We start from the raw sequence: 56,298 nt of genomic DNA on the forward strand, positions 1-56,298 counted from the left end.
CGTTTCCCGCTGAAAAGGCCAGTCCGGGGGGGCTGGCCTTTTCTTTGCCGATTGCGCGGCGGGATCGGTCTGGCTGGGAAGCCCGGTTCAGTGGATCGTCAAGGTGTCGCCGCTCAGGGTGACGGTGCCGAGTTGCTGCAGCGCATTCTGGCCCATCAGCGAAACCGGCAGGGCGCCATCGACCACGGCGGCGCTGATCTGCTCGATGCGCTTGCCCGCCATTTCCATCCGCTCGATCTTCGCCCAGCGCATCGCGGACGATCCGTTGACGGTGCGCATCTGTGCGCGACCGGGCAGGCTCTCATAAGTCAGGCCGAGCTTGGCCGCGTCGGCCCGATTGAGCACGACGACCGTCGCGCCGGTATCCACCACGAAGCGGATCGAGTGGCCATTGGCCTTCGCCTCGACATAGAAGAGGCCGTCGGCATGGCGCTGCACGGTGTTGGCAGGTAGTTGGATGGCCGGGGCATCCAGAACTGCGGCCTCCGGCACAGCGATGTTTGCGGCGGCTTCCTTCTGGATGTTCTGGTGATCCGTGAACGGGTTGCTCAGCGCGACGGCAATGGATGCCATTGCCGCCATGATGCTACCGAATTCGAGATGGATGCCAATCATGCCGCATCATCACCCCGACTCACCCAAGAAGCGGTTTCGAGATTGAGTTAGCGCGGCATTAAGAAAGCGCGGTCAGGCGGGCGCCTGTGCCGTGCGGGAGGCCTCGATTTCGTCCTCCATCCGCTGCTTCACCCGGCGGCGGCGGCGGCCGAAGATGAAGGCGGCAAGGCCGGAAATGAGAGCCGAAATCCCGAATTCGGCGGCAAGGACGTTGTAGCGCCACGTCAGCTTGTCGAGCCCGCTGAACAGCACGAAATTATCGTCTTCGACGTCATAACCCGCATGCCGATACAGGTTGACGATCTCGCCCGGCAGGGCCTCGCGCCGCAGAACGCCGTCGAGATAGGGCGTGAAGACGAGGTGCGAGAGGCGGAACCGCCAGACGCGCACCAGGTCCTCATCCTTGGGGAAGGTGATGGGATGATAGCCTTCCGGCACATCGTTGCGCCGCACCTCGACAAAGTAGCGCAGCGGCGAGCGATCGTCCGGCCCGGAACGAACCGGCGCGAAATAGAGCGAGCGCTTGACCAGCAGCAGATCCTCATTGAACTGCGCCGTCTCGCGCAGATCGATGCTGCCCGTGATGACGGCGCGGCCTTCCACCGGCGCGATCGCATCGGGCGAGCCGACGACGATGCTGCGTGGGGTGCCCTCATCGGATGGCAATTGCAGCCGCAGGATCAGCACAATGACCGCTGCAAGCAGGCTGCCAACGCAAACGCCGGCGAAAAAGCCCTGGAGGCGAGCGAGGCGTCCCTTAACGATGCGCAGATCGTCCTGCCGGGCAGGGCCGAAGGATTCGGTGCGGCGCTGGCGCGTGCGCAGCAGCCACACCGCAGCGATGAGCGGCGCAGAGAACAATGCCGTCACCGCGACGAAGGTCAGGGTGGGCCAGTAACGATCGAAATGAAGAAACTGCCATTCGGCCAGTCGCGCGATCAACCCGCGATAATCGAGCGCCTGAAAGAGGAAGAACAGGCTGACAAGAGCGATCCAGAAGCCGAGAAGGCGAACCGCCAGATTGAGCTGTTTCGACACCCGGTCATAGGCATCCTGTCCAGCAGTTGGATGTCGCTTCTTCACCCCAATTTCCCTGTTTTTCATCTGAGTTCTATCGTCGCGTGCCTCGCCAAGCAATGCCATCGCAGGGTTAACAGGCGCTTTACGAACAAACGCCTAATCACACCGCCAATTCAGATCATAACATCGGGCAATAAAAAAGCCCCGCCGCGGTGGATACCGGGCGGGGCGTTTTTAGAATTGGGTGAGATCAGGCCGAGGCGACCTGAGCCACGTCCACCTTTACGCCCGGGCCCATCGAGGACGACAGAGCGATCTTGCGGACATACTTGCCCTTCGAGCCCGAGGGCTTGGCCTTCACAATGGCATCGACGAAGGCGTCGAAGTTCTTGCGCAGGTCGGCTTCGGTGAAGCTGGCCTTGCCGAGACCGGCGTGGATGATACCGGCCTTCTCGACGCGGAACTCGATCTGGCCGCCCTTGGCAGCCTTCACGGCTTCAGCGACGTTCGGCGTGACGGTGCCGAGCTTCGGGTTCGGCATCAGGCCCTTGGGACCCAGCACCTTACCGAGGCGACCGACCAGACCCATCATGTCGGGCGTCGCGATCACGCGGTCGAAGTCGAAATTGCCGTTCTGGATGTGCTCGAGCAGATCCTCGGCGCCCACGATCTCGGCGCCGGCTGCCTTGGCGGCATCCGCCTTGTCGGCGCGGGCGAAGACGGCAACGCGCACGTCCTTGCCGGTGCCGGCGGGCAGGGTGACGACGCCACGGACCATCTGGTCGGCGTGACGCGGATCGACGCCCAGGTTCATCGCGACTTCGACGGTCTCGTCGAACTTGGCGGTGGCGTTCTTCTTGATGAGCGCGATGGCTTCATCGACGCCGTGCAGCTTGTTCGCATCGACTGCGGCGGCCATTGCCTTGGCCTTCTTGGTCAGCTTTGCCATGTTCTTAGCCCTCCACCACGGTCAGGCCCATCGCGCGGGCGCTGCCTTCGATGATCTTCGTCGCGGCCTCGATGTCGTTGGCATTGAGGTCGACCATCTTCGCTTCGGCGATCTCGGCGAGCTGGGCACGCGTGATCTTGCCGGCGGAGACCTTGCCGGGCTCCTTGGAGCCGGACTTGAGGTTCACGGCCTGCTTGATGAGATAGGTTGCCGGCGGCTTCTTGGTGACGAAGGAGAAGCTGCGGTCAGCGTAGACGGTGATGATCGTGGGCAGGGGCGTACCCTTCTGCTCCTTCTCGGTCGCCGCGTTGAACGCCTTGCAGAATTCCATGATGTTCACGCCGCGCTGACCCAGGGCAGGGCCGATAGGCGGCGAGGGGTTGGCGGCTCCAGCGGGCACCTGGAGCTTGATATAGCCCGTAATTTTCTTGGCCATTACACTCACTCTGTAGAAGGCGGGGCCAATGGCGCCGCCCGGTTCAAGCTTAGCGGTCAAACGGCTGACCTTGAGGGGTCGTCCTCCCGCAATGGGCTTCCATCGGGCCTGCAAGACCGTCCGGAAGCCGGCGCCTATAGCGTTGACTGGTGCAAAAGGAAAGAGCGGTCTTCTCGATTCACTTTTGCCCGGCGGTACGCCGCGCCAGCGCATGAAGCTCCGCCTGGGAGAGCAGCAGGGCGAGATCGTCGCGGCTGATGTCGAAACTCTCGTCCATATCCTCCAGCGCCTTGTCGATATCCTCGCTGTGCAGCCCTGATGCCTCTCGCACCTGCGCGCTCTGGATTGCGGGCGCAGCCGGCTGATGCGGATAGCTGTGACCGGTCATGCGATGGAAGAACATGGCGAGCGACACCAGCGCGATGGAATTGAGCCCAACGGGCGCGAAGGCGAAGGCATAGCCGGCATCGTGAATGCCCTGGCTGCCAATCACGGCGGTCAGCGCCGCCGCCCCGCCGGGCGGGTGCAGGCAGCGGCAGAGCGACATCACGAGGATCGCGCCCCCGACAGCCACGCCGGCGGCCAGCGCCATTGGCGGAATCCAGCGGGCCGCCGCCACGCCCACCAGTGCCGAGAGGATGTTCCCGCCCACCACCGACCAGGGCTGGGCGAGCGGACTGGTCGGCACGGCAAAGACCAGCACTGCCGAAGCGCCAATGGGCGCGACGATGATCGGCAGATCGGCGTAAGCGATCGGGAATTGCAGGCAGAGCACGATCGTCAGCCCGATCCCCGCCGTCGCGCCGATCACCGCCAGCAGGCGCGGCATCAGCCGGGCGCCGGCAAGGATCGGTTTGAAGAGGCGCTCTGTGGTCATGGGTTTCGTCGCACCGGCTTGGGAGAGAGGCGCGCTATTGGCGCGGCTTCACCCAGAAAACCAGCGAGCATTTCCCCTTGCCGATCAAGCCTGACTTTTAGGTCGTCGCGCCCCCGCTCATTCGGCCGGCGCGGGCTGTGCCGTGTTCAGCACGTCCGCCGGTGCTTTGCGGCGCTTCACGATCATGCCGATGCCGAGCGCGCACAGTGCCAGAACGGCAGGGCACAGCGCCAGAATGGCAAAGCTGCGAACGATCGGCAGGCCGCTCGCCAGCACGAACGCGCCGATGATCGGCCCTGCAATGCCGCCGATCTTGGCTACGGATGTTGCCCAGCCGGCGCCGTTCGCCCGGATTGCGGAGGGATAGAAGACGCCGGCAATCGACAGAATGCCGAAATGCGCGCCGCCCACGAAGCTGGTCGCGGCGACCGAGACGATCAGGAAGAGCGTCGGCTCCATCGGCACCAGGCCGACAAGCAGCAGCAGCGGGAAGGCGACGGCCGGATAGACCGCGACCGCAAGGGGCCCCTTGCCATCGGTAAAGCGCATCAGCAGCAGGCCTAGCACCGCGCCGGCGATGCCGCCGATGGACGAGACATAGGCCGCCGTCTCGCGCGAGAATTTGAGATCCTCATAGACGATAGGGCCCCAATTGGCCTTGAAATAGACGGCCAGCGTACTGGCGATATAGGCCAGCCAGAGCAGCGGCGTCAGCCATTTGAGGTCGCCCTTGAACAGCTTGGCGGCGGTGAAATTGCTGGTATCCTGCTTCTCGTCGCTGAGCTCGAAGCGGTCCTGCGCGGTCGCGCCGAGCGTGGGATCGACCTTGTTCAACGTCTTGGCGATCAGGTCCGGCTTGAGGTTCTTGCTGGCGAGGAAGCGTACCGATTCCGGCAACCAGAACAACAGGGCAAAGGCGCAGACGATCGTGCCGAGGCCGCCGAAAACGAACACGCCCTCCCAGCCATAGGTGGGGGCAAGCCACACGGTCACCGGCCCGGCCAGCGAGGAGCCGAGGCTGTAGCCGACCATGATCACCGTCACCACGGTCGAGCGGTATTTGGTGGGCACATATTCGATGTTGAGCGCCCAGGCGAGCGGCAGCATGCCACCAATGGCAAAGCCATCGAGGAAGCGCAGGATGAGAAGGGCTTCATAGCTCTGCGCCAGCGCGGTGGCGGTGGTCAAAATGCCGAATGCGAAGGCGGCGCCGATGATCGTCTGTCGCCGGCCGATCCGATCGCCAATGTATGCGAAGGCAAAACCGCCGACCATCATGCCGAACAGACCGGCAGAAAACACATTGCCCAGCTGGTGGGTGGAAAGGCTCAACTCATCGCGCATCCAGGGCGCGGTGAAGCTGATCAGCATCATGTCGAACCCGTCGAACACCGTGATCAACCAAGAGAGAACGATCAGCCGGAAATTGAACGGGCCGAGCTTCCGCTCATTGATGAACGTGGCGATATCGATCGAGCGGGGCGCGCTGGCCATGCTGGCTGTCCTCTCCGGCTGTGCCTCGAATCGTTCGTAAGGCAACTATTCTTTTAATGGTTAGCAATCTATCGGGCGGCGGCAAGCGATACCTGCTGCGCCGCCCGGTTCAGATATCGGTCGAGAGCACGAAGCCACGCAAGGCGCGGGCGTCGTGAAGGGCATTATGCGGCACCTGGCTGTTGCGCGCGCTGCTGAACCCGGCGGCATTGACCAGCTCGAAGCGGAGGCCGCGCACGTCGATCATCTCGCCGGGGCCGGTCATCAGCAGCGTCGCGAAATGGGCGATGTCCTCGGGCCAGTCTGCGACGATCATCGGCTCATTGTCGCCGGCGAGATAGGTGGCGACCAGCTCGGACGCATTGGCCCGCTCCACGGCATAATCCAGCCCGGTCGGCACATGGCGCAGATAGGGGATCACATTGTGCTCGACCCAGGGGTGGAGCGGTTCTGGAAGCGGCAGAAGCGAGAGATACAGCTCCTGATCGCCATATTCGGGCACCAGGGCCAGGCTGATCAGGGCGCCGCCAAAACCATTATATTCGGTATCGAGAAAGTAACGCATGAAGCTCCGGGGATTGGATTGGGGGGAGAGTCGCGCGGAGGCATACAGTGCCGGGACCGTTTGCGCGATGCCTCCGGGTCTGCCAGAGGGACGGCTCGGTTGAAAGGAACGATATGAAGCCCCGCGAACATCTCGGCACGGCAAAGGTGCCCGGCGGCGAGGATCTGCGCCTGTTCCGGCGCGGCGACGATTTCATGATCGTGCTGGACCGCAACGAACTGATGAACAGCCGGATGAGCGGATCGGAAAAGGCGCTGGCGCTGATGACGCTGGAGCGGCTGCCGTCCCGCGCGGGGCGGCATCTGCTGATCGGTGGCTATGGCATGGGCTTCACGCTGCGCGCGGCGCTGGGCGCGCTCGATGCGCAGGCGAAGGTCACGGTGGCCGAGCTGGTGCCGGAGATCATCGAATGGGCGCGGGGGCCGATGGCCGAATTGGCCGCCGGCTGTCTCGATGATCCGCGCGTGGATCTCGTCCACAGCGACGTCGCCGAGCTGATCGAGGAAGGGCAGGGGCGCTACGATGCCATCTTGCTCGACGTCGATAATGGTCCCGACGGCCTCACCGTGCCGGCCAATGACCGGCTCTATGCCGCGCGCGGCCTCTCCCAGGCGATGCGGGCGCTCAAGCCGGGCGGCATTCTCGCCGTCTGGTCCGCCGGCTCGGACGAAGCCTTCACCCGCCGGCTGAAGAGCGCCGGGTTCATCGTCGACGAGGTGGCGGTGAAGGCGCGGGAGAACGGCAAGGGGCCGCGCCACGTCATCTGGTTCGCCCAGCGGCGCGGCTAGGCCGCACGAACTAGCCCCTCATTGCCGCACGGCATCGTCCTGCCAATCCTCATTGCCGCGCGCGATGAGGTAGGCGTGGATCGCCTCCGCCTGTGTCTTGTCCAGCACGCCCTTGAAGCTGGCCATGCCCAGATCGGCCTTGGTGCCCTCCAGCACGATATCGAGGAAGTGCGCGCGCGTGTCGGGCGTCATGTAGCGCAGGTCCTTGAGGCCACCGCGCGCATTCTCGCCATGGCAGCGGGCGCAGGTCTCGCCATAAAGTTGCGCGCCCAGCCGCACCTGCGCTTCGGTGGCGCGGAGGAAGGGCGGGCGGGGCAGGGCCGTCGGCGGCGGTAGGGGCGGCAGCGTCACGCCTTTGGCATCCAGCCTGAACACCAGCAACCGCGCCGGTGACACCCGGAAGCCGCCGGGAATCTTGCTCAGCCCCGCGACGATCGATCCGCCCCAGCCGACATTCACTGCGACATATTGCACGCCGTCGATGGCGTAAGTCACGGGCCCGCCGATGGCGACATTGTCGACATTCATGTCCCAGAGCTTCTGCCCGGTGTCGGCCCGGTACGCCGCGAAGGTCTTCTCGATCGTGCCCTGAAAGACGAGATTGCCCGCCGTCGCCAGCGTGCCACCCGAGCCGGGGAGTGAATAGGGCACGCGCCACACTTCTTTCTGCGTCACCGGGTTCCAGGCGAGCAGATAGCCTTTCTCCATGGCATCCGCCTCTGCCTGCAAGGCCTTGCGCTGCGCGGCCCATTCCGGCGTGGCGCCGGCATAATCGAAGCCGGCATTGTTGCGGAACGGCACGAAGGTAAAATCCTCGTCCCGCTGCCGGGCATAGACGATGGATTGTTCCATGGCCGGGAAATAGACCAGCCCGGTCTTCGGGCTGAACGACATGGGGTGCCAGCTATGCGCGGCGAGCAGGCTCGGCGTGATGCGCTGGGGCGTCGTTGTCAGATGCACGCCCGGATACAGCACCGGCCGCCCGGTCTTCATGTCGATATGGCTGGCCCAGTTGCTCGGCACGAATTTCTCGGCCGAGAGCAATTCCCCGGTCTTGCGGTCGAGCACGTAGAAAAAGCCGTTCTTGGGCGCCTGCATGATGACCGGGCGGGTCTTGCCCTTGATCTTCAGGTCCGCGAGCATCATCGGCTGGGTGCAGGTAAAGTCCCAGTCTTCCTCCGGCACCGCCTGATAATGCCAGCGATAGGCGCCAGTGTCGGCATCCACCGCCACGATGCAGCACAGGAACAGATTGTCACCCTTGCCCGCGCTGCGGAAATGCCAGCTGATCGGCGATCCGTTGCCGGTGCCGATATAGACGAGGTTGAGCGCCGGATCGTAGACGAAGCTGTCCCACGCAGTCCCGCCACCGCCATATTTCCACCACTCCCCGTGCCAGGTCGGCAGCGCGATCTTCATCGCCGCGTCCGAGGCTTCGCCGTCGGGGCCATCGGCGGGGTCGCCGGGCACGGTGTAGAACTTCCATAGCTGTTTTCCGGTCTCCGCATCCCAGGCGCTGACGAAACCGCGCACGCCATAGTCGGCGCCGCCATGGCCGATCACCACCTTGCCATCGAACACGCGCGGCGCGCCGGTGATGGAATAGGGATGCGCGCGGTCGAAGGTCTGCACCGTCCAGACCGCCTTGCCGGTCTGCGCATCCACGGCGATCAGCCGGCCGTCGAGCGCGGCGACGTAGATCTTGCCGTTCCACGCCGCAATGCCACGGGTCGAGGGGCCGCAACAGGCCAGCCGCGCCCATTGCCGCTCGACCTGCGGATCATAGGTCCACAGCTTGCGGCCGGTCCGTCCATCATAGGCGGTCACGATGTTGAAGGCGGAGGCGTTGTAGATCACGCCATCGACCACCAGCGGTGTCGCCTGCACGCCGCGGTAGGTGTTCAAATCATCGTACCAGGCCAGTCCAAGCCGCTGGACGGTCTTGTCGTTTATCTGGGTGAGCGGCGAATAACGCTGCTCGTCATAGCTGCGCCCATAGGCCATCCAGCTGCCGGCGCTGGCGGGTGCGTCCGGCGCCCGCATCCGCTCGCTGGTGACATGGGCTGGCTGCATGCCGCCTGATCGGGCGTCCTGTCCCGCGAGGAGCAGCGGCGCCGTCATCAGCGCCATGCCTGCGATCCACGATCTCCTGCTCCCTGCCACGTCTAATCTCTCCTGATGCGGCACCGTTGCGGTGCTTGCGCAATCAAGGGATTATTCGCCGCGCCAACGCAATCGCCCTGCGCGATGGTCAGGTTGGATGAGGTGGAAGAACGGCTGAGACCGGCGCGGCGCGTTTGTGCCTTTTCGGCGTTTCCTGCCCGTCATTCCCGCGTTCGACACAAGAAAAGAGCCGCCGATCAGGGACCGGCGGCTCGAAAAATTGGCTGTCGAAGGCCTTATTTGGAAAGCTCGACTTCCTCGAAGTCCAGTTCCACCGGCGTCGCGCGGCCGAAGATCGAAACCGAGACCTTCACGCGGCTCTTCTCGAAATCCAGTTCCTCGACGGTGCCGATGAAGCTGGCGAACGGGCCGCTCATCACCTTCACGCTGTCGCCGATCTCGTAATCGACATTGACCTTGTGACGCGGCTGGGCGGCGGCTTCCTCGCGCGCGCCGAAGAAGCGGGCGGCTTCCGCCTCGCTGATCGGCTGCGGCTTGCCGGAATTGCCGAGGAAGCCGGTGACCTTGGGCGTGTTCTTGATGAGGTGGTAGATATCATCGTTCATGCTGAGCTTGGCGAGCACATAGCCCGGCATGTTCTTGCGCTCGACCTGAACCTTCTTGCCGCGCTTCACTTCGGTCACGGTCTCGGTCGGCACCTCGACCTGCTCGATGAGCTGGGCCAGACCCATGCGCTCGGCTTCGGACAGGATGGACTCGCGGACCTTGTTCTCGAAGCCCGAATAAGCGTGGATGATGTACCAGCGCGCCATAATTTTATCGTTTCCTCAATTCGTCTTGGTCGGGAGAGCGGCGATCAGCTCTGGCCCGCGGCCAAACCCAGCAGCGTGCGAACGATCCAGCCAAAGAACGTGTCGATGCCAAAGAAGAAAAGTCCGAGCACCGTGGTCAGGATCACCACCATGATCGTGGTCATCACCGTCTCGCGCGAGGTCGGCCAGGTGACCTTGTTCCACTCGGCCTTGACCTGGTTCACGAATTCGATGGGGGAGGTTTTCGCCACGCTCAGCCTGCTCTTTCAGATGAAACCAGAACTCTTTGAAACACAAGAAAGCGGACCGCACCCGGAGCTTTCTCCGGCCGGCCCGCCGCCTGCATTTCGCAACCGTCCTTGCCTCTACGCGCTCGGGCGCCTCGGGGCAAGTTTTGGCAGGGGCGATAGGATTCGAACCTACGACATTCGGTTTTGGAGACCGACGCTCTACCAGCTGAGCTACACCCCTGTGCCGGTGAAGGCGCTGCCCTTAACGCGACCCGAAGGCGGGCGCAAGCGGTCAACGGCGCTTTCCGCAACTTGTCGTCATTCGTCCTTCGCTGCGTCATCGAGGAGGATGCGTGTAATGCCGGGGAGATCATCGTCCCACATCATGTGGCTGGTGGGGAGTTCGTGGACATCCCAGGCCGGGTCTGCGGTGCAGCGCGCGCGGAACTGCGCGAACGAGCCGAGCGGGCTGGCGGACGCAAAGACGTAGGTCCGCCGGGCGACCGCGTCCTCCTCGCCACCCAGTTTGACCGGTTCGAGCAGGGTGAGGAGCGGGTGGCCCGAGACGCGCCCGGCCCGGCCCGGCGGAACCGGGAAGATCGGCTGGACGAGGCCCGGCGACTGCCGCTGATTCTCGATATACATCGCCCGCGTCGCGTCATCGACGATGTCCCAGAGCATTTCGCCATCCTTCGGCAGGAAGGCGTCGAGATAGATGAGGCTGCGGATGCGGGTGCCGCGCAGGGCCGAGACACCGGTGATCACCATGCCGCCATAGCTGTGGCCGACGAGGATGATGTCGCGCAGGCCCTCGCAATCGATGAGGCCGACCACATCGGCGATATGATCGCTGAGCGTAAGGCCGCCATGAGCCAGATGAGCACGCTCGCCCAGCCCAGTGAGCGACGGGACGTGTACCTCATGGCCGGCCGACCGCAGTTCGCGGGCAAGGGGGCCATAACCCCAGCTGCCGCCCCAGGCGCCATGAACCAGCACGAAAATTGCCACAGGCTTGCTCCTCTCCAGACTGTGCCGGATCGCTATCGCCTCCCCGTGGCGCCTGCCAGCCCTTTTTGCCCCAAGGGACGGGCGCGACAAAGGCCGGTGGGGATGCTAAAGGCCGGGAATGGCGATCGATTTACCGATCCTGTTGCGCGCTTATGCGGTCGGGCTGTTCCCTATGGCCGACGACCGTGCCGCCAATTCTGTCTTCTGGGTGGAGCCTGAGCGGCGGGCGATACTGCCGCTCGATGGCTTTCATCTCTCCAAATCCCTGCGCAAGACCGTGCGCGCCGACCGGTTCGAGGTCACTGCGGATTCCGCGTTCGAGCAGGTCATCGCCCTGTGTGCGCAGAGCGCCACAGATCGCCCGACGACGTGGATCAATCGGGACATTGAGGAAGCCTTTGTGCGCCTGCACCACGGCAAGCTGGCGCACAGCGTGGAAGTGTGGAGCCACGAGGATGGCGAGCGCCATCTCGTCGGCGGGCTCTACGGTCTGGCGCTGGGGCGGGCCTTCTTTGGCGAGAGCATGTTCAGCCGCCGGCGTGATGCCTCAAAGGTGGCGATGGCCTGGCTGGTCGCCCGGTTGCGGGTCGGCGGATTCACATTGCTCGATTGCCAGTTCATGACCCCGCACCTTGCCTCCCTGGGCGCGGTGGAGATCGATGCGCAGACCTATTCGGGATTGCTCGGCGATGCGCTGTCGGCAGGCGCGGACGGCGCTGCGGGGGCTTCTGCCGCGTTCGATGCGCTCGATTCGTTGCCGGATGCGCCGGCCGAACGTGCGCTGCGATCCGCCACGCGCACCGTATCCGGCCCGGTCTCCGGCCAGCTCATCGCGCAGCTGATCACCCAGACGTCGTAGATCGGGTGCAGCACCACATTGCGGTCAGGCCGTTCCTTGAACAGCCAGCCGGAGAAGGTGCGGTGCCATTTATTGTCGCGGCTTTCCAGCACGTCGAGCTGCACGAATGCGCCGGTTTCCTTGTCCATTTCCCACGGCGCGGTGGTTTCGCAGGCGCGCAGGCGGATTATGGCATTGCCCGAGCGCAACGCCACGCCCGGCTTCATCGTGAATTTCTGGGTGATGCCGTTGCGCTTGTTGAGCAGGCCGATCTCCGCGACGCGCTCCGCCATCGGCGTTCCGGGCAAGCCGGTCTCGACCTTCACGGGGCGCTCGTCCTGCGTGCGCTCTTCCGGCACGACCGCGACATTGCGGGCTGCCTCGGGGTCCCCGCAGGCCGTCAGCGGTCCAATGATGCCGAGCGCGAGCAACCATCGGCCCGGCCGCGCGGACCGGAGAATCATCACGTATTCGGCGTCCAGGCTTCGTAGTCGCCCGTCGCCATCTGGCGGCGACCGCCGGCAGCGATGGCGCCGGAAGGCAGATGGGCCTGCGGCGTGCCCGTCTGGTTGGGCGTGAATTCGGTTTCCCAGATGCGGGGCGGCGGCAAATGGCTCTCGGGCGTGCCGTCGATGCTGTGGTGCAGCCAGCCATGCCATTCTGCAGGCACGCGGCTGGCATCATTGGCGCCCTTGTAAATCACCCAGCGGCGCGTGAGGCCGTTGGGGTCCGTGCCGCCTTCATAATAGACATTGCCCTGATGGTCCTCGCCCACTTTCGTGCCTTTGCGCGAAGTGAACAGCGAGGTGCCGATGGTGGCGCCGTCCCACCAGGTGAAGATCTTGCCGAGCAGTCCCATGGCCAGAGCGCTTAGCCGCACTCACGGGGGATTGGCAACGTGGAATCGAATGAAGTGCGCTCAGTGCTGCGACGAGGGGCAGAAGCGATCCGCTCGCCACACGGGCGCGCTACCAGCACCGGCGCCTGCATCCGTGGCGCAATCGCCCCATTCGATCCGGTCGCCCTTGGCGATGCCAAGCGCCTCCGCACGTCCCTGCCGGATTTCCAGCACCGCCGTCACCGCCTCATTGGCCGCGAGCGGGCGCAGGCTGTTCGGCTCACCCTGCAGGATGTCTGCAATCGTACCGTCGGTGCGGATGAACAACAGGTCCAGCGGAACGCGCGTGTCCTTCATCCAGAAGGATGCCATGTTAGGATAGGCGAACGGAAAGATCATGCCGGCATCGTCGGCCAGCGTCTCGCGGCCCATCAGGCCATGCTGCTGGGCCTCCTTGTCCACCGCCAGTTCCGCGATGAAGCGATGGGTCTGGCCGCTGGACGTGTGAATGCGAAGTTCGGTGCTGCCAGCGGGCAGGGCCGCGCTATTGGCAACCGCTGAGGTGTTAGCGCTGTCCTCCGGCGCCGCATGGCAGGCGGCCAGCGCGAGCGCTGTCGCCAGCGCGCCGATGTTCAGACCACGCCCGATCCGCCGCCTCTTCGTCATTCCCAATCCTCTGCTGACAGGGTCTCTGGTCGCTCGGGCAACTCGCCCGGCGCGCTTTCGATCCAGTCGCGGGCGGTCTGCATGCTGTGGCCGGCCCGCAAAAAGGTCGCGATCTGCTTTTCCCGCAACGGCCGGTCGGCCTGCTCGGCCGCGAAGGGCCCGATTCGCTTGCGGCGGGCGAGGCGCTCGGCCGCATCCCATTGCGCGGCAGCGTCGGGGGCGGCCTGCTCGGATGTCGTCTCGTCGATCCCGTCATGCCGCAGCGTCTGCGCGATGCGGCGTTGCCCGAGGCCCCGCCGCTGCATCGCCCCGGATTTCATCTCGGCATAGGCTCGGTCGTCCACATAGCCGAGATCGACCAGCTTTTGCGTGATCCGCTCGGTCGGGGGCGGGGAATCGCCGGCCCAGCCACGCTCGCGCAGCTTGCGCATAAGATAGGCGGCGAGTCGGCCCCGGCTGGTGGCGAAGCGCCCGACATAGTGGAGAGCCAGCGCCTCAAGGCTCGCTTCGACAAGCGGTTTTGGCGGCGATTTTTGCGGGCGCGGCGTCATGCGCCATTTTTGTGCCACACTCCCTGTCTTAAAGTAAACGCGCCTAACTCGCGCAAGAACGGGGTAGGGCTAGGCATAGAATGCGGCTTTTCGGTTCAGACAAGCGCAAGCCAGCCAGGCGTAGACGCAAGAGAACAGCCGCCATGCCTTGACTTAAGGGGATGATATCTGGCGGAAAAAGAAGGGTCATTTAAGATGCAGCCAACACCGACGGAAGATCGGCTTGAGCGGCGCTTTGCCGATTTCGATACTTTGGGTGCCGCGCTTGATTATGCTGCGCAGGGTGTTCGTGGAGTTAACTTTCACGATGCCCGCGGCAATCTTGCGCGTCCTTATACCTTTTCGGAGATGCGCGGCGATGCACTGGCCTGCGCCTATCGGTTGATTGCGCGGGGTGTCCAGCCCCAGCAGCGGATCGCCCTGATCGCCGAGACCGGCCCCGAGTTCGCCCAGTTGTTCTTCGGCATCGTCTATGCCGGTGCCTGGCCTGTGCCGCTGCCGTTGCCCACCAGCTTCGGCGGCAAGGAAAGCTATATCGACCAGCTTTGCGTCCAGCTCGACAGCTGCGACCCGATCATGCTGCTCTTCCCTGCCGAGCTGAGCGAGATGGCCGGTGAGGCCGCGCGCCGCAAGGGCGTGGAGCCGCTCAGCTTCGATGACTTCCTCGCGGCACCGGTGACAGCCTGTGCGCTGCCGCAGGCCGGTCCGGACGACATCTGCTATCTGCAATATTCCAGCGGATCGACGCGATTTCCGCATGGCGTGGCGGTGACCCACAAGGCACTGCTCAGCAATCTCGCCGCCCATAGCCACGGCATGGAGCTGATCGCGAGCGACCGCTGCATCAGCTGGCTGCCCTGGTATCATGACATGGGTTTGGTCGGCTGCTTCCTCTCGGTCGTCGCCAATCAGGTCTCGACCGATTACCTCAAGACCGAGGATTTCGCGCGCCGCCCGCTGGCGTGGCTGGATATGATCTCGCGCCATCAGGGCACAGCAATCAGCTATTCGCCTACTTTTGGTTACGATATCTGCGCCCGTCGCATGTCCAGCCAGACGCGGGCATCCGAACGCTTCGACCTGTCGCGCTGGCGCTTGGCCGGTAACGGCGCGGACATGATCCGCCCGGATGTGATGCAGCAGTTCGTTGATGCTTTTGCGGAAGCCGGCTTCTCGCCCAAGGCCTTCCTGCCGAGCTATGGCCTGGCTGAAGCGACGCTGGCCGTGACCATCATGCCGCCGGGTGAAGGCATCATGGTGGAGCTGGTCGAGGAAACCGAACTGTCCGGCGGCCATGCCGTCGAGGATCGCCCGCAGCGTTTCCGCGCGATTGTCAATTGCGGCAAGCCGGTGATGGGCATGACTGTCGAAATCCGCGACGAATTCGGCGGCCCGCTGCCCGAGCGGACCATCGGCAAGGTGTGGACGACCGGTCCCTCGCTCATGGTCGGCTATTTCCGCGATCAGGAGTCGACTGATGCCTGCATGGCCGACGGCTGGCTGGACACCGGCGACATGGGCTATCTTTCGGACGGCTATCTGTACATCGTCGGCCGCGCCAAGGACATGATCATCATCAACGGCAAGAATCACTGGCCGCAGGATATCGAGTGGGCGGTGGAGCAGCTTCCCGGCTTCAAGCAGGGGGACATTGCCGCCTTCGCCATCACCACCGCTGGTGGCGAGGAAGCACCCGCCGTCCTGGTGCATTGCCGCGTCTCTGACAATGTCGAGCGCGCACGGCTGCGGGAAGAGATTCGCGAGCGCGTCCGTTCGATCACCGGCATGAACTGCGTGGTTGAACTGGTGCCGCCGCGCTCGCTGCCGCGCACCAGCTCGGGCAAACTCAGCCGCTCGAAGGCGCGGACACTGTATCTGACCGGGGAAATCGTGCCCTATGACATCGCGGCCTGATCGGAGCGGTTGACGCGGCAAAAGACTGCAAGCGCTTGCTTACGGGTTGATAACCTGCGCGCGATATGACCGCGCCGTGACCAAGCGTTCAACCGTCCCAGACCAGCGCGCAGCGCCCGCCACAGAAGTCGTTTCGCTCGGCTTGTTGTGCGGATTCCGTCCGCTTCCCGGGGCGCAGGGGCGCCTTGTATGCGGGAGCCAGATGCGCTCCGCAGACCGGATGCTGGGGCTCTTCACCACGATCACGGCCATCTCTGCCATGCTCGTGGGCGCGCGGTTTTACAACCATATCAATATCTGGATGTTCGTTGTCTGGATGTTGGTGCTCGGTATTTCACAAGCGCAGTTGCTGCGGTTACGCCGGGTCAATGTGGCGTCGGATTATGCCGATGCGACGCGGGCCGCATTGTTGCGACATGGCGCGATCTGCTGGCTGCAGGGCGCCATATGGGTCGCCGCAATGGTGCTCTTCACCGGTGAGGCCAGGCCGGAAGAAGTGGTCACATTCTGGACCATCGCCTGCTGCCTGATGGCGTCGGTGGCCATTTCGTTCCAGTCGACTCCCTTGTCCGCCAGTGGCTTCATCCTCTCGATCGGCACGGGCACCGTCTGGATGATGCTCCGCCATGCCGATCCCTTTCTGGCGGGTGTCGTGGCGATCTATGCTCTGCTCGCTTTGGCGACAAGCCTCTGGCAGGCGCACCAGTTCGGCGTGCAGGTCTCGACCAGCAAGGCGCTGGCCGAAAAGCGGGAGGTCGTCAGTCTCCTGCTGCGCGAGCATGATCGCGACGGGGCCGATGTGCTGTGGCAGACCGACCCCGCCCGGCGTCTGACCGGGGTTTCCCCGGCCTTTGCGCGGATGCTCGGCAAGACGGTGGAGGAGGTGGACGGGCAATCCATCCTCCAAGTGCTGGCAGGATCGACCTGGACGAACGGGGATTTCGACCCGGCCCTTCATGTGCTGGCGGAGAAGCTCAAGGACCGTGTGTCCTTTTCCGACCTGTGCCTGTCCGGCACGGTCGATGGTGCGCGCCGCTGGTGGTCATTGTCCGCATCTCCCCGGCTGGATGAGGCCGGCAATTTCCTGGGCTTTCGGGGCGTCGGCTCCGACATCACGGTGCAGAAGGAGACGAACGAGCGCATTTCGCAGCTTGCCCGGCTGGATACGCTCACCAATCTTCCCAACCGCCTCAATCTGGGCGAGGAACTGGCCAAATCCGTCGAAGACACGCAGACGTGGCAGACGCGTTGCGCCTTCATGATGATCGATCTCGATCGGTTCAAATCGGTGAACGATACGCTCGGTCATCATGTCGGCGACCAGCTTCTGGCCCAAGTTGCCGAACGTCTGCGCGGCGTCTGCTCGCTCAACGAAGTCTGCGGGCGGCTCGGCGGCGATGAGTTTGCCGTAGTCGTGCGCGAGGTGGCCGATCCCATCTATGTCGACCGGCTGGCGAGCGCGATCATCGAAGTTGTGTCCAGACCCTATGTGCTCGACGGGCAGACGCTGTTCATCGGCGCTAGCATCGGCTCGGCCATGGCGCCGCAGGACGGCACGGATGCGGACATGCTGATGCGCAGCGCGGATCTGGCCATGTATCGCGCCAAGGAGGCCGGGCGCGGCAAGCATCTGCGCTTTACGGCATCGATGCACGCCGATGCAGAGGAGCGCCGCAATCTCGAACTGGCGTTGCGCAACGCAATCGAGGCCGGCGAATTTCACTTGGTCTACCAGCCCATCGTCAACGCGCGGTCCCGCCATGTCATCGGCTTCGAGGCGCTCTGCCGGTGGACGCACCCCCAGCTTGGGCCGATTCCGCCCAACCGCTTCATTCCTATCGCCGAGGATACAAGGCTGATCTCCCGCCTTGGCGCTTGGGTGCTGGAGACGGCATGCAAGACCGCCTGTCATTGGCCGGACGCGGTGAGCCTCTCGGTCAATGTGTCGGCCCAGCAACTGTGCGATCCTGAGATCGTCCCGCAGATCAGCGCAGCTCTGGCGCAGTCCGGGCTTCCAGTCAGCCGGTTGGAGCTGGAGGTGACCGAGAGCGTCTTCATGCAGGAGGAGACCGGCGCGTCGCAGGCGCTCGATCGGTTGGCGAAAATGGGCATCCGGCTTTCGCTGGACGATTTCGGGACCGGCTACTCGTCCCTCGGCTACCTTTCCCGTGCACGGTTCGACACCATCAAGGTCGATCAAAGCTTCATTCACGGCGCCGCTCGCGGCCAGCGTGAGAGCCTCGCCATCATCAACGCGGTCGTGGCGATGGCCACCAGCCTGGGCCTGGAGACCACCGCAGAGGGCGTGGAGACCGAGGGGGAATATGACATCATCCGGGCGCTGGGATGCTCGAAGATCCAGGGCTATTATTTCGGCCGGCCTATGTCGCGGGAAGAGAGCATCGGCCTGTTCGGGCGCTCAGCGACGCAGGTCGCCTGATCCCTTCGCCTCATCCCTTGGCGAGGCGGCGCTCGATGGCTTGCCAGATCGTCGCGAATTGCTCGGCCGGCTGGCTCTGGGCGGCATAAGTGGCGAGCGGCGCGTGCCGAAGGCCCATCTGCTCGACAAGGCTGGAGTAACTGACGATCGGCCAGTCGGGATGGGCGTCGAGCGCCTCGGCATGGAGCTTGCGCCGCCGGTCCACCATCGAGAACACCGGCAGGATCGGGGGATGCCATCCGCCGCGCCGGATCAGGATGCTGGCTAGGTCATCGAGCGATTTGCGGGCGAGCGGTGAGGGGATCACGGGAGCCACGACAAGATCTGCGCCCCGTAGCACCTGCTCGGCCGTCTCGGTGAGGCCGGGCGGGCAATCCAGGATAACACGGTCATAACGCTGCGCGAGGCCCGAGAGGAGCTTCGCCAACCGGCGCTTCTTGCCCAGATCGAAGAGCAGCCGCTCCAGACCGTGAAGAGACATGTCGGCGGCCAAGAGATCGAGGCCCGGGATCGCGGTGGGCTGGCAGATGTCCTCGGGTTCGAGTTGCCGCGCAAAGACGGCGCGGGCGGCGTCGCGCGTTTCCGTCTGCGCGGCCAGGAGCCAGGTCGCGGCGCCCTGCGGGTCGAGATCCCACAGCAATGTTCGCCGCGCCGAGAGGCTTGCCGAGGCCCATGCCAGATTGACGGCAAAGGTGGACTTGCCGACGCCTCCCTTGAGGCTGAATACCGCGATTGTCTTCATCTCGGGTTGCGCTGCCATCATCCTGTGATGGATCGATGACAGAAATGTTGCAAATTAAAGTCATGCGATGGGCCCGTCCGCGCCACCCGCCGGGCGCTCGCACGCGATCCCCGCTTGCAAGATCGCCCGCCGCTGCGCAAAGGTCATCCGCGAAACAGGAGCAGAATTCCCATGCAATGGCAGTTGCCGGCCCTTGTCGCGCTTGTCGGCTATCTTCTGGGGTCCATCCCCTTCGGCATCATTCTCACGCGGCTGGCCGGGGCGGGGGACCTGCGCGCGATCGGCTCCGGTAATATCGGCGCGACCAATGTGCTGCGCACCGGACGCAAGGGCCTCGCGGCTGCGACGCTCCTGCTGGATGGCGCGAAAGGTGCCGTGGCAGCGATGGTCGGCGCATGGCTGATGCCGGTCGGTGATATGGCCCTCAGCGGCGCCACTATTGGCGGCGTCATGGCCTTTGTGGGGCATTGCTATCCGGTCTGGCTGAGTTTTCGCGGCGGCAAGGGCGTGGCGACGATGCTGGGCGTATGTCTTGCACTGTCCTGGATCGTCGGACTGGTCTTTGCGGCGGTCTGGCTGGCCGCGCTGGCCCTGTTTCGGATCAGTTCGGTGGGCGGCATGAGCGCAGCCATCAGCGCGCCGGTGGCGGCGTTGCTGATTGGCCGGCCCGATCTTGCGGCGCCCATCGCCGGCATGGCGCTCGTGGTGCTGTGGCGGCATCGGCTGAACATTGCGCGCCTCCTGCGCGGGGAGGAACCGCGCGTGGGACGCTCCCGCGCCGCATGACGTCGCTCAACGCAGATAGGCACGATCGCCTGCGGCTCATCCGGACGCCGAATATCGGCCCGGTCGCCTATCGGCAGTTGCTGGCCCGCTTCGGCACGGCCGGGCGCGCTCTGGAGGCGCTGCCCGATCTCGCCTCGCGCGGCGGAAACCGCCGCTTCAAGCCCTGTGACCGCCACAGCGTCGATGCTGAAATCGCGCAGGTCGAGCGGCTGGGCGCGCATTATCTGTTCCTCGGCGAGGCCGATTACCCGGCTCTGCTCGGTCAGGCCGAAGGTGCCCCGCCGGTGCTCATCGCCCGTGGCAATGCAGCGCTCGGCATGGAGCGCTGTGTTGCCATCGTCGGTGCGCGTAATGCCTCCGCTGCAGCCTGCCGGTTTGCGCGAGAACTGGCCCATGCCCTGCGCGAGGCCGGCATCGTCGTGGTTTCCGGTCTCGCGCGCGGCATCGATACCGCCGCGCATCAGGGGGCCGGGGTCGCGCGAACGGTTGCGGTGATCGGGTCCGGCATCGACGTGAATTTCCCGCCGGAAAATGCCGATCTGCAGGAGCGGGTTGCGCGCGAGGGCTTGCTGCTCACCGAACTGCCGCCCGGCGCTGAGCCGCTGGCCCGCCACTTTCCCGCCCGCAACCGGATCATCGCCTGGATGAGCCTGGGGACGGTGGTGGTCGAGGCGGCGCCGCGCTCGGGCTCGCTGCTGACTGCGCGGCTGGCGGGCGAGGAGGGGCGGGAGGTGATGGCCGTGCCCGGCTTTCCGGCCGATCCGCGCGCCCATGGCTGTAATGCCCTCATTCGCGACGGCGCCACGCTGGTGCAAAGCGCGCAGGATGTCGTGGAGGCGATCGCGTCGCTCGATCCCCGCGCGCTGCGCTCGGGTCAGCGCGACTTCCTGTCGCAGCCGCCGTCCGACGATCTTGTGGAGGCGGACCGCCAGCGCGTGACCGCCTTGCTCAGCCTTAGCCCGGTGGCGGTCGACGAACTCATCCGGCAAAGTGGCCTGCCGCCGGCGAACGTGCAGACGGCGCTGCTGGAGCTGGAGATTGCCGGTCGTCTGCAGCGCCATGCCGGGGGACGGGTGAGTCTTGCCTGAGGTGGCATCGCCTGACACGCTGCCCGCGTGGCAGGGACGAGGGCTACTGCCCGGCGCGATGGTGCGCCGGCTGCTGTCCTTGCTGCTCCTTGCGCTCATCGCGGTGCAGGCATGGCCCGACGGTGCGGCAACGTTCCAGCCGCGCAACGGCTCGGCCTTCAGCGCTTCGACGGTGGACGTCGCGTTGGTCCCGCCGGGGCGGAGCGAGTTTGCCAAGGCGGAGCCGCATCAGGCGCTGCCGCCGCTGCCCTATGCGCCCGACGTCGTGTCGGCAGGGCGCTCAGAGGCGGTCCCCCAATTCTTGCCGCGGCTGGACCGCACTGACCCAACCCACGATCAGGCGGCGCGCCGCAATCAAGGCCCACGCCCACCTCCCTATGTCTGAAGCTCGGTAATCGCGCCTTCTCGGCGCCCTATCTCACCCGAACTTCGGACAATTATCATGAAACATCTGACGACCCCCGACTCCGGGGATGTCGCTGCGCAGGTGCGCATCGAGACCCTGATCGCCGCATATCCTGACCTGAGCGAGGACGATTTGCGCCGCCTTCTCCACTGGTATCGCAAGGAGGCCTCCTCCTACGATGTCGCGATGCTTTCCGCTCGCGACGACCTGCGGCCGGGCTATGAGCGCTTCTACAAGGATCATATCGGGCGGATTTCGCCCGTTGGATATTCAGCGATATCGATCCTCGTTCTGCTCTGCGCCATCGGCGTTTATGCGATCATCAACTATTTGCGCTGACAGGTGTTGAGGCAGGGCGGGCTTGCCGCTTGCAGGGCCGCCCCGTCTCAACGCGTGCGCGCTTGACTGGAGTTTTCGATGCAAGGTTGGGTGTTTGATGTCGTGGAAAGCAGCGGCCTGTTCGGCGTGTTCCTGCTCATGCTGCTGGAGACGGTCTTCCCGCCCATCCCATCAGAGGTGATCATGCCGGTCGCGGGCGTGCTCGCCGCGCGGGGTGGCATGGGGCTGGGCGGCGTGATCCTGGCCGGTACTGCGGGCGCGATGGCCGGCAATCTGTTCTGGTATGCGCTGGCGCGGATGATCGGCCTGCGTCGCTTCCGCCCCCTCATCGAGCGATATGGCCGCTGGCTGACGCTCGACTGGCCCGAGGTGGAGCGCGCACAGGGCCTTTTTCACCGTTTCGGCGGGCCGATCGTGATGGTCGGCCGGGTCCTCCCAACCATTCGCTCGGTCATTTCCATTCCCGCCGGCGTTCTGCGGATGCGGCTGGTCCGCTTTTTCGTGTGGTCGACGGTCGGCACCGCGGCATGGAGCTCCGGCCTGGCGATTGCCGGCTGGGTGCTCGGGCGGCGGTTCAGCAACATCGAGCAGTTCCTCGGGCCGCTGTCGACGGGCATCATCCTGTTGATCGTGCTGATCTATATCTGGCGGCAGGCGACGTGGCACCGCCGGCATGTGGCAGCAGAGAAGCCCGATGTCGGCGCGTAAGCATTTCGCTTGACGTTGCGGCCGAGCCGTTTCCAGACTCGCGCGTACACGTAAGGATCGTTAGCGGAACCCTATGCAACTCGTTATCGTCGAATCACCGGCCAAGGCCAAGACCATCGAAAAATATCTGGGAGGCGACTTCCGGGTGTTGGCGTCCTACGGCCATGTTCGAGATCTCCCTGCCAAGGATGGCTCGGTCGATCCGGACGATGGCTTCTCGATGGCCTGGGAGAATTATGGCGACAAGGCGCGCCAGCTCAAGGCGATCACCGACGAGGCCAAGAAGGCCGACCGTCTGATCCTCGCGACTGACCCTGATCGCGAGGGCGAGGCGATCAGCTGGCACGTGCAGGAAGTGCTGCGCAACAAGAAGGCGCTCCCCAAGCTGGTCGATCGCGTGACATTCAATGCCATCACCAAGGCCGCCGTGACGGAGGCCATGAAGGCGCCGCGCGCGCTCGATGAAGATTTGATCGATGCCTATCGCGCCCGTCGCGCGCTGGATTATCTGGTCGGCTTCACCCTTTCGCCGGTGCTGTGGCGCAAGCTGCCCGGCGCCAAGTCCGCCGGGCGCGTTCAGTCAGTCGCATTGCGCATCATCGTCGAGCGCGAGCGCGAGATCGAGGCGTTCACGCCGCAGGAATATTGGTCCGTCACGGCCGATCTGGAGCAGGCCGGGCAGAGCTTCGAGGCGCGGCTGGTCCGCTGGCGTGGCGAGAAGATCGACCGGCTGACCATCGGCAAGGAAGGCGATGCCAAGGCTGCCAAGGCTGATGTGGAGGCCGGCCGCTTCACCGTCGCCTCGGTCGAGACCAAGCCGGCCACCCGCAATCCGCCGCCGCCCTTCACCACCTCGACGCTGCAGCAGGAGGCCGCGCGCAAGCTCGGTCTTTCAGCCAACGAAACCATGCGCGTCGCCCAACAGCTCTACGAAGACGGCGCGATCACCTATATGCGGACCGACGGCGTACAGATGGATGGCAGCGCCATCTCCGCCGCGCGCAAGGCCATCGCGGACCGCTATGACGGCGGCTATCTGCCGGACAAGCCGCGCATGTACCAGACCAAGGCCAAGAACGCGCAGGAAGCGCACGAGGCGATCCGCCCGACCGAGTTCACGCGCGAGAGCGTGGGTTCGGGCGTTCATGCCAAACTCTATGATCTGATCTTCAAGCGCGCGCTGGCGAGCCAGATGGCCTCGGCGCGGCTGGAGCGCACGGCGGTCGAGTTCACCGACGGCACCGGCCAGCACGCGCTGCGGGCGACGGGGCAGGTCGTGCTCTTCCCCGGCTTCTTAGCGCTGTATGAGGAAGGCCGCGACGATGTGGCGGATGAGGACAGCAAGCTGCTGCCCGCCATGTCCGCAGGTGACCAGCCGGCCAAGCGCGATGTGCGCGCGGAGCAGCACTTCACCCAGCCGCCGCCGCGCTACAGCGAGGCAAGCTTGGTCAAGCGCCTGGAGGAACTGGGCATCGGGCGCCCGTCCACCTACGCCTCGACGATCCAGACGCTCAAGGATCGCGATTATGTCCGTGTCGAGAAGAACCGGTTTTTTGCCGAGGAGAGCGGGCGGCTGCTGACGGCCTTCCTCGAGCGCTTCTTCGAGCGCTACGTGGCCTATGAGTTCACCGCCGGTCTTGAAGATGAGCTGGACGAGATTTCCGGCGGCCGGGCGCAGTGGCAGGCGGTGCTGGAAGCCTTCTGGCGCGACTTCAAGCCCAAGACGGTCGAGATCATGGATCGCAAGCCGTCCGAGATCACTGCCGAACTGGACGAATTTCTCGCGCCGATGCTCTTCCCGGAGCGGGCCGACGGCAGCGATCCGCGTGCCTGTCCGCTGTGCGCGGACGGGCGCCTGTCGCTACGCGGCGGGCGCTTCGGCGCATTCATCGCCTGCTCCAATTATCCCGAGTGCAAGTTCACCCGCAAATTCGGCCAGCCTGGGGGCAGCGGCGAGGCAGATACCGGGCCGGAAGAGCTTGGCAAGCATCCCGAGACCGGTGAGCCGATCCTGCGCAAGTCGGGGCGGTTCGGGCCTTATGTCGAGATGGGCAATGGCAAGGAGGCCAAGCGCGCCTCGATCCCCAAGGATCTGCCGGATGGCGAACTGACGCTCGACTGGGCGGTCAAGCTGCTCTCGCTGCCGCGCACGATTGGCGATCATCCCGAAACCGGCAAGCCGATCGTGGCCAGCCTCGGGCGCTATGGTCCCTATCTGGCGCATGAGGGCAAATATGCCCGGCTGGGCTCGACGGTCGAGATTTTCGAGACCGGCATGAATGCCGCCGTCGCCAAGCTGGCCGATGCCGCTAATCGCGGCGGCGCCCGCAAGGCCGCCGAGCCGCTCAAGGTGCTGGGCGCACATCCCCGCACAGAGGCCGAGATCAAGCTGATGGAAGGCCGTTATGGCCCCTATGTCACTGATGGCACGACCAATGCGACCCTGCCCAAGAGCGTTGCGCCGGATGCGCTGACGCTGGAGGAAGCGGCTCAGCTTATCGATGCGCGCGCGGCTGCCGCGCCGGCCAAGAAGAAAGGCAAGAAAGCACCGGCCAAGAAGAAGGCCGCGACCGCCAAGGCGCCAGCCAAAAAGGCCGCAGCCAAGAAGCCTGCCGCGAAGAAGGCACCGGCCAAGAAGAAGGCGGCAGAAGAGGCTTAAGGGCCCGCTTCCCACGGGGCAGTCGCAGACCCAGGCGCGACTGCCCAAGCCAAACTGTGGCGGATCGTAGGAAAAGCTTGCTGCACCACCTCTGCTGCTGGGCTAGCAGCGGGACCAGATTAATCGGCCAAGATTGATCGACAATGCCACCGGCCCATCCAGTCCAGGACTTTCCATGACCCGTACGCTCACGCATCTCGAACGCCTCGAAGCCGAGAGCATCCACATCATGCGTGAGGTGGCGGCCGAGGCGGAAAAGCCGGTGATGCTCTACTCGGTGGGCAAGGACAGCGCGGTGATGCTGCATCTGGCGCGCAAGGCCTTCTATCCCGCGCCGCCGCCCTTTCCGCTGCTCCATGTCGATACGACATGGAAGTTCAAGGCGATGTACGAGCTGCGCAACCGCATGGCGGAAGAAAGCGGCATGGAACTGCTCGTCTACCAGAATCCCGAGGCCAAGGAGCGGGGCATCAACCCGTTCGATCATGGCCCGCTGCACACGGACATGTGGAAGACCGAGGGCCTCAAGCAGGCGCTCAATCTCTACGGCTTCGACGTCGCCTTCGGCGGCGCGCGCCGCGATGAGGAGAAGAGCCGCGCCAAGGAGCGCATCTTCTCCTTCCGCACCGCGAGCCATGGCTGGGATCCCAAGAACCAGCGCCCGGAGCTGTGGAACCTCTACAATGCGAAGAAGGCCAAGGGCGAGAGCATCCGTGTCTTCCCGATCAGCAACTGGACCGAGCTGGACATCTGGCAATATATCCAGCTCAACCGCATCCCCATCGTGCCGCTCTACTTCGCACAGCCGCGCCCGACCGTGGAGCGGGACGGGATGCTGCTGATGGTCGATGACGAGCGCTTTCCGCTGCGCCCCGGCGAGGAGCCGGTGATGCGCTCGATCCGCTTCCGCACATTGGGCTGCTACCCGCTCACCGGCGCGGTCGAGAGCGAGGCGAGCACGCTGTCGGAGGTCATTCAGGAAATGCTGCTCACCACCACCAGCGAGCGGCAGGGCCGCATCATCGACAAGGATGGCGGTGCCGCGAGCATGGAGAAGAAAAAGCAGGAGGGCTATTTCTGATGGCCGACGCCACCCTCGAGACGCCGGTCTACCAGACCGATGCCCTCATCGCGCAGGATATCGATGCTTATCTGGAGCAGCATCAGCACAAGTCGCTGCTGCGCTTCATCACCTGCGGCAGCGTGGATGACGGCAAGTCGACCCTGATCGGGCGCCTGCTGTATGACAGCAAGATGATCTTCGAGGATCAGCTTGCCGCGCTGGAGGCGGACAGCAAGCGCGTCGGCACGCAGGGGCAGGAGATCGACTTCGCGCTGCTGGTCGATGGTCTCGCCGCCGAGCGCGAGCAGGGCATCACCATCGATGTCGCCTATCGCTTCTTCACGACGGAAAAGCGCAAGTTCATCGTCGCCGATACGCCGGGTCACGAGCAATATACCCGGAACATGGTGACGGGAGCCTCCACGGCGGATCTTGCCGTGATCCTCATCGACGCGCGCAAGGGCGTGCTGACCCAGACGCGGCGGCACAGCTATCTCGCCAAGCTGGTCGGCATCCGCCACATCGTGCTCGCGGTGAACAAGATGGATCTGGTCGGTTACGACCGCGCCGTGTTCGACAAGATCGTCGCGGATTATGCCGCTTTCGCCAAGGAAATCGGCATCGAGCAGTTCGTACCCATGCCGATCTCCGGTTTCAAGGGCGACAACATCACGACCCTCTCGGCCAACACACCCTGGTATCAGGGGCCGACGCTGGTCGATTATCTGGAGACGGTCGAGGTCGATAACAGCGCCGATCAGGCCCGCCCGTTCCGCATGCCGGTGCAATGGGTCAATCGGCCGAACCTGGATTTCCGCGGTTTCTCGGGCCTGGTCGCCAGCGGCGCGATCAAGCCGGGTGATGCCATCCGCGTGCTCCCCTCGGGCAAGACCAGCACGGTCACGCGCATCGTCACGCTGGATGGCGATCTGGACGAAGCCGTTGCCGGCCAGTCGGTGACGCTCTGCCTTGCCGACGAGGTCGACTGCTCCCGCGGCGACGTGATCGCGTCCGCCGAAAATCCTCCGCAGGCCGCCGATCAGTTCGAATCCACCGTTGTGTGGATGTCCGACGATGCCCTGATTCCGGGCCGGGCCTATTGGCTCAAGATCGGCACGCAGACTGTGTCCGCAACGGTCCAGCCGCCCAAATATGTCGTCAACGTCAACACCATGGAGCATCTCGCAGCCAAGACGCTGGAGCTGAATGCCATCGGCGTTGCCGAGCTAACGACCGACAAGGCCATCGTGTTCGAGCCTTATGCCGAGAACCGCACGCTGGGCGGCTTCATCCTCATCGACAAGATCACCAATTCCACCGTTGCGGCGGGAATGTTGAACTTCTCACTGCGGCGGGCGCAGAATGTCCACTGGCAGGCGATGGATGTCAGCCGTGAGGCCCATGCGGCGCAGAAGGGCCAGCAGCCTGCGGTGCTGTGGTTCACCGGCCTGTCCGGCTCGGGCAAGTCGACCATCGCCAACATCGTCGAGAAGAAGCTGTTCGCGCTGGGCCGCCACAGCTTCCTGCTCGATGGCGACAATGTCCGCCATGGCCTGAACAAGGATCTGGGCTTTACCGAGGCCGACCGGATCGAGAATATCCGCCGCGTCGGTGAGGTGACCAAGCTGATGGCCGATGCCGGGCTGATCGTGATCACCGCCTTCATCTCGCCCTTCCGCGCCGAGCGGGACATGGTCCGCGCGATGTTGCCGGCGGGCGAGTTCATCGAGGTGTTCGTCGACACTCCGCTGGCCGAGGCGGAGCGCCGGGACGTCAAGGGCCTCTACAAGAAGGCCCGTGCCGGCGAGCTCAAGAACTTCACCGGGATCGACAGTCCCTATGAAGCGCCCGAGAAGCCGGAAATCCGCATCGACACCCAGGCCCTCACGCCCGAGCAGGCGGCGGACCTCATCGTCGAGCGCATCGTGGGCGTGTGGAGCCCGGATCTGTGACGGACGCAGAGCTGGCCGCGCACCTCGCGGAGGAAGCGGGCCGGCGGCTGCTCGGCCTGCGGGATGAGGCGCGCTTCGATGGAAAGGCGCTGGGCAATGAGGGCGATGCCCTCGCCAATGCCTATCTATGCGAGGTGCTCGGACGCGAGAGACCCGACGACGGCCTGCTCTCCGAAGAGAGCCGCGACACAAAGGATCGGCTCGCCAAGTCCCGCGTCTGGATCGTCGATCCGGTCGATGGCACACGCGAATATGGCGAGGCGCGGGCGGACTGGGCGGTCCATGTCGCGCTCGCGGTGGATGGCGTGGCCGCCCTTGGTGCCGTCGCCTTGCCGGACATGGGGCTGGTGATGCGCTCGGACCGGCCCATCGCCGTGCCGCCGGCACCTGCGACGCCCCGCATGGTCGTCAGCCGTACTCGCCCGGCGCCGGAGGCGCTGTCGGTCGCACAGGCGCTGGGTGCCGAGCTAGTCCCGATGGGCTCGGCCGGCGCCAAGGCGATGGCGGTCGTTCGCGGCGCGGCGGATATCTACCTGCACAGCGGCGGCCAATATGAGTGGGACAGTTGCGCACCCGTCGCCGTCGCGCTGGCCCATGGTTTGCATTGCTCCCGCATCGACGGCACGCCGCTGCGCTACAACCAGGCCAATGTCTACATGCCCGATCTGCTGATCTGTCGCCCCGACTATGCCGACCGGGTGCTGGCCCTGGTCGGCGCGAAGGCGGGGTGACGGGCGGGTTACCGCTTGATGATGAGCGATTCCGGGCGCTTGCGCGGCACCCATTCGCCCTTGCCGGGGAAGTTCTTCAGCACTTCGCCATCCCAAAGGCGCACGGTGCGACGATGGAACAGCCAGGCGCCGTCCGCCCCTTTCACGGCATGGTCGTCATACCAGCCGGCAAAGCGCAGCAGATAGGGCGGCTCGCCCTCGCATTCGGTCACGAAGGCGAAGGAACGCATCTTTACCGATCCGTCCGGCTGCGGCAAGAACTGCGTCTGGGTGACATGATGCTGCCGGCCCGGAAAGCCCGGCGCATTGCGATAATGCTCGGCAATGCCGCGAATGCCCTCATGGCCTTCCCAGATGTCTGGATCCTCGAAGACCTCCTCCACCATGCGCGCATCGGGGGTGAAGCAGGCGACCAGGGCATCGACATCGCCGGTGTCCAGCGCCCAGCTATAATTGGCTATAAGATCCTGCAGGCCAAGTCTGTCTTCAATGGGCAAAGTCATTGCGCGCCTCTCCTCTTATATGTGCCATCCCTGCAGCGGGGCAGGGTGACATTTTAGTACAAATTGGAGGATTGAAGGCGGCGGCGGCATTTTGCAATGCGGTCTTGGCAGACAGGACAGAAATGAACCCGTTTCGCTGTTTGCCATCCTCATCCGGCCGAGCCTCGGCTCTCCCTCGTTCTGAAGGTTTCTATGCCCGCCAACCGACGCACTGCCGCCGCACTGTTCCTGGCGACCTCGTCCTTTGCCCTGATGCCCGCAGCGGGAGCGCAAGAAGCGGATACCCACCTCGATGAGGGCGTGGGGACGGATATCGAGGAGATCGTGGTCAGCGGTCAGCGCGAGCGGGGCGCGGTCATCGGCAATGCCACCCCTGAGTTGCAGTTGCGCCCTGCAGACATCCGGGCCCTGGGCGTCAGCACGATCAGCGACCTGCTGACCGAACTTGGTCCTGAGCTGCAGAGCGCGAGCGGGAAGCCGCCGGTGACGTTGCTCGAAGGGCACCGCATTTCCGGCTTCCGCGAGATCGCCCGCCTGCCGGCCGAAGCCATCGCGCGGATCGATATCCTGCCGGAAGAAGTTGGGCTTCGCTATGGTTACGGCGCCGACCAGAAGGTTATGAACATCGTCCTGCGCCAGCGCTTCCGCGCGGTCACGGCTGAGGTCGACGGCCGGGTGCCGACCGCGGGCGATGGCGCTTCGCTGGAGCTGGAGGGCGGCCTTTTCCTGATCCGCAACAGCCAGCGGGTGAACATCAGCGCCGAGCACGAGAGCATCGATCCGATTCTGGAGAGCGATCGCGGACTGGACCGCGCGGAGAGCCCGGCGCGCAGTCTCCAGGCCGCGCAGGAGACGCTGACGCTCAATGCCAGCTACAGCCGACCCCTGGGCGAACGCACCAAGGCGACACTGAGCGGCGAGCTGGTCACCAATCGGCGGGACAGCCTCGTTGGCCTTACCCTGCCGGGCGTGACGATTCCCGCCGGAACGCCTTATGCGCCGGGCGCGGACGATGTGCTGTTCTACCCACAACTGGAGGGCGCCGGCGCTCTGGGGCGCGCCTCCAGGAGCCAGACCGGCACGGTCGGCCTCACCGTCAATGCCGAGCGCAGCACGGGGCAATGGACGCTGACCGCCAATTATGCGCGTGCCGAGAGCCGCGTCATCACCGGCCGCCCGTTCGATCTGTCAGATTATGCCGACGCGCTGGCGGCAGGCGATCCGGCGGCCGACCCCAGCCTGCCGATCGATGCCGCCTTTCTCAACGCGCGCGCTGCGGACCTCACACGCAGCACCTCGGACACGGCGGACATCACCTTCATCCATAACCGGCCGCTATTCAGGCTGCCGGCCGGTGAGGTCATGGCCACGATGAAGCTGGGGGGCGCGCTCACGCGGATCGAGAATATGCGCGAGCGCGATCTGGTCCCTTCGGTTCGCGACCTTGGGCGGGACAGCGCGACCGGGTCGCTCACCGTGGACATCCCCCTCGTGCCCGCCTCCTCGGGCATCGGACGCATGTCCGCCAATGTCACGCTCGGGCTCGATCATTATTCGGATGCCGGCACGTTGCGGAACTTCGGGCTGGGTCTCAACTGGTCGCCGCTTGGCTTCCTGTCCCTCTCGGCCGGTTACAGCGATGAAGACTCCGCCGCGACGGTGGCCCAGATCGGCGATGCGCAGACCTTTACGCCCTTCGTACCGATCTTCGATTTCGCGCGCGGCGAATCCGTGCTGGTGACGACGATCACGGGCGGCAACCCCGATCTCGACAAGGCGCGGGTGAAGACGTTCCGGCTCGGAGCCGACATCTCGGTTCTGCGCGAGCCGCGCCTGCGGTTCGACATATCCTACAATCACCGCGCGACCGAGGGTGGGGTGTCGGCCTTTCCGGGCGTGACGGCGGACACCATCGGCGCTTTCCCGGAGCGGTTCGCGCGCGATGAAAGCGGCCGCCTCACGCAGGTAGACCTGCGCCCGATCAACATCGCCGAGCAGACGCGGGAAGTGCTCCGCTGGGGTTTCAGCTTCAGCAAACGCCTTGCCACCCCGCAGAGCCAGATCGATGCCATGCGGGCTGCGTTCCAACGGCGGCAGGCCGAGCGGACAGCGCGCGGGGAGACGGGCGGTGCGGATCGGCCGGGCAGGGGCGGGCAGCCCGGAGCAGACGCCCCGCCCGGCGCGGATGCACCCCCTCCGGGTGCTGGACCCGGTCCCCGGCCGGGCGGCTTTGGTCCTGGTGGCCCGGGTGGACGGGGCGGTGCAGGTGGCGGCGGCGGACGCGTCGATTTCTCGGTCCATCACGAGTGGGCGCTGACCAACACCACGCAATTGGCCCCGAGCCTGCCCGTGCTCGATCTGCTGGATGGCGATACGCTGGGCGACACCAGCGGGCCGTCGCGGCATCTGATCGAGCTGCGCACCGGCATTTCGCAGAGCGGCTACGGTCTGCGGCTGACCGGCAGCTGGCGCAGCCCCTCGCGCGTCAATGGCACGGCAGGGCTGCCGGCTAGCCAGCTGCGCTTTGGGGCGCTGGCCAAGGTGGACGTGCGGGCGTTCGTGAACTTCAATCAGATGCCCGGCCTGATCGAGAAAGCCTCGTTCCTGCGCGGCGCGCGGCTCCAGCTGGGGGTCGAGAATGTCTTCGATGCACGCCAGCGCGTCACGGATGGCAATGGCGCAGTGCCCTTCGCCTATCAGCCCGCCTTCATCGATCCGCTGGGCCGCACCGTCCGGTTGAGCTTCCGCAAGCTATTCTAAGCGCTACAGGTCGCGGGACCAGAACTGCATCGGGTGGCTGGTCTCGTCCGTCTGGTCGATGTCCTTCCAGCGATATTCTGCCATGACGCCCTCCAGCGGCTGATAGCCCCGCTTGCGCCAGAATGGGCCAAGGTCGCGGGCCTCAGCGGGGCGGAGCGGATGATCGGCAGGGCGAATGACGCCGCAAAAGCAGGTCGCCGTCGCGCCGGCCTCGCGTGCGGCGGCTTCGCGCGCATCGAAAAAGGCGTGGCCAAGCCCATGCCCACGATAGGCACCGAGCAGCACGGACTCGCCGAAGTAGAAGAGCCGGTCCACCTCGATGCCCCGCGCGCGGAATGGCGCCTGCAGCGGTTCGTCCTGCCCGATCATCGGCGAGGCGGTTGCTACGCCGACGATGGCGCGGACATCCCGGGCAATGACCAAAGCCGCATCGTCGCCGTCGAGAAACGCGCTCAGATAGCGCTGCTCGTAGTCGACCGAGCCGTCATAGAGATAGGGCCATTCGCGAAAGACGGTGATGCGCAGGCGGGCGAGATCGTCGATGGCGGCATGGCGCGCCTCGCGGTCCCGCAGCGTCTCGACGGTCAGGTTGCTCACGCTGGCGCGTCTTCCCGGCTGACCTGCGCGATCCAGTCGGCGAGATTATAATAGACGGTGACACGGCGGATCAGATTATCGCGCACCTCGAAGAAGGCCGCAGCCGGCAGCACATAGCTTTGGCCATGCGCGGGAGGCAGGCCGTCCTCGCCGACTAGATATTCGCCATAGACGATGAATTCCGCCGCGGCGCGACTGCCGTCCTCATTCACCATCAGCGCGATGTCGGCAAGGCGCTCGCGATAGGCGCGGTCCATGCAGCCCAGAAAGGCGCGGAAGGCGTCCTTGCCGGATTCCCGTTCGCCCTGATTGATATCATGCACCACATCGTCGGCGAGGCAGGCCAGCATGGTCTCGGCATCGCCGGCATTGAAGGCGTCATAATAGCGCGCGAGGAGGGCGCGGGTCTGGCTTGCTGAGGTCATCGCAGGTCTTTCGTGATCCATGGAAGGCGGATCGCTAACCTATTCCCGGTTCAACAATCGAGCGCAAGACATGGCCGAACTGGGTGCGCCTTGGCGTCAGTGGCAATAAGTCTGCTTGAGGGTCACCCCATCGATCATCAGGCCGCCCACGATCATCACCGCTCCGCAGCAGCTGGCGTAGAGCAGATAGCCCGCAAAGCCGGGATAGACCTCAAGATAATGGGCACCCCGCGCGGTCGCGCCCATGGCGACGCCGAAGATCGCGAGATAGGCCTCGAACTTGGTGCGAATGGTGAAGAGGCGGGCGATCTTGCGCATCTCTGGTCCTGTGCATCGCGAGTCCGAAGGGCGGACCGCAAAGGTAAGGATCGTGTTAACCATGCGCAATCGCAGGAGACGGTCGCGTTCGCCAGATGTGTCAGGATGGGACGGTGCCGGCGATCCCGCCGGCCCCGATTTTAGAGCAGGTGCGCAAATTCCTGCACGACGGCGCGATAAACCGGGCGCTTGAACGGCACGATCAGATCCACCAGCCGGTCGGACGTGACCCACTGCCACGCCATGAACTCCTGATGCTCGGTAGCAATGTCGATATCGCTGTCCTCGCCCTTGAAGCGCAGCAGAAACCAGCGTTGCGTCTGGCCGCGATATTTGCCACCCCACAGCCGGCCCATCAGCTCTTCGGGCAGATCGTAAAGATGCTCTTCGGTCGAGCGGGCGATGATGTCGACGAGATCGGCCGCAATGCCGGTTTCCTCGCCCAGTTCGCGCAGCAGTGCCTGCTCCGCCGTCTCGCCCTTGTCGATGCCGCCCTGCGGCATCTGCCAGGCATCGCCTTCCTTGGAATCGAGTCGCTGGCCTACGAACACCTCGCCCTGACGGTTCGCCAGCATGATGCCGACGCAGGGGCGGTAGGGGAGAGAGGCGGGGTCGATCTTGGTCATGACGAGGTCGCGATTTCATCCGTTAAAAGAAGTTCACGGCCGCGATGGCAAGCCGGAGAGAAAAAGGCAATGCTCTGTCGCGCGCAGCTTTTCTACTTTGCTCGGCTGGGCTCGACGGACTAGGGGCGATGCAACCACTGCATTACTAGAGTCTGAGCATGGCATCTGCCGCACCTACATCGACCATAACTCACAGCAGCGAAGAGGCTGCGCCCGAAGCCGTTGTCGTCCGTTTTGCCGGAGACAGTGGCGATGGCATGCAGCTCACTGGCGGGCAGTTCACCCTGTCCACCGCACTGGCAGGCAATGACCTTGCGACCTTCCCCGATTTTCCGGCGGAAATCCGGGCGCCGCAGGGCACGTTGTTCGGCGTTTCGGCGTTCCAGATCAATTTCGGCTCGTCCGAGATCACGACGGCCGGCGATGCGCCCGATATCCTGATCGCGATGAACCCGGCCGCGCTCAAGACCAATGTGGTGGATTTGAAGCCCGGCGGCCTCATCATCGCCGACACCGGCGAGTTCAACGAGCGCAATCTCGCCAAGGCGAAATATGAGAGCAATCCGCTGGAGGATGGCTCGCTGGCGCGCTGGCAGGTGCTGGCGTTCGATATTTCCGCGCTCACGTTGGAAAGCGTGAAGCCCTTCGGCCTTGGCAACAAGGAAGCGCTGCGCTCCAAGAACATGTGGACGCTCGGCCTGGCGCTGTGGATGTTCGATCGCAGCCGCCAGCCGATCATCGACTGGCTAAAGGCCAAGTTCGCAAAGGCGCCGGAGATCGCCGATGCCAACATCGCCGCGCTCAATGCCGGCCATGCCTATGGCGAGACCGCCGAGCTGGCCGCGCCGCTCAAGCAGCTCCATGTCGCCCCGGCGCCGGCCCCCGAGGGGCTGTATCGCACGGTGACGGGCGCCGAGGCGATCTCGCTCGGTCTCGTCGCGGGTGCGCAGCTGGCCAGCCTGCCGATGTTCTTCGGCGGTTACCCCATCACCCCGGCCAGCTCGATCCTGCATCATCTCTCGCGCCTCAAGGAATATGGCGTAACGACGTTCCAGGCCGAGGACGAGATTGCCGCCATCGCCAGCGCGATCGGCGCGAGCTATGCTGGGTCGCTGGGCGTCACCAGCTCGTCCGGCCCCGGCATCGCGCTGAAGGGCGAGGCGATGGGCCTCGCGATCATGACCGAGCTGCCGCTGGTGATCGTGAACTCACAGCGTGGCGGTCCGTCCACGGGCCTGCCGACCAAGACCGAGCAATCCGACCTCTATCAGGCCGTCTATGGCCGCAATGGCGATGCGCCGATGCCGGTCATTGCCGCCCGCTCGCCCGCCGATGCGTTCGATTGCGCCATCGAGGCCTGCCGGATCGCCATCGAATATATGACGCCGGTGATGCTGCTGACCGATGGCTATATAGCCAATGCCGCCGAGCCGTGGAAAGTGCCGGATATGAGCGGCTACACGCCGTTCGCCGTCAAGTTCCTCGATGCGGTGCCGGAAGGCGGTCTCAAGCCTTATGCCCGCAATGAGAAGCTGGCACGGCCGTGGATCAAGCCGGGCACGCCCGATCTCATGCACCGCATCGGCGGCATCGAGAAGGAAGTGAACACCGGTCACATCAACTACGCCCCGGCCAATCACCAGGCGATGACCGAACTGCGCCGCGACAAGGTGCTGGGCATCGCCAAGGGCGTGCGGCAGGAGGTGTCGCTGGGCGAGGAGAGCGGCAAGCTCGTCGTCGTCGGCTGGGGCTCGACCTACGGCCCGATCCATCAGGCGGTCCGGCGCGCCCGGCGCAAGGGGCTGGATGTATCGCACATCCACATCCGCCATATCTGGCCGCTGCCGGAAAATCTGGGCGAGCTGCTCGCTGGCTACGAGAAGATCCTCGTGCCGGAGATGAACACTGGCCAGCTCAAGACCGTGCTGCGCGACCAGTATCTGCTGGATGCCCGCCCGCTCAACAAGATCTCGGGCCAGCCTTTCCGCATCGCGGAGATCGAGGCGGCCATCGAGGGGATGCTCGCATGAACGACATGACCACATTGACCAAGCTGCGCGTCGAGACCAGCCTCAAGGACTGGGAGACCGATCAGGAGGTGCGCTGGTGCCCGGGTTGCGGTGACTACGCCATCCTGAAGGCCGTGCAGCGCACGCTGCCGCAGCTGGGCGCGGACCCCAAGAACACCGTGTTTGTCTCGGGCATCGGCTGCTCCTCGCGCTTTCCTTATTATGTCGAGAGCTACGGCTTCCACACCATCCACGGCCGCGCGCCGGCGGTGGCGACCGGCGTGAAGCTGGCCAATCCCGAGCTGGACGTATGGATCGTCACCGGCGACGGCGACGGGCTCTCGATCGGCGGCAATCACACGATGCACATTCTGCGTCGCAACCTCGATTGCCAGATCCTGCTGTTCAACAACGAGATCTACGGCCTCACCAAGGGGCAATATTCGCCGACCAGCCGGGAGGGGACCAAGAGCCCATCCACGCCCTTCGGTTCGGTCGACCATCCGGCGCGGCCCTGCGCCTTCGCGCTCGGCTCGGGTGCCCGGTTCATCGCGCGGGCCTATGACGTGTCCAAGCAGCTGCCGGACGTGCTCAAGGCCGCCTATGAGCACAAGGGTGCGGCGTTCGTGGAAATTTTCCAGAACTGCATCGTGTACAACAAGGATGTGTTCGCCGACTTCACCGAGAAGAAGAATGCCGATGTCGGCCAGCTCTGGGTGGAGCATGGCAAGCCGCTGCTCTTCGATAAGGGCGCTAAAGGCATCGCGCTCGACCGCGAGGCGCTGACGCTCAAGGTCGTGGACGTGGTCGATGGTGATTGGCAGGCAGCCGGCGTGATCGTCCATGATGTCACCAATCGCGCCGTTGCGCATATGCTGGTGGAAATGCCCTTCGGCCTGTTCCCGATGGCGCTGGGCGTGCTCTACGATGCCCCCAAGGCGAGCTTCGAGCAGGCGGTGGTGGAGCAGAACGCGCTACTGGCCAAGGGTAAGACGCCGGACCTGCAGAAGCTGGTGAGCCAGGGCCAGACCTGGACGGTGACGAAGGACGGCCCGGCGCTCTGAGGGCGCCGGTTCCTTTTCTTATCCGGCCAACGCCAAAGAAGGCGCAAGCCGGCCTTGTCTCAGGGTGGATTGGCCCGTAATCCACTCCCGTGATTGCCAATGTCCCGTTCTTTCCGCTGATCGTGGGGGCCGTGCTGGCCGTGTGGCTGGTGCTGGCGGTTTGGGCGCTGTTCACCGGCCTCTCGATGCGGCGCAAGGCGGCGCTGGCGCGCACGCACGCCGCGCAACTGGTCGATCTGCTGAATTCCGCGCCCGCGGTACCCTTGCTCATTCGCCCCGATGGCAAGCTGGACGCGCCGGACAGGCTCGCCGGATGGCTCGGCCGCGAGGCCGCGCCCACCGACCTCGATGGGCTGCTGGATGCAGATGGCGGCCTGGAGCCCGATCATGCCCGCGCGCTCGCGGCGGAGATCGCAGCGGCGCAGCAGGGCGGCCGACCCTTCACGCTGCCGGTGCGGGTCAACGGGTCGGACCGGATGCTGCTGGTGCGCGGCGGCCCTGTCGGCACGCGGCTCGGCAAGGCCGGCACGGTCGTGCTCTGGGTCTTCGACGCGACCGACAGCTTCGCGCAGATCCAGGAGCTGCGCGGGCAGGTCGGGCAGTATCGCCAGGCCCTCGATGCGCTCTCGGGTGTGATCGAGGCGGCACCCATGCCGGTCTGGCATCGCGGCGCCGATCATCAGATCAGCCTGGTCAACAGCGCCTATGTGAAGGCCGTGGACGGAAAGTCCGCGCAGGATGTCATCGAGCAGGGCATCGAGCTTGTCGAAGCAGTCGATGGCATTTCCCCGCGCGCATCCGCCGCCAATGCCGCCGCGCGCAAGGCCCCAACCGCTCGGATGCTGCCGGTCACCATCGATGGCAAGCGCCGGTTGATGAAGGTCGTCGATGTCCCGCTTGGCCCCTCGGGCGTTGCAGGTTACGCCATCGACATGCAGGAGCTGGAGGAGGTGCGGGCAGAGCTGCGCCACCTTTCGCAGGCGAACCGAGACATGCTGGACAGGCTGTCGGCAGGCGTCGTCCAGTTCGGTGCCAATCAACTGCTGCAGTTCTGCAATCAGCCCTTCCTCAGCCTGTTCGGCCTGACGCCGGAGACGGCGGCGTTTGACACCCATTTCGACCGGGTACTGGATGCCATGCGGGACAGCGGGCAGGTGCCCGACACGCCGGATTTCCGCGCATGGCGGCAGGAGCGCCGCAACTGGTTCCTCTCGCCCTCCGCGCATGAGGAGCAGTGGCGCCTGCGTGATGGCGTGCATCTGCGCGTCTACGCCCAGCCGCTGCCCGATGGCGGCCTGCTGGTCATCTTCGAGGACCGTACCGAGCATGTCCAGCTGGCCTCCGCGCGCGATACGCTGCTGCGGGTGCGCACCGCGACGCTCGACAATCTGTTCGAGGCGATTGCCGTGTTCGCCTCCGACGGTCGCCTGCATCTGTGGAACAGCCGCTTCACCAAGATCTGGTCCGTGCCCGACACGACCATGGCGGCGCATCCGCGCGTCGATGAACTCATGTCGGCGCTGGCGGATCGCCTGGCGCGACCCGAACAGGCAGGTCTTGTCCACCAGCTCATTCGGGCCGCGACGATGGAGCGCCGCCAGCGCGGCGGGCGCATCGCCTTTGCCGACGGGCGCTTCTTCGAATTTGCGGCCATCCCGCTGCCGGACGGCAACGCACTGTTCACCATGCTCGACACCACCGACAGCCGCCACATCGAGCAGGCCCTGCGGGATCGCAATGAGGCGCTGGAGGATGCAGACCGGGTGAAGACCGCGTTCGTCTCCAACATGAGCTACGAGTTGCGCACGCCGCTCACCTCCATCGTCGGCTTCGCCGAGATGATGGAAGCCGGCTATGCGGGCGAATTGAGCGCCCAGTCGCGTGATTATGTGAATGCCATCATGACGGCGACCACAAGGCTGACGCGGCTGATCGATAATGTGCTGGACCTGACTCAGGGTGCAGCGGGCGGCTTGCCTATCGAGAGGCGCGATATAGATGTGGCCGCGATGGTGCGGCAGGTTGTCGAGGGCCTGAGCGACAAGGCGGACTCGCGCGACGTGACGGTCGACATGTCGTTCGAGCAGGAGCCGGGCACCGTGTCGGGCGACGAGCGCCGGCTGCGGCAGGCTCTCGCCCATGTGGTGGATAATGGAGTGAGTTTCGTGAGCCGGGGCGGGCGGGTGCTTGTGCATGTGCAGCCCGCGCCGGACGTGGTGCGCATCATCGTGTCCGATGACGGCCCGGGCATCGATGCTAAGACACAGGCGCATCTGTTCGACGTTTTCGTGCGGTTCGGGCGTCACGGCGATGGGGCCAATCAGGGGCTGGGATTGCCGCTGGTGCGCCAGTTCGTGGAAGCGCATGGCGGCAGCGTCGATCTCGTCTCCGAGCCCGGGCAGGGGACCAGCGTTACCCTCACTCTGCCGCGCGGAGAATGATGGCGTGTCCGATCGTGCCCTTGCCTTCTCCTCAGCAGACGCGCTCGCCGATTTCGGGGCAGCTTTGGGCGCAAAGCTGCGGCCCGGCGATGTGATCACGCTCACCGGCGGGCTGGGCGCCGGCAAAACGACGCTCGCGCGCGGCCTGCTCAGGGGCCTTGGGCATGAAGGCGATGTGCCAAGCCCGACCTTCGCCATCCTGCAGGGCTATGAGCCGCCCGAGACCCGTCTGCCGGTCGGCCATGTCGATCTCTATCGTATCGAGGACACGGGCGATCTCGGCGAACTCGGGTTGGACGAATGGCTCGAAGATGGCGCGTTGGCGATCGAATGGCCCGATCGGCTGGCGGGGCGCTACGATGCCATTGCTCTCGCCCTGCAGATCGACATTTTGGCGGACGGCACGCGCCGCTTGACAGCGCGGGTGCCGCGCGTTTGGGAGAGCCGATGGCCAGTCACATGATCCCACCGCCAAGCGCGCGCCCGTTTCTCGATCGAGCCGGATGGGCAGGGGCGGAAATCCTGCCGCTTGCCGGTGACGCCTCCTTCCGGCGCTATTTTCGCGTGGTCGAGGGTGATCGTCGCGCCATTTTGATGGACGCCCCGCCGCCGCATGAAGATCCGCGCCCGTTCATCAGCGTGGGCGAGTGGCTGTGCGAAAGCGGATTCGCGGCGCCCGCCATATTGGCGCGGGATCTGACGCAGGGTCTCGTGCTGCTCGAGGATTTTGGCGACGCGCGGGTGCGCGAGCATCTGGATGCCGCGCCGGCCGAGGAAATGGCGATCTACACCCGCGCCGTGGACCTTCTCGTCGATCTTCATGAGCAGCCGGCCCAGAGTGGCCTCGCGCCTTATGACCGCGCCGTCTACCAGCGCGAGGCAGCGCTGTTGACCGAATGGTTCGCTCCGGCGGCAGGGCTTGCGGTCGATGCGGCGGGCTACACCGCAGCGTGGGACAAGGTGCTCCCGATCGCCGAGCAGGATGTCGCGCCAGTGGTGACAGTGCTGCGCGATTATCATGCCGAGAACATCATGCTGCTGCGGGACCATGCGCGCTCGCGCGGGCTTGGTCTGCTGGACTTTCAGGACGCGCTGGCCGGCCACCCGGCCTATGACCTCGTCTCGCTCCTGCAGGATGCCCGGCGCGATGTGAGCCCGGCCGTGGAGCAGGCGATGCTGGCGCATTATCAGGCGCGCGCGAAGGTTTCGCCGGAATTCGAGGCGGCTTATGCCGTGCTGGGTGCCCAGCGCAATGCCAAGATCATCGGCATTTTCACGCGCCTGTGGAAGCGCGATGGCAAGCCGCGCTATCTCGATTTCCTGCCGCGCATGTGGGGGCTGCTGGAGCGCGATCTTGCTCATCCCGCGCTCGCGCCGGTGGCCGACTGGTTCGCGGAGAATGTGCCGGCCTCGGCGCGGGGCCAACTGGCTGCGGGGCAATCCGCGCAATGAGCACCACGCTTGAGACGGCGATGCTGATGGCCGCTGGCCTCGGCAAGCGGATGCGTCCGCTCACGGCCACACGACCCAAGCCGCTGATCCGCGTCGCCGGCCAGCCGCTCATGGATCATGCGCTGGACCGCATCGAGGATGCCGGCATCCGTCGCACGGTGGTCAACGTCCATTATCTCGCCGCGCCCATCGAGGCGCATCTGGACTCGCGCGCCCGGCGGACGGGTGCGACCTATCCGGTCTCCGACGAGCGCGCCCGGTTGCTGGAAACCGGCGGCGGCCTCGTCAAGGCGCTGCCGCTGCTTGGCGACAAACCTTTCCTCTGCGCCAATAGCGACAATCTGTGGATCAACGGGCCATTCGACTCCATACGCGCGCTGGCCGACCGCTGGTACGATGACGCGATGGATGCGCTGCTGCTGCTCATCCCGCACGCCCGTGCCACCGGTCATCGTGGTCTTGGCGATTTCCACATGGAGGCCAATGGTCGCCTGAGCCGGCGCAAGCCCGGCCGCGTGGCGCCGTTCGTCTTCACCGGCGTGCAAATCCTCTCGCCGCGCCTGGTGCGCGATCCGCCGGGCGAGGTCTTCTCGACCAATATTTTCTGGGACCGCGCGATTGAACAGGGCCGCGCCTTTGGCCTGAGCCATGGCGGCCAATGGTTCGATGTCGGCACCCCGCAGGCGATTCCGCTGGTCGAGGCAGGATTGGCCGATGGCTGAGCGCCGCGCGCCGGCCCTCTTTACCATCCCCGCTCACCGGGCATTTTCGGATGCGCTCGCCGCCGGGCTTCTCGCCCAGCATGGCCGGCGCGATGGCGGGCTGGCCCTCGCACGCGGCATCATATTGCTGCCGAACAATCGTGCGGTGCGGGCGGTGCGCGATGCGTTCGTGCGCGCCTCCGGCAACGGGTTGCTGCTGCCGAGGCTGGTGCCCATCGGCGATATCGATCTCGATGAAGCGCTGGGCAGCGCGCTCAGCCCGATCGGGGCGGAAGCGGATATCCCGCAAGCCATCGCGCCGGCCGAGCGGCTGATGATCCTGACCCGGCTGGTGATCGACCAGCGCGCGCGGCGGGGCGAGCGGCTTGAGACGGGCGAGGGCTGGCGGCTGGCGACGGCACTGGCGGGCGCCTTCGACCAGTTGACCGTCGAGCGCAAGGCGCTTGCCGATCTCAAGGCGCTGCAGCCCGATGACCTCTCGCACCACTGGCAAGCCGCGTTCAGCGATTTCGATGCGCTGGCGGCCCAGTGGCACCAGGAGCTTAACGCGCGCGGGCTGATCGACATGGCCGAGCGGCGCAATCGCCTGCTCGATCATGTTGCGGCCCGCTGGCGCGAGGTGCCGCCGGAGCGCTTCGTGGTTGCCGCGGGTATCGTCACCAATGCGCCAGCCGTGGCGGGACTGCTCAAGACGGTCGCCGGCCTGCCGCGTGGTGCGGTGGTGCTGCCCGATCTCGACCAGAATCTCTCGGATGAGCAATGGGATGCGATCGGCCCCGTCGCGCGGCCCGAGCCGGGGCGCGATCTGCCGCCCCCCGCCAATGAATCGCACCCGCAATTCGCGCTCAAGCTGCTGCTGGAGCGGATGGATGCCCACCGGGCCGAGGTGGCGCTCTGGCGCTGGGGCAGCGAGCATGATGCCCGCGCCGCGCGCGGCAAGGCGATCAGCAACGCGCTGCTCCCGGCTTTGCTGACCGGCGGCTGGCCGGATGTGCCGACCGCGCAGCGCTCGCTCAAGGATGTCCGCGCCATCGAGGCGGCGAACCCGGCGGAGGAGGCGCAGGCCATCGCCATCGCCCTGCGCGAGGCGGTGGAGACGGAAGGGTGCACGGCCGCGCTCGTGACGCCGGATCGCGCGCTCGCGACGCGCGTGTCCGCGCATCTGCGCCGCTGGGGAATCGAGGCGGATGACAGCGCCGGCCGCCCGCTCTCCCAGCTTCCGCCCGGTACGCTGCTGCTGGCGCTCGTGCAGGCCGGCGCGGAACAGTTCGCGCCGGTGCCGCTGCTCGCCTTGCTCAAGCATCCGCTGGTGATGGCTGGTGACGAGCGGCTGACGTGGCTCGAATCCGTGCGCCGCCTCGATCTGGTGCTGCGCGGCCCCCGGCCCGCGGCAGGATTGGCCGGCGTCACGGCCTTGCTCGCGGAGAAGGGCAACCGGCAGCAGGCGATGAGGGAAACGCTGCGTCCCTGGTGGGCGCAGGTCGTGGCACTGCTGACGCCTCTGGAGGCCGCCTTTTCTGAAGTGCAGAGCCTGCCCGCCTTGTTCGCCGCCGTCCGCGAGACCGCCTCGGCCCTGACGGAGGAGCGCGTCTGGGCCGGCCATCAGGGCCACGCCGCCGCGCAATGCTTGGGCGATGCGGAAGCGGCCGCGCCGCAAGGGCCGGCGCGCGCGGATGGTGCCGGCTTCGTGGGGATGCTCGCGCAGATCCTCGGCGGGCAGGCCGTGCGCCCGCCGCAGGGCGGTCACCCGCGCCTGCAGATCCTGGGGTTGCTGGAAGCACGGCTGCAACAGGCCGATCTGATGATCCTCGCCGGACTCAATGAAGGCGTCTGGCCCGGCCTGCCATCGCCCGACCCTTGGCTCGCCCCGCGCATCCGCCGCGCGCTCGGCCTGCCGGGGCTAGATTATCGCATCGGCCTCGCCGCGCATGATTTCGCCAATGGGCTGGGCGCGCCGCAGGTGATCCTCTCCCGCGCCCGGCGGGATGCCTCCGCGCCCACCGTCGCCTCGCGCTTCTGGCTGAGGCTCAAGGCCATGACCGGCGCGCGCTGGGTAGAGGATGACAGGCTGATCGCGCTCGCACGGGTCATCGACCGGCCGGATGCCGCCGCGCCGGCCTATCGCGCGCCGGCACCTCGCCCACGCGCGGACCTGCGCCCGCGTGAGATCGCCGTCACCGATGTCGATCGCTTGCGGGCCGATCCCTACGCCTTCTACGCCGCACGCATTCTGCGCCTGGCGCCGCTGGACGTCGTGGATGCCGACCCCGGCCCGGCCTGGCGCGGCACCCGCGCGCATGATGTCCTCCAGCGCTGGATGGAAGAAGGCGGGCACGATCCCGCGCGGCTCTCCGCGCTGGCCCAAGAGATGATCGCGCAGGCGCAAGCCCATCCGCTGCTCAAAACGCTCTGGCAGCCGCGTTTACTGGCCGCGCTGGACTGGGTGGCGGGTGCCGTGCGCGATCAGGCCGGTCAGGGGCGCGACGTGCTGTTCGGCGAGAAATGGGGCCGCATCGAGCGGGCAGGCGTGACCCTGCGCGGCAAGCCCGACCGGATCGACCGGTTTGCAGACGGCACACTCGCCATTGTCGATTACAAGAGCGGCGCGACCGCCTCGGTCAAGCAGGTCAAGGCCGGCTTCTCGCTCCAGCTCGGTTTGCTGGGGCTGATCGCGCAGGCAGGCGGCTTTGCCAAGGAGGCCGGTCTCGCCGCCGGATCGGACGTGAGCGCCTTTGAATATTGGAAGCTCGGCAAGGGCACAGACGGCAATTTCGGGTTCAAGCGTCCGTTGACCGACCCCAAGGGCAGCTACAAGCGGATCGTGACGACGGATTTCCTCGCGATGGTCGCCGGTTTCTTCGATGATGCCGTGGCGCGCTGGCTGATAGGCGACGAGCCATTCGCCGCACGCCCGCACAGCGATGCACCCGTGTTCACAGATTATGACCAGCTCATGCGGCTGGATGAGTGGTTCGCGCGCGACAGGCGGGCCGAGCCGCTGCCGGAGGTGGGCGATGGCTGAGGCGGGCGAACTCAACCGGCTGACGCACGAGCAGGCCAGCGCCTCGGACCCCGCTGCCCATCGCTGGGTGCGCGCCTCTGCCGGCACCGGCAAGACCGCCGTGCTGTCGGCCCGCGTGCTGCGGCTGCTGCTGAGCGGTGTCGCGCCCGAGCGCATCTTGTGCCTGACCTTCACCAAGGCGGGCGCGGCGGAAATGGCCGAGCGCGTCCACAGCCGGCTTGCCCGCTGGGTGCAGGGGCAGTCCGTGGACGTCGCGCGCGATCTCGTGGCGCTCGGCGAGGATCCGGGGCCGGAGGCGATCGCCCGCGCCCGCCTGCTGTTCGCGCGCGTGCTGGATGCGACCGGCGGCGGGCTGCGCATCCAGACCATCCACAGCTTCTGTCAGGCGCTGCTGGCTGCCTTCCCGCTGGAGGCCGGGCTGGTCCCCGGGTTCCGCCCGCTCGACGAGCGCGGGCAGGGCGAGCTGGCCCGCCGTGCGTTGATCGCGATGATCGAGGAGGCGGGGCAAGCGCAGGACGATCCGGTGCTGGCGGCGCTGGAGATGCTCGCCCTGCGGCTGGGCGAGGAAGGCACGCAGGCCTATCTTGCCCGGTGCGTGCCGGCGGGCCGGGCGCTTGAGGCACTACCGGACGATCTCGAGTCGGCGTTGTTGGAATTTCTCGACCTGCCGGAGGGCGACATCGATGCGCATCTGGCCGATCGCTGCGCCGAGGGCGTGTTTCCGGTGGCTGCGTTGCAGGCCGTCGCCCGGGCCAATGCGGCATGGGGTGCCAAGTCCGGCCTTGCCTGCGCCGATATGATCGCCGCGTGGCTGAGCGGCTCGGAGGCCCAGCGCGCCGAGGGACTGGCGGACCTGCTCGGCGGGCTGCTCACCAAGGAAGGCGAGGTCAAGAACCGCGCCAACAAGAACCTGCTGGAAGCCGAGCCTGATTATGTCGATCTCGCCGGTACCTGCGGCGCAGCGATCAAGGCCTTGCTCGATCTGCGCAAGCAAGCCGCCTTCGCGCGCACGGCGGCGCAGGGCCTGACGGCGGGCCGTGCTTATGCCCGCGCTTATGCCAAGGCCAAGCGGCAGGCCGGCGCGGTCGATTTCGATGATCTGATCGGCCGCGCGAGTGCGTTGCTCACCCAGCCGGGCATGGCGGACTGGATCCGCTACAAGCTCGATCAGCAGGTCGACCACATCCTCGTGGACGAGGCGCAGGACACCAACGACGCGCAGTGGGACATCGTCTGGTCCATCGTCGAGGAGTTCCTTGAGGTGGAGCCCGACGAGCAGGCGCGGCTGCGCACGCTATTCGTGGTGGGGGACACCAAGCAGGCGATCTTCGGCTTTCAGGGCACCAGTCCCGAGGCCTTTTCCAGCGCCCTGCAGCGTTTCCGCGAGGCAACCGAGCGCGTCGGCCACCCGTTCGCCGAGTTGCCGCTGGCCCGCAGCTTCCGCTCCATGCCGGCCGTGCTCGATGTCGTCGACGCCGTGCTGGATGCGGTTGGGCATGATCGCCTCGGGCTGGAGACGCCCTCCGCGCCGCATCAGGCCGCCCGCCAGCACCCCGGCGAGGTGCTGCTCCTCCCGCCGACATCATTGCTGCCAAGTGAGAGCGACGAGGACGGCGAGGCTGACGAGACTGCCGGCGAGGGGGAGGAAGACTGGTTGGCCGACCATCAGCGCCGCCATGCCGAGAAGATCGCGCGGCTGGTCAAGGGCATGATCGGCACGCCGCTGGCCACGCAAGGTCGCCCGGCGCGCGCCGGCGATGTGCTGATCCTGCTCCGCAGCCGCAGCGCGCTCTCCCGCCTCATCGTCGCGCGGCTTTATGAGGCGGGGGTGCCGGTGGCGGGTGTGGACCGGCTGCGGCTTCAGGCCCCGCTCGCCGTGCGCGATCTGCTGGCGGCCCTGCGCTTTGCGGTGCAGCCCGAGGACGATCTCAACCTCGCCAATGTGCTGGTCTCGCCGCTCATCGGCTGGACGCAGGATGAATTGCTGGCGCGCGCCGTCCCGCGCGAGGGCTCGCTATGGAGCCACCTGCGCGCGACATTGGCGCCGGAGCTTCAGGCGCCGTTGCGCACACTGCTGGGGCAGGCCGATTTCACGACGCCCTATCGCTATCTCGAGGCCATTCTCTCCGGCGCCATGGACGGACGGCGCAAGCTGATCGCCCGGCTCGGCGAGGAGGCGCGCGATGCCATTGACGAGTTGCTCAATGCCGCTCTGGGCTTCGAGGCCGACGATCATCCATCGCTGCAGCGGTTCATCGACTGGTTCGACCGTGGCGATGCCGACATCAAGCGCGAACTGGGCGAAGGCGGCGACATGGTGCGGGTGATGACCGTGCATGGCGCCAAGGGGCTGGAGGCGCCCGTCGTCATTCTCGCCGATGCCGCCTTCGATCCCGGCCAGCGCCCGCGCGCCGACGCCGTGAGCCTGCCGGTGACTGAGGCCGCCCGCTTGCCGCTCATCCGCCCCGCCAAGGGAGAGGCCGCGCCGGCAATCGAACAAGCCATGCAATCCGCAGAGCGGCTCGACATGGAGGAGCATTGGCGCTTGCTCTATGTCGGCCTCACGCGCGCAGAAGAGCGGCTGATCGTCACCGGATCGCTCGGTAGCCGCGCCAAGGGTGAGCCGCCCAAGGAAAGCTGGTATCAGGCTGTCGATCTCGCGATGCGGACGCTCGGGGCTGCCGAGGCGGACGTGCCCGACTGGGGCAAATCCCTGCGCTGGTCCGGCCCGGCGGGTCTTGCGCCAGCCAAGCCGAAGAAGGCCCGCGAGGCAGATGCCAGCGCCGCAGAACCCGCGCTGCCCGCCTGGCTGCGCGCGCCGGCGCCGCAGGAAGCGCGGCCGCCGCGTCCGCTGTCTCCTTCCGCGCTGGTTGAGGATGACGTGCCTAATCCGCCGCCGGATGCCGCCATGCGCGCCGCTGCAGAGCGGGGCCGGCTGCTCCACGCGCTGTTCGAGCGTTTGCCCGATCTGCCGGCCAATGAGCGCGCTGCCGCCGCCATGCGCTGGCTGGAGCGGGCCGGCGTGGCCGATGCCGGGATGCGCGCGGACCTGCTCGCGCATGTCAGCGCCGCGCTGGACGACCCTGACCATGCCGCGCTGTTCGGCCCGGATGCGCTGGCAGAAGCGCCCATCGCGGCCGTCGTAGCCGGGCAGGTGATCGCGGGAACGGTGGACCGGCTGCTGGTGACGGATGATCTCGTCCATATTGTTGATTTCAAGACCGGGCGGCATGTCCCTGACAATGCAGTGGATTTGCCCGTAACCCATGTCCGCCAGATGGCGGCCTATGCCGCTGCGCTGGCCGAGATTTTTCCGGGTCGTCCGCAACGGGTCAGCCTGCTTTACACGGCGGCCCCCCGCCTCATCGATCTGCCGCCGGCCTTGCTTGCTGCGCACAAGCCCGGCTTGCTGGCACAGGAGCACAAGTTGGGCAGCACCGACCTTGAGGCGGACGCCTCGGCAACCTAGATAGACGTTCGACAGAAGGAGTTTCGACGATGGCTACCAAGGCAATTTCCGACGCCAGCTTCCACGAGGACGTGATTGCGTCCGACAAGCCTGTTCTGGTCGATTTCTGGGCGGAATGGTGCGGCCCGTGCAAGATGATCGGACCCGCTCTGGAAGAAATCAGCGAGGAACTGGGCGAGAAGGTGACCATCGCCAAGCTCAATATCGACGATCATCCCGATGCGCCGACTCGCTATGGTGTGCGCGGCATCCCCACGATGATCCTGTTCAAGAATGGCGCGCCGGCCGCGACCAAGGTCGGTGCCGCCCCCAAGAGCGCGCTCAAGGGCTGGATCGAAGGCGAACTGTAAGGCAACCGACCACCATTGGCGGTGAGCCAAAGAAAGGGCGCCAAACGGCGCCCTTTTTGTTTTCAGTTATCGTTAGAAAACAGAATTTTGTGCTGGGTATTGATTAACCGTAAAGAACCGCCGCTGCGCGATCCCACAGAGCCGGAGACGCTGCGGCGAGCAGGCCGCGCCCCGGATCGGCTGCCAGCCGATAGGGCGAGCCATCCGGGCGCGCGACACGACCGCCCGCCTCGTTGACGAAGAGCGCTCCGGGGGCATGATCCCATGGCAAGGTGCGCTCGAACGCAGCGAGATCATGCACGCCCAGCACGATGCGGGGATATTGTTCCCCGGCGCAGCGCGGAATGTCGGCAATGGCGAACTGGCCTTCGACGCGGTCGATCATCGCCTGCCGGTCGGCGGGGTTCAGGAACAGCACGGACAGTCCGGCAACCGGGATATCCGCACCGCTCTCCCTGGCCTCGACCCGTTCGCCATCGATCCACGCCCCCTGTCCGAGCGAGGCCTCGCACAGGCGCCCGGTCAGCGGATCGAGGATCCAGCCCGCCTGGATCACGCCGGCATCGGCCAGCGCGACCATGATGGCAAAGGGCGGCTTTCCGGAAGCGAAATTCGCTGTCCCATCAATGGGATCGATCACCCAGTTGAGACCGGTTTCGAGCTTTGCCGTGAGGCCGGGATCGGCCGCGCAGGCTTCTTCGCCGACCAGGCCCGCCTCGGGCAGGATGCGGCTCAGCCCTTCATTGAGGCGCAACTCGGCTTCGCGGTCGGCAATGGTCACCAGCTCGCCGACCGTCTTTTCCTCCACCTCGTGATTGGCGAGGTTCTGGTAGCGCGGCAGGACGACGTCGCGCGCGACATCGCGCAGGAGCGCGCTCACGGCGCTGCTGAGGCTGTTCATGAGGCTTAGCTCCGGTAATCGGCGTTGATCGAGATGTAGCCATGGGTGAGATCGCAGGTCCACACGGTCGCACGACCCGTTCCCAGCCCCAGATCGACGCCGATGCGGACATCCTGCCCCTTGAGATGCGCTGCCACCGGGGCTTCGTCATAACTGTCCACGGCAAGCCCATCCTGCGCCACCCATTTGTCGGCAAAGCGGATGGCGAGCTTGTCGCGATCCGCCGGTTCGCCGGCCTTGCCGACCGCCATGACCACGCGGCCCCAATTGGCGTCTTCACCCGCAATGGCCGTCTTCACCAGCGGGGAATTGGCGATGGAGAGTCCGATGCGTCGGGCGCTCTCGTCGCTGACGGCACCGGTCACCTCCACCTCGATGAACTTTTGCGCCCCTTCGCCATCACGCACCACCAGCTGCGCGAGCTGGGTGCAGATGTCATTGAGCGCTGCCTGAAACGCGTCGGCGCCGGCATCGTCCATGCTCGTGAGGGGGGCGTTGCCGGCCTTGCCGGTCGCGAAGAGCAGCACGGTGTCGCTGGTGGAGGTGTCGCCATCCACGGTGATGCACGAGAAGCTGCGCCGGTTGGCGGCGCTCAGCATCTGCTGGAGCAAATCGGGCGCGATGGCGGCATCGGTGAAGATATAGCCCAGCATCGTCGCCATATCAGGCGCGATCATGCCCGAGCCCTTGATGATGCCGGAGAGGCGGACGGTCTTGTCGCCGATCACCGCGCTTGTCGTCGCACCTTTCGCAAAAGTGTCGGTGGTGCCGATGGTCTCGGCCGCCTGCTCCCAGGTGCAGGGCGTAGCGGCCAGTGCCGCCTCGACGCCAGCGCGGGCCTTGTCGCGGGGCAGGGGCACGCCGATCACCCCGGTCGAGCTCACAAACACGTCGCTGGCGGCGCAACCCAGGTGCCCGGCGACCTGATCGCGAATCTGGTCCACGGCTTCGCGCCCCCGGAAGCCGGTGAAGGCGTTGCTGTTCCCGGCATTGACGATCAATGCGCGCGCCTTGCCCTGCGCGGCGCTTTCGCGGCCAAGCTCGACTTCGGTCGAGCAGCAGACATTGCGCGTGAAGACGCCGGCCACAGCGGTGCCTTCCGCCAGTTCCACATAAGTGAGGTCGCAGCGATCCCACTGCTTGTACCGGGCACGGGCGACGCGCGGGGTCACACCGGCAATATCCGGGAGGGCGGGGAAGGGGCGAGCGAGAGGCGATCGGTCAGTCATGCCGCGCGATTAGCGCAAGATGGTGCAGGGGCCAATGCTTCTGGTGCGGCTATCGATATCGTCAGGGGGACCGGTTGCGCCTTGGCGGGTTGCTCGGGCATGAGGCGGGAACGGAGATGGGGGCATGAACCGAAAATCACAGGATTTTATAGTGGCGCTCGTCGGTGTGGCCGGGCTCGGGACCTTGCTGCTATGGGCTGGGAAAGCCGTGCAGATCGACGTTGATTATGCAGGGCATTTTGAGCGCGCGAGGGCGGCATTCGGCGCCGTGGTGGAAGCAGTGGTCCTCGGCGCACCCGAAACCATCGAGGACGACTATGCGCATGTCGCGGTTCCGCCGCCTTATGATCCGACAAAAGATGCCCTGAAAGCGCCAGCAACGCGGGCGAGGCTGCAGGGAGCCGCGCCAGCCGTCGACTATCCTCTGCTCGCCCGGCGTAACGGCTGGGAAGGCGCGACCATCATCCATTTCACCGTCGATGAGACCGGCCAGCCTTTCGATTGCAGGCTGGTGGAAAGCAGCGGTCATGATGTGCTGGACAAGGCTTCATGCGTGATGATCACGACGCGTGCGCGTTACACGCCGGCGCGCGATGCGCTGGGTCAGCCAGTGATAAGCGGCTTTAACCAGCGTATTCGCTGGCAGCTCGAGGAATGATGCGGCGCGAAGGTCCGCCATAAAAAAAAGCGCCCGGGTTTCCCCGGGCGCTCATCTCTCCGACTGGTGAGAGAGGGTTGAAACGGATCAGGCGGCGTTCTTGTCGCTTGAGAGGTCGATGACCTCGCCCTTGCCGTTAATGGCGATCTTGCGCGGCTTCATCGCGTCCGGCACCTCGCGGACCAGCTCTACGATGAGCAGGCCGTCGGCGAGGTCGGCGCGCTCGACGCGCACGAAGTCGGCCAACTCGAACCGGCGCTCGAAGCTGCGGTTCGCGATGCCGAGGTGAAGATAATTGGCGCGCTCGCTCTCCGCGACCTCGGCTTTGCGGCCAGTGATCTGGAGCAGGTTCTGCTGCGCCGTGATGTCGATTTCCTCCGCCTTGAAACCGGCGACGGCGACCGTCACGCGATAGCGATCCTCATCGAGGCGCTCGATGTTATAGGGCGGATAATTGTCCGTCTGCTGCAGGCGCGCGCTGTTCTCGATAAGGTCGAACAGGCGATCAAAGCCGACAGTGGAGCGGCGATAGGGAGTCAAATCAAAGCCACGCATAATCAAATCCTCCATTGGAGCGTGTTTGAACTGCGATGCCAGGCCCGAAGTCGGCGCCCGGTGCATCAGCCGATCCCCATCATGGGCGACCGGACAGGGCAGAGATATGCGCGCGCCATGCCCTTTCAAGAGGGGCGGGTAAGGCAAGTGATCAAGATTTTTGCACAGCCAAGCGGCGCCGCTCGCGCTGACATCATCCGGCAACAATCGGGTGCTAGGCGTGCGGGGAAGATCGCCACAAAGACTAAGCGCCCAGATCGTTGCCGATCCGGGCGCCCGTGGACGATTAATCGTCTCCCCCTTTGGCGTCGCTTCCGCTCACCTGTCCGGCCCCCTCAAGCGAGTCAGGCGGGATGCGACATCCCTGAACCACGGCCTGCTATGATTGCCTGTGTTTCGCCGCTAACGCTAGGATGACGCACGGCGGCTGTCATCAGGCAAGTTGCGACGCTACGAAATTGTTAAGCACCCTGTGCCATATCCGCAACAGGCGCGCCATGTCCCCGGTTGGGCCGCAGGGCCTTGCCACTCCCGCCCCCGCACCATAGAGGTGCGCAGACTGTCCCCCCGCGAGGCTTCTGCCCCTGCCATGATCCTCAATCGTTACGAACGCATGATCGCCCGGCGCTACCTGCTGCCTGGCAAGGGCGAGGGATTCATCTTCCTCGTCGCATCCATCAGCCTCGTCGCGGTGATGCTGGGCGTGGGCGCGCTGATCGTGGTGATGAGCGTGATGAACGGCTTCCGCGCCGAGCTGTTCGACAAGATCGTGGGTTTGAACGGCCATGCGGTGGTTCAGGGCTATGGCGGGCGGCTGGACAATTGGGAGGAGATCGCGCGGCAGTCGCGAGCCACGCCTGGTGTGACCAGCGCGACGCCGCTGATCGAGCAGCCGCTGCTGGCGACGTTCAACGGCCGGGTTGAAGCGGCCCTGATTCGCGGCATGACGGAAGCCGATATTCACGACAATGCGTCGCTCTCCGGCAAGGTGCTGGCAGGCTCGCTCAAGGATGTGCGTGCCGGCAGCGGCAAGGTGGCGATCGGCTCCCGCCTGGCCGAGGCGCTTGGCGTGGGCGTTGGCCAGTCAATCAGCGTCATCAATCCGGCCGGGCGCTCGACGCCCTTCGGCACGGTGCCGCGCCAGCTCCCCTATGAGATCGGCGCCATCTTCGAAATCGGCATCTATGATTATGACAAGGCGTTCGTGATCATGCCGATGCAGGATGCGCAGACGCTGCTGCTGATGGGCGACAAGGTCGGCATGGTCGAGCTGCAGACGGAAGACCCCGACCGCGTCGGCGAGATCCTGGCGCCGCTGACCAAGCAGGTCGCAACCCAGGGCCAGGTGATCGACTGGCGACAGATGAATGCCAGCCTGTTCGAGGCACTGCAGGTGGACCGCGTGGTCTCCTTCGTCATCCTCTCGCTGATCATTCTGGTCGCGGTGTTCAACATTCTCTCCTCCCTGATCATGCTGGTCCGCGCCAAGACGCGGGACATCGCGATCCTGCGCACGATGGGCGCGACGCGCGCCAGCCTGTTGCGGATTTTCGTGACGGTGGGCGTGACCATCGGCACGCTTGGCACCGGCGCAGGCCTTGTGCTCGGCTCGGTGATCCTGTTCTTCCGCCAGGGCATTGTCGATGGCGTGCAGATGCTCACCGGCCAGCAGCTCTGGGACCCGTCGATCCGCTTCCTGACCTCGCTGCCGTCCAAGCCCGATCCGGTCGAGATCGGCGCCATCTGCATCATGGCGGTGGGCTTCAGCTTCCTCGCCACGCTTTATCCGGCCTTCAAGGCTGCCAATACCGACCCCGTACAGGTGCTGCGCTATGAGTGAGGTGCTCTCCGTTCACAGCCTGTCGCGCAGCTTCACGCAGGGCGGCGCCAAGATCGACGTGCTGCGCGGCGTGGACCTGAACGTCCAGGCCGGCGAGATCGTGGCGCTGCTCGGCCCGTCCGGCTCCGGCAAGTCGACCATGTTGCAGGCGATCGGCCTGCTGGAGGGCGGCTTCGGCGGATCGATCCGCCTCTGCGGCGTCGAGGTCGCAAGCGAGGGTAATGATGGCCGCACGACGCTGCGGCGCGAGAAGCTCGGCTTCGTCTATCAGTTCCATCATCTGCTGCCGGATTTCAGCGCGGTCGAGAATGTCATCCTCCCGCAATTGATCCTCGGCAAGAGCAAGGCTGAGGCGCGTGCGCGTGCGGAAAGCCTGCTCACCAGCCTCGGTCTCGGGCACCGGCTTGAGCATAAGCCCAGCCAGCTTTCCGGCGGCGAGCAGCAGCGCGTCGCGGTGGCCCGGGCCCTTGCCAATCGCCCGGCGTTGGTGCTGGCGGATGAGCCGACCGGCAATCTGGATGAGCGCACGGCCGATGTGGTGCTGGACGAATTCATCCGGCTCGTTCGCGAGCAGGGCTCAGCCGCCCTCATCGCAACGCATAATGAGCGGCTGGCGGCGCGGATGGACCGGATCGTTCGGCTGCATGACGGGTTTCTCGATTAGCGATTTGTGCCGGCGCGCCATGGTGGCCGACGGCACGCGACAGGAGACGACTCATGGCAACCATCGTGATCGCCGGCGCCAATCGGGGCATCGGCCTGAAACTGGCCCGGCAATATGCGCAGGACGGGCATGATGTGATCCGGGCCATGCGTGGTGAAGACAGAGCCGACCCCATCTTCGGCACCACCATGGCGCTGGATGTGGCGGATGCGCAATCGGTCAGCAAGTTTGCGGCGGCGCTGGACGGCAGGCCGGTCGACCTGCTGCTTGCCAATGCCGGAGTGATCGGCCCCGAGCGTCAGAGCAGCACGGACATGGACTTCGATGGCTTCCTGCGCACGCTCGATGTGAACGTGCTCGGCCCGCTGCGGGTGATCCAGGCACTGCTGCCCAATTTGCGCAGGGCGGCTCATCCCCGCGTGGCGGTGACCTCCAGCCGCATGGGGTCGATGGCCGCGCCGCAGTCGGGCCATCTCGCCTATCGTGCCTCCAAGGCGGCGGTCAACAAGGTCGTCCAGTGCCTCGCCGCCGATCTGGCAGGCGAGGGGATTGCGGTGGCCTCCCTCCACCCCGGCTGGGTGCGCACCGATATGGGTGGCCCCGGCGCGGACATCGACGTCGAGACCAGCGCGGCGGGGCTGCGGCAGGTGCTCGATGGCCTGAGCATGGCGAACACGGGCCGCTTCTGGGCCTATGATGGCGAAGTGCTGGACTGGTAATCGCCGACGCTTTCAGCCTCGCGCCTGAACCGCTCAGGCGCAGCCTATTTTTGAACGGATCGGCGCCTGATTAGCGCCCCAGGCCTTTCAGCTTGGCCATGTCGATGGCAGCGACGGCGGCCTTCAATTCGTCGATGCTGCCCGCGTCGCCCTCTGCCTCGACCATGAAGCGCTTGTCGACCGTGGTTGCGAACGATCCGTTGCCGGCGCCGCGGTCCCACCGCTCGATGACCATATTGTCGTCCACCGTCGTGGTGCGCTCGTAGCTGTCGCCATCCTCACGGTTGGATTCAACGCCCATGGCGCTCGCCATGCCGGCAATCGCACCCATCACAGCCATGTCGGAGACCTTGAGAGTGAAGCGCTTGCCACCTGCCTCATAGCTTGCCTCGGCCTGGCTGGTGGGGCCGGCCTTGACGCTGCTGATCGCCGTGCGCTGATAGGCGCCGATGCTGGCGGGCAGGAGCGCCTGCAATTGCGCTGGAGCGACGGCTTCACGGGTCTGCGCGGCTTCCATGTCGCGCGCTGCCTGCTCGATCTTGCCGGTATCGATGTTGCCGACGCCGGGCAGGACGATCGTCGCGTCATCCTCCGTCGTCACCGTGCCGCCGCCCAGGCTGCCCGAGGGCGAGAAGCCGAAGGTGCGGCCCACCGTGGCGGTGATCGCGCCGATGACGATATAGATCACCAGCACGCACAGCACCGTCACGATCGTGTAGGTCAGCGCCTTCTCGGGCGGCACTTTCATCAGCGGCGCCGCACCGACATAGAAGAGATAGAAAGAATAGAGGCCGAGAATTCCAAGGAAGCTGAGTGACGGCACGATACTGAAGATGCCGGCTAGCCAACTGGCCGTCATCGAATAGGCGACGAGCTTGAAGGCGTTGCGAGAACTGCCGACGCCGCCGAATTTGGGCGCGAGCTTGTTGGCGATGAAGCTGATGAGGAACAGGCTAACCAGCGCAAGAATGAAGCTCGTCACCGCCATGGAGAGGCCGCCCATCAGCGAGGGGCGATAGCTGAAGCCGAACGCGCCGAAGCCGAAGAGCTGGCCGCCGACGAAGGCCGCGATCGGGCTGATCGCCGCCAGTGGCAGGGCGTAGTTGGTGAAGATGTCACCGCTCGGCGTCGTCTCCGCCGCAATCACCGGCCATTCCGCCTTGGGCTTGAGGATGATCGCTTTCGCGCGTTCCATGAGTGATGGCGCCGTGCCACCCGTCGGTTCGATGTCCATAATCCCGTCCCCTGTGTCTGCGACTCATTGAACCATCTTGGGTCCGGGGCGCAAGTCCTTGCAAGATCCCGCGTTCATAGCGATTTCTGGGATGGGCACCC

At 65.6% G+C, this 56,298-nt stretch carries 51 protein-coding genes, 1 tRNA gene and 1 pseudogene; 27 read left to right on the forward strand and 26 right to left on the reverse strand.

The window, feature by feature from the left end; all coding sequences use genetic code 11:
• Positions 1-87 precede the first annotated feature (87 nt).
• The 7 genes from M2332_RS01365 to M2332_RS01395 form a co-directional block, all read right to left on the reverse strand.
• Entirely contained in the window at positions 88-615 is a 528-nt protein-coding gene (locus M2332_RS01365) for a TIGR02281 family clan AA aspartic protease (RefSeq protein ID WP_264572658.1), read from the reverse strand.
• A 72-nt stretch (positions 616-687) separates the two neighbouring features.
• Positions 688-1,719, reverse strand: coding sequence for a hypothetical protein (locus tag M2332_RS01370; RefSeq protein WP_264572659.1), 1,032 nt, complete (start codon positions 1,717-1,719; stop codon positions 688-690).
• Positions 1,720-1,885: 166 nt separating this feature from the next.
• A complete protein-coding gene (gene rplA, locus M2332_RS01375; protein ID WP_181559477.1) occupies positions 1,886-2,584 on the reverse strand; it encodes a 50S ribosomal protein L1 in 699 nt (232 codons plus the stop codon).
• Between the two features lie 4 nt (positions 2,585-2,588).
• On the reverse strand, positions 2,589-3,020 hold the full coding sequence (rplK, locus tag M2332_RS01380; protein ID WP_181559478.1) for a 50S ribosomal protein L11: 432 nt from the start codon (positions 3,018-3,020) through the stop codon (positions 2,589-2,591).
• Positions 3,021-3,198: 178 nt separating this feature from the next.
• Positions 3,199-3,897, reverse strand: coding sequence for an HPP family protein (locus M2332_RS01385; RefSeq protein ID WP_264572660.1), 699 nt, complete (start codon positions 3,895-3,897; stop codon positions 3,199-3,201).
• 117 nt (positions 3,898-4,014) lie between these two features.
• Positions 4,015-5,391, reverse strand: coding sequence for an MFS transporter (locus tag M2332_RS01390; RefSeq protein WP_264572661.1), 1,377 nt, complete (start codon positions 5,389-5,391; stop codon positions 4,015-4,017).
• 109 nt (positions 5,392-5,500) lie between these two features.
• Positions 5,501-5,956 (reverse strand): hypothetical protein, encoded by a 456-nt coding sequence (locus M2332_RS01395; RefSeq protein WP_181559481.1) that lies wholly within the window; start codon positions 5,954-5,956, stop codon positions 5,501-5,503.
• A gap of 113 nt (positions 5,957-6,069) precedes the next feature.
• Here M2332_RS01395 and M2332_RS01400 point away from each other — a divergent pair, with 113 nt between their 5' ends.
• A complete protein-coding gene (locus tag M2332_RS01400; protein WP_264572662.1) occupies positions 6,070-6,744 on the forward strand; it encodes a spermidine synthase in 675 nt (224 codons plus the stop codon).
• 18 nt (positions 6,745-6,762) lie between these two features.
• On the opposite strand, the gene M2332_RS01405 is transcribed toward M2332_RS01400, so the two are convergent.
• From M2332_RS01405 to M2332_RS01425, 5 genes are all read right to left on the reverse strand, one after another.
• Positions 6,763-8,874, reverse strand: coding sequence for a PQQ-dependent dehydrogenase, methanol/ethanol family (locus tag M2332_RS01405; RefSeq protein ID WP_264572663.1), 2,112 nt, complete (start codon positions 8,872-8,874; stop codon positions 6,763-6,765).
• A gap of 269 nt (positions 8,875-9,143) precedes the next feature.
• The gene (nusG, locus tag M2332_RS01410; protein ID WP_181559484.1) at positions 9,144-9,680 is read right to left on the reverse strand and encodes a transcription termination/antitermination protein NusG; all 537 of its coding nucleotides are present in this window, start codon (positions 9,678-9,680) and stop codon (positions 9,144-9,146) included.
• 44 nt (positions 9,681-9,724) lie between these two features.
• Positions 9,725-9,931 carry a preprotein translocase subunit SecE gene (gene secE / locus M2332_RS01415; protein ID WP_181559485.1) on the reverse strand — a complete coding sequence of 69 codons (207 nt, stop codon included), beginning with the start codon at positions 9,929-9,931 and terminating at the stop codon, positions 9,725-9,727.
• Positions 9,932-10,075: 144 nt separating this feature from the next.
• A tRNA-Trp gene (locus tag M2332_RS01420) sits at positions 10,076-10,151 on the reverse strand.
• 77 nt (positions 10,152-10,228) lie between these two features.
• Positions 10,229-10,918 (reverse strand): alpha/beta fold hydrolase, encoded by a 690-nt coding sequence (locus M2332_RS01425; RefSeq protein WP_264572664.1) that lies wholly within the window; start codon positions 10,916-10,918, stop codon positions 10,229-10,231.
• Positions 10,919-11,036: 118 nt separating this feature from the next.
• Here M2332_RS01425 and aat point away from each other — a divergent pair, with 118 nt between their 5' ends.
• A complete protein-coding gene (gene aat / locus M2332_RS01430; RefSeq protein WP_264572665.1) occupies positions 11,037-11,777 on the forward strand; it encodes a leucyl/phenylalanyl-tRNA--protein transferase in 741 nt (246 codons plus the stop codon).
• 35 nt (positions 11,778-11,812) lie between these two features.
• Here aat and M2332_RS16610 read toward each other — a convergent pair.
• From M2332_RS16610 to M2332_RS01450, 4 genes and pseudogenes are all read right to left on the reverse strand, one after another.
• Positions 11,813-12,220: pseudogene (locus M2332_RS16610) on the reverse strand (DUF2155 domain-containing protein); the annotation flags it as partial.
• A complete protein-coding gene (locus M2332_RS01440) occupies positions 12,220-12,615 on the reverse strand; it encodes an NADH:ubiquinone oxidoreductase subunit NDUFA12 (protein ID WP_181559488.1) in 396 nt (131 codons plus the stop codon). The gene M2332_RS01440 and the pseudogene M2332_RS16610, both read right to left, overlap by 1 nt.
• A gap of 60 nt (positions 12,616-12,675) precedes the next feature.
• A complete protein-coding gene (locus tag M2332_RS01445) occupies positions 12,676-13,260 on the reverse strand; it encodes a DUF192 domain-containing protein (protein WP_264572666.1) in 585 nt (194 codons plus the stop codon).
• Positions 13,257-13,811, reverse strand: coding sequence for a regulatory protein RecX (locus M2332_RS01450; RefSeq protein WP_264572667.1), 555 nt, complete (start codon positions 13,809-13,811; stop codon positions 13,257-13,259). The genes M2332_RS01445 and M2332_RS01450 overlap by 4 nt, the downstream gene beginning before the upstream one ends.
• A gap of 195 nt (positions 13,812-14,006) precedes the next feature.
• Here M2332_RS01450 and M2332_RS01455 point away from each other — a divergent pair, with 195 nt between their 5' ends.
• Both M2332_RS01455 and M2332_RS01460 read left to right on the forward strand, forming a co-directional pair.
• Positions 14,007-15,725 (forward strand): fatty acyl-AMP ligase, encoded by a 1,719-nt coding sequence (locus M2332_RS01455; RefSeq protein WP_264572668.1) that lies wholly within the window; start codon positions 14,007-14,009, stop codon positions 15,723-15,725.
• A gap of 202 nt (positions 15,726-15,927) precedes the next feature.
• Positions 15,928-18,165, forward strand: a complete 2,238-nt coding sequence (locus M2332_RS01460; protein ID WP_264572669.1) for a putative bifunctional diguanylate cyclase/phosphodiesterase — start codon at positions 15,928-15,930, stop codon at positions 18,163-18,165.
• A gap of 10 nt (positions 18,166-18,175) precedes the next feature.
• Here M2332_RS01460 and M2332_RS01465 read toward each other — a convergent pair whose 3' ends face one another.
• Positions 18,176-18,925, reverse strand: coding sequence for a ParA family protein (locus M2332_RS01465; protein WP_264572670.1), 750 nt, complete (start codon positions 18,923-18,925; stop codon positions 18,176-18,178).
• Positions 18,926-19,078: 153 nt separating this feature from the next.
• Here M2332_RS01465 and plsY point away from each other — a divergent pair, with 153 nt between their 5' ends.
• The 9 genes from plsY to M2332_RS01510 all read left to right on the forward strand — a co-directional run bounded on the left by plsY (position 19,079) and on the right by M2332_RS01510 (position 28,639).
• Positions 19,079-19,693: a glycerol-3-phosphate 1-O-acyltransferase PlsY gene (plsY, locus tag M2332_RS01470; protein ID WP_264572671.1), complete on the forward strand. Its 615-nt coding sequence runs from the start codon at positions 19,079-19,081 to the stop codon at positions 19,691-19,693.
• Positions 19,690-20,781 (forward strand): DNA-processing protein DprA, encoded by a 1,092-nt coding sequence (gene dprA / locus M2332_RS01475; protein WP_264572672.1) that lies wholly within the window; start codon positions 19,690-19,692, stop codon positions 20,779-20,781. Before plsY ends, dprA begins: the two co-directional genes overlap by 4 nt.
• Positions 20,782-20,839: 58 nt before the next feature.
• Positions 20,840-21,166, forward strand: a complete 327-nt coding sequence (locus tag M2332_RS01480) for a hypothetical protein (protein ID WP_264572673.1) — start codon at positions 20,840-20,842, stop codon at positions 21,164-21,166.
• 57 nt (positions 21,167-21,223) lie between these two features.
• Positions 21,224-21,526, forward strand: a complete 303-nt coding sequence (locus tag M2332_RS01485; protein WP_264572674.1) for a hypothetical protein — start codon at positions 21,224-21,226, stop codon at positions 21,524-21,526.
• A 78-nt stretch (positions 21,527-21,604) separates the two neighbouring features.
• Positions 21,605-22,234, forward strand: a complete 630-nt coding sequence (locus M2332_RS01490) for a DedA family protein (protein WP_264572675.1) — start codon at positions 21,605-21,607, stop codon at positions 22,232-22,234.
• 73 nt (positions 22,235-22,307) lie between these two features.
• Positions 22,308-24,893 carry a type I DNA topoisomerase gene (topA, locus tag M2332_RS01495; RefSeq protein ID WP_264572676.1) on the forward strand — a complete coding sequence of 862 codons (2,586 nt, stop codon included), beginning with the start codon at positions 22,308-22,310 and terminating at the stop codon, positions 24,891-24,893.
• 175 nt (positions 24,894-25,068) lie between these two features.
• Positions 25,069-25,974 carry a sulfate adenylyltransferase subunit CysD gene (cysD, locus tag M2332_RS01500; protein ID WP_181559499.1) on the forward strand — a complete coding sequence of 302 codons (906 nt, stop codon included), beginning with the start codon at positions 25,069-25,071 and terminating at the stop codon, positions 25,972-25,974.
• Entirely contained in the window at positions 25,974-27,908 is a 1,935-nt protein-coding gene (cysN, locus tag M2332_RS01505) for a sulfate adenylyltransferase subunit CysN (protein WP_264572677.1), read from the forward strand. The genes cysD and cysN overlap by 1 nt, the downstream gene beginning before the upstream one ends.
• Positions 27,905-28,639: a 3'(2'),5'-bisphosphate nucleotidase CysQ gene (locus M2332_RS01510; protein WP_264572678.1), complete on the forward strand. Its 735-nt coding sequence runs from the start codon at positions 27,905-27,907 to the stop codon at positions 28,637-28,639. Before cysN ends, M2332_RS01510 begins: the two co-directional genes overlap by 4 nt.
• A gap of 8 nt (positions 28,640-28,647) precedes the next feature.
• Here the strand turns inward: M2332_RS01510 and M2332_RS01515 are convergent, their stop codons facing one another.
• Positions 28,648-29,142: a nuclear transport factor 2 family protein gene (locus M2332_RS01515; RefSeq protein WP_264572679.1), complete on the reverse strand. Its 495-nt coding sequence runs from the start codon at positions 29,140-29,142 to the stop codon at positions 28,648-28,650.
• A 192-nt stretch (positions 29,143-29,334) separates the two neighbouring features.
• Between M2332_RS01515 and M2332_RS01520 the strand changes: the two genes are divergently transcribed.
• Positions 29,335-31,902: a TonB-dependent receptor gene (locus M2332_RS01520; RefSeq protein WP_264572680.1), complete on the forward strand. Its 2,568-nt coding sequence runs from the start codon at positions 29,335-29,337 to the stop codon at positions 31,900-31,902.
• A gap of 3 nt (positions 31,903-31,905) precedes the next feature.
• Here M2332_RS01520 and M2332_RS01525 read toward each other — a convergent pair whose 3' ends face one another.
• The 4 genes from M2332_RS01525 to M2332_RS01540 all read right to left on the reverse strand — a co-directional run bounded on the left by M2332_RS01525 (position 31,906) and on the right by M2332_RS01540 (position 33,868).
• Positions 31,906-32,499: a GNAT family N-acetyltransferase gene (locus M2332_RS01525; protein ID WP_264572681.1), complete on the reverse strand. Its 594-nt coding sequence runs from the start codon at positions 32,497-32,499 to the stop codon at positions 31,906-31,908.
• A complete protein-coding gene (locus M2332_RS01530) occupies positions 32,496-32,924 on the reverse strand; it encodes a ketosteroid isomerase-related protein (protein ID WP_264572682.1) in 429 nt (142 codons plus the stop codon). Before M2332_RS01530 ends, M2332_RS01525 begins: the two co-directional genes overlap by 4 nt.
• Before the next feature lie 96 nt (positions 32,925-33,020).
• Positions 33,021-33,242: a hypothetical protein gene (locus M2332_RS01535; RefSeq protein ID WP_264572683.1), complete on the reverse strand. Its 222-nt coding sequence runs from the start codon at positions 33,240-33,242 to the stop codon at positions 33,021-33,023.
• Positions 33,243-33,382: 140 nt separating this feature from the next.
• Entirely contained in the window at positions 33,383-33,868 is a 486-nt protein-coding gene (locus tag M2332_RS01540; protein WP_181559507.1) for an RNA pyrophosphohydrolase, read from the reverse strand.
• Between the two features lie 158 nt (positions 33,869-34,026).
• On the opposite strand from M2332_RS01540, the gene M2332_RS01545 reads away from it, so the two are divergent.
• The 9 genes from M2332_RS01545 (at position 34,027) to trxA (ending at position 48,397) form a co-directional block, all read left to right on the forward strand.
• Positions 34,027-35,898, forward strand: a complete 1,872-nt coding sequence (locus M2332_RS01545; RefSeq protein ID WP_264572684.1) for a 2-oxoacid:acceptor oxidoreductase subunit alpha — start codon at positions 34,027-34,029, stop codon at positions 35,896-35,898.
• The gene (locus M2332_RS01550) at positions 35,895-36,941 is read left to right on the forward strand and encodes a 2-oxoacid:ferredoxin oxidoreductase subunit beta (protein ID WP_264572685.1); all 1,047 of its coding nucleotides are present in this window, start codon (positions 35,895-35,897) and stop codon (positions 36,939-36,941) included. Before M2332_RS01545 ends, M2332_RS01550 begins: the two co-directional genes overlap by 4 nt.
• A gap of 92 nt (positions 36,942-37,033) precedes the next feature.
• Positions 37,034-39,382: a PAS-domain containing protein gene (locus tag M2332_RS01555; protein ID WP_413715973.1), complete on the forward strand. Its 2,349-nt coding sequence runs from the start codon at positions 37,034-37,036 to the stop codon at positions 39,380-39,382.
• Between the two features lie 4 nt (positions 39,383-39,386).
• The gene (tsaE, locus tag M2332_RS01560) at positions 39,387-39,845 is read left to right on the forward strand and encodes a tRNA (adenosine(37)-N6)-threonylcarbamoyltransferase complex ATPase subunit type 1 TsaE (RefSeq protein ID WP_264572687.1); all 459 of its coding nucleotides are present in this window, start codon (positions 39,387-39,389) and stop codon (positions 39,843-39,845) included.
• Positions 39,842-40,834, forward strand: coding sequence for an aminoglycoside phosphotransferase family protein (locus M2332_RS01565; RefSeq protein WP_264572688.1), 993 nt, complete (start codon positions 39,842-39,844; stop codon positions 40,832-40,834). Before tsaE ends, M2332_RS01565 begins: the two co-directional genes overlap by 4 nt.
• Positions 40,831-41,556 carry a nucleotidyltransferase family protein gene (locus tag M2332_RS01570; RefSeq protein ID WP_264572689.1) on the forward strand — a complete coding sequence of 242 codons (726 nt, stop codon included), beginning with the start codon at positions 40,831-40,833 and terminating at the stop codon, positions 41,554-41,556. The genes M2332_RS01565 and M2332_RS01570 overlap by 4 nt, the downstream gene beginning before the upstream one ends.
• Positions 41,549-44,578, forward strand: coding sequence for a double-strand break repair protein AddB (addB, locus tag M2332_RS01575; RefSeq protein ID WP_264572690.1), 3,030 nt, complete (start codon positions 41,549-41,551; stop codon positions 44,576-44,578). The genes M2332_RS01570 and addB overlap by 8 nt, the downstream gene beginning before the upstream one ends.
• Positions 44,571-48,047, forward strand: coding sequence for a double-strand break repair helicase AddA (gene addA / locus M2332_RS01580; protein WP_264572691.1), 3,477 nt, complete (start codon positions 44,571-44,573; stop codon positions 48,045-48,047). The genes addB and addA overlap by 8 nt, the downstream gene beginning before the upstream one ends.
• 29 nt (positions 48,048-48,076) lie before the next feature.
• Positions 48,077-48,397, forward strand: coding sequence for a thioredoxin (gene trxA / locus M2332_RS01585; RefSeq protein WP_181559514.1), 321 nt, complete (start codon positions 48,077-48,079; stop codon positions 48,395-48,397).
• A gap of 103 nt (positions 48,398-48,500) precedes the next feature.
• On the opposite strand, the gene M2332_RS01590 is transcribed toward trxA, so the two are convergent.
• Both M2332_RS01590 and argJ read right to left on the reverse strand, forming a co-directional pair.
• Complete coding sequence (locus M2332_RS01590; protein WP_264572692.1) at positions 48,501-49,298, reverse strand: inositol monophosphatase family protein; 798 nt, start codon at positions 49,296-49,298, stop codon at positions 48,501-48,503.
• Positions 49,299-49,303: 5 nt separating this feature from the next.
• A complete protein-coding gene (gene argJ / locus M2332_RS01595) occupies positions 49,304-50,527 on the reverse strand; it encodes a bifunctional glutamate N-acetyltransferase/amino-acid acetyltransferase ArgJ (RefSeq protein ID WP_264572693.1) in 1,224 nt (407 codons plus the stop codon).
• Positions 50,528-50,651: 124 nt separating this feature from the next.
• Between argJ and M2332_RS01600 the strand changes: the two genes are divergently transcribed.
• Entirely contained in the window at positions 50,652-51,185 is a 534-nt protein-coding gene (locus M2332_RS01600) for an energy transducer TonB (RefSeq protein ID WP_264572694.1), read from the forward strand.
• An 87-nt stretch (positions 51,186-51,272) separates the two neighbouring features.
• Here M2332_RS01600 and M2332_RS01605 read toward each other — a convergent pair whose 3' ends face one another.
• Positions 51,273-51,740 carry an Hsp20 family protein gene (locus M2332_RS01605; RefSeq protein WP_181559518.1) on the reverse strand — a complete coding sequence of 156 codons (468 nt, stop codon included), beginning with the start codon at positions 51,738-51,740 and terminating at the stop codon, positions 51,273-51,275.
• A 589-nt stretch (positions 51,741-52,329) separates the two neighbouring features.
• Here M2332_RS01605 and M2332_RS01610 point away from each other — a divergent pair.
• From M2332_RS01610 to M2332_RS01620, 3 genes are read left to right on the forward strand one after another with little or no spacing between them, the layout of a single operon-like run.
• Complete coding sequence (locus tag M2332_RS01610) at positions 52,330-53,580, forward strand: lipoprotein-releasing ABC transporter permease subunit (protein WP_181559519.1); 1,251 nt, start codon at positions 52,330-52,332, stop codon at positions 53,578-53,580.
• Positions 53,573-54,244, forward strand: a complete 672-nt coding sequence (locus tag M2332_RS01615) for an ABC transporter ATP-binding protein (protein WP_264572695.1) — start codon at positions 53,573-53,575, stop codon at positions 54,242-54,244. The genes M2332_RS01610 and M2332_RS01615 overlap by 8 nt, the downstream gene beginning before the upstream one ends.
• A gap of 53 nt (positions 54,245-54,297) precedes the next feature.
• Complete coding sequence (locus M2332_RS01620) at positions 54,298-54,963, forward strand: SDR family oxidoreductase (RefSeq protein WP_264572696.1); 666 nt, start codon at positions 54,298-54,300, stop codon at positions 54,961-54,963.
• 70 nt (positions 54,964-55,033) lie between these two features.
• On the opposite strand, the gene M2332_RS01625 is transcribed toward M2332_RS01620, so the two are convergent.
• Positions 55,034-56,197: a Yip1 family protein gene (locus tag M2332_RS01625; protein ID WP_264572697.1), complete on the reverse strand. Its 1,164-nt coding sequence runs from the start codon at positions 56,195-56,197 to the stop codon at positions 55,034-55,036.
• Between the last annotated feature and the right edge of the window lie 101 nt (positions 56,198-56,298).

The organism is Sphingobium sp. B11D3A (assembly GCF_025961695.1).
Lineage (GTDB): Bacteria > Pseudomonadota > Alphaproteobacteria > Sphingomonadales > Sphingomonadaceae > Sphingobium.

What these genes read in the sequence shown, in the direction of transcription:
- M2332_RS01365 (WP_264572658.1), bottom strand. Translation starts at nt 615, where the DNA reads ATGATTGGCATCCATCTCGAATTCGGTAGCATCATGGCGGCAATGGCA.
- M2332_RS01370 (WP_264572659.1), bottom strand. Translation starts at nt 1,719, where the DNA reads ATGAAAAACAGGGAAATTGGGGTGAAGAAGCGACATCCAACTGCTGGA.
- rplA (WP_181559477.1), bottom strand. Translation starts at nt 2,584, where the DNA reads ATGGCAAAGCTGACCAAGAAGGCCAAGGCAATGGCCGCCGCAGTCGAT.
- rplK (WP_181559478.1), bottom strand. Translation starts at nt 3,020, where the DNA reads ATGGCCAAGAAAATTACGGGCTATATCAAGCTCCAGGTGCCCGCTGGA.
- M2332_RS01385 (WP_264572660.1), bottom strand. Translation starts at nt 3,897, where the DNA reads ATGACCACAGAGCGCCTCTTCAAACCGATCCTTGCCGGCGCCCGGCTG.
- M2332_RS01390 (WP_264572661.1), bottom strand. Translation starts at nt 5,391, where the DNA reads ATGGCCAGCGCGCCCCGCTCGATCGATATCGCCACGTTCATCAATGAG.
- M2332_RS01395 (WP_181559481.1), bottom strand. Translation starts at nt 5,956, where the DNA reads ATGCGTTACTTTCTCGATACCGAATATAATGGTTTTGGCGGCGCCCTG.
- M2332_RS01400 (WP_264572662.1), top strand. Translation starts at nt 6,070, where the DNA reads ATGAAGCCCCGCGAACATCTCGGCACGGCAAAGGTGCCCGGCGGCGAG.
- M2332_RS01405 (WP_264572663.1), bottom strand. Translation starts at nt 8,874, where the DNA reads ATGGCGCTGATGACGGCGCCGCTGCTCCTCGCGGGACAGGACGCCCGA.
- nusG (WP_181559484.1), bottom strand. Translation starts at nt 9,680, where the DNA reads ATGGCGCGCTGGTACATCATCCACGCTTATTCGGGCTTCGAGAACAAG.
- aat (WP_264572665.1), top strand. Translation starts at nt 11,037, where the DNA reads ATGGCGATCGATTTACCGATCCTGTTGCGCGCTTATGCGGTCGGGCTG.
- M2332_RS01440 (WP_181559488.1), bottom strand. Translation starts at nt 12,615, where the DNA reads ATGGGACTGCTCGGCAAGATCTTCACCTGGTGGGACGGCGCCACCATC.
- M2332_RS01445 (WP_264572666.1), bottom strand. Translation starts at nt 13,260, where the DNA reads ATGACGAAGAGGCGGCGGATCGGGCGTGGTCTGAACATCGGCGCGCTG.
- M2332_RS01450 (WP_264572667.1), bottom strand. Translation starts at nt 13,811, where the DNA reads ATGACGCCGCGCCCGCAAAAATCGCCGCCAAAACCGCTTGTCGAAGCG.
- M2332_RS01455 (WP_264572668.1), top strand. Translation starts at nt 14,007, where the DNA reads ATGCAGCCAACACCGACGGAAGATCGGCTTGAGCGGCGCTTTGCCGAT.
- M2332_RS01460 (WP_264572669.1), top strand. Translation starts at nt 15,928, where the DNA reads ATGCGCTCCGCAGACCGGATGCTGGGGCTCTTCACCACGATCACGGCC.
- M2332_RS01465 (WP_264572670.1), bottom strand. Translation starts at nt 18,925, where the DNA reads ATGGCAGCGCAACCCGAGATGAAGACAATCGCGGTATTCAGCCTCAAG.
- plsY (WP_264572671.1), top strand. Translation starts at nt 19,079, where the DNA reads ATGCAATGGCAGTTGCCGGCCCTTGTCGCGCTTGTCGGCTATCTTCTG.
- dprA (WP_264572672.1), top strand. Translation starts at nt 19,690, where the DNA reads ATGACGTCGCTCAACGCAGATAGGCACGATCGCCTGCGGCTCATCCGG.
- M2332_RS01480 (WP_264572673.1), top strand. Translation starts at nt 20,840, where the DNA reads ATGGTGCGCCGGCTGCTGTCCTTGCTGCTCCTTGCGCTCATCGCGGTG.
- M2332_RS01485 (WP_264572674.1), top strand. Translation starts at nt 21,224, where the DNA reads ATGAAACATCTGACGACCCCCGACTCCGGGGATGTCGCTGCGCAGGTG.
- M2332_RS01490 (WP_264572675.1), top strand. Translation starts at nt 21,605, where the DNA reads ATGCAAGGTTGGGTGTTTGATGTCGTGGAAAGCAGCGGCCTGTTCGGC.
- topA (WP_264572676.1), top strand. Translation starts at nt 22,308, where the DNA reads ATGCAACTCGTTATCGTCGAATCACCGGCCAAGGCCAAGACCATCGAA.
- cysD (WP_181559499.1), top strand. Translation starts at nt 25,069, where the DNA reads ATGACCCGTACGCTCACGCATCTCGAACGCCTCGAAGCCGAGAGCATC.
- cysN (WP_264572677.1), top strand. Translation starts at nt 25,974, where the DNA reads ATGGCCGACGCCACCCTCGAGACGCCGGTCTACCAGACCGATGCCCTC.
- M2332_RS01515 (WP_264572679.1), bottom strand. Translation starts at nt 29,142, where the DNA reads ATGACTTTGCCCATTGAAGACAGACTTGGCCTGCAGGATCTTATAGCC.
- M2332_RS01520 (WP_264572680.1), top strand. Translation starts at nt 29,335, where the DNA reads ATGCCCGCCAACCGACGCACTGCCGCCGCACTGTTCCTGGCGACCTCG.
- M2332_RS01530 (WP_264572682.1), bottom strand. Translation starts at nt 32,924, where the DNA reads ATGACCTCAGCAAGCCAGACCCGCGCCCTCCTCGCGCGCTATTATGAC.
- M2332_RS01535 (WP_264572683.1), bottom strand. Translation starts at nt 33,242, where the DNA reads ATGCGCAAGATCGCCCGCCTCTTCACCATTCGCACCAAGTTCGAGGCC.
- M2332_RS01540 (WP_181559507.1), bottom strand. Translation starts at nt 33,868, where the DNA reads ATGACCAAGATCGACCCCGCCTCTCTCCCCTACCGCCCCTGCGTCGGC.
- M2332_RS01545 (WP_264572684.1), top strand. Translation starts at nt 34,027, where the DNA reads ATGGCATCTGCCGCACCTACATCGACCATAACTCACAGCAGCGAAGAG.
- M2332_RS01550 (WP_264572685.1), top strand. Translation starts at nt 35,895, where the DNA reads ATGAACGACATGACCACATTGACCAAGCTGCGCGTCGAGACCAGCCTC.
- M2332_RS01565 (WP_264572688.1), top strand. Translation starts at nt 39,842, where the DNA reads ATGATCCCACCGCCAAGCGCGCGCCCGTTTCTCGATCGAGCCGGATGG.
- M2332_RS01570 (WP_264572689.1), top strand. Translation starts at nt 40,831, where the DNA reads ATGAGCACCACGCTTGAGACGGCGATGCTGATGGCCGCTGGCCTCGGC.
- addB (WP_264572690.1), top strand. Translation starts at nt 41,549, where the DNA reads ATGGCTGAGCGCCGCGCGCCGGCCCTCTTTACCATCCCCGCTCACCGG.
- addA (WP_264572691.1), top strand. Translation starts at nt 44,571, where the DNA reads ATGGCTGAGGCGGGCGAACTCAACCGGCTGACGCACGAGCAGGCCAGC.
- trxA (WP_181559514.1), top strand. Translation starts at nt 48,077, where the DNA reads ATGGCTACCAAGGCAATTTCCGACGCCAGCTTCCACGAGGACGTGATT.
- M2332_RS01590 (WP_264572692.1), bottom strand. Translation starts at nt 49,298, where the DNA reads ATGAACAGCCTCAGCAGCGCCGTGAGCGCGCTCCTGCGCGATGTCGCG.
- argJ (WP_264572693.1), bottom strand. Translation starts at nt 50,527, where the DNA reads ATGACTGACCGATCGCCTCTCGCTCGCCCCTTCCCCGCCCTCCCGGAT.
- M2332_RS01600 (WP_264572694.1), top strand. Translation starts at nt 50,652, where the DNA reads ATGAACCGAAAATCACAGGATTTTATAGTGGCGCTCGTCGGTGTGGCC.
- M2332_RS01605 (WP_181559518.1), bottom strand. Translation starts at nt 51,740, where the DNA reads ATGCGTGGCTTTGATTTGACTCCCTATCGCCGCTCCACTGTCGGCTTT.
- M2332_RS01610 (WP_181559519.1), top strand. Translation starts at nt 52,330, where the DNA reads ATGATCCTCAATCGTTACGAACGCATGATCGCCCGGCGCTACCTGCTG.
- M2332_RS01615 (WP_264572695.1), top strand. Translation starts at nt 53,573, where the DNA reads ATGAGTGAGGTGCTCTCCGTTCACAGCCTGTCGCGCAGCTTCACGCAG.
- M2332_RS01620 (WP_264572696.1), top strand. Translation starts at nt 54,298, where the DNA reads ATGGCAACCATCGTGATCGCCGGCGCCAATCGGGGCATCGGCCTGAAA.
- M2332_RS01625 (WP_264572697.1), bottom strand. Translation starts at nt 56,197, where the DNA reads ATGGACATCGAACCGACGGGTGGCACGGCGCCATCACTCATGGAACGC.